Raw genomic sequence first — 57,671 nt, forward strand, 5'->3', positions numbered from 1 at the left:
TCCGGGCTCGGCCGTGAGGGCGGGCTGGAGGTGCTCGACGCCTGCACCCGGTCCAAGGCCGTCGTCGTCGCTCTGTGGCCCCAGGCCGTGTCCGGGGGAGCCGGCCGGGCTCGCCCGGTGCTACGCCGACGCCCGCCGCACCAGTGTCGTGGGTGTGACGATGCTGCGCGGCGCGCCGTCCTCGGTGTCCGGCTCAGGACCGTTGCGGTCGAGGCGGCGCAGCAGCAGCCGGGCCATCAGCAGGCCCATGTGCTCGATGTCCTGACGCACGGTCGTCAGCGGCGGGTCCGTCTGCTCGGCGACGGGCAGCATGTCGTCGAAGCCGGCCACGGCGACGTCCTCGGGCACCCGCAGCCCGCGTTCGCGCAGGACCCGCAGGGCGCCGGAGGCGGACAGGTCGTTCGCGGCGAACACCGCGTCCAGGTCGGGGCAGCGGTCCAGCAGGGCGCGCATGGCGCGCTCCCCGCCGGCCGGGGTGAAGTCGCCCGGCTCGATCAGCGCGGGGTCGGTGTCCGGCAGGACGTCCTTGAAGCCCTCCAGGCGGTCGACCGCAGAGGTCTGGTCCAGCGCTCCGGTGATGTGCGCGATCCTGCGGCGGCCCAGGGAGACGAGGTGCTCCACCGCCGTGCGGGCGCCGCCGCGGTTGTCGCTGTCGACGTACAGGGCGCCCTCGCCGCCCTCGCCCCAGCCGGGGCGTCCGCCGAACACCGTCGGCACCCCGGCATTCCGGATCAGTCCGGGCAGCGGGTCGTCCAGGTGCAGGGAGAAGACCAGTGCGCCGTCGACATGGTTGCCGGCGAGATAGCGGGCGACACGGGCGTGGTCGCCCTGGCCTTCCGTCAGCAGCAGCACCAGCTGGCAGTCGTGGGCGGTCAGCTCCTTGCTGATGCCGCGCAGCTGGAGCGCGAAGAAGGGGTCGGCGAACACCCGGGTCTCCGGTTCGGCGATGACCACGGCGACGGCGTCGTGCCGCCGGGTCACCAGGGAGCGGGCCGCCTGATTCGGCACGTACCCGAGTTCCTCCACGGCCTGGCGGACCCGGGCGGCGAGGGATTCCCTCACCCCCTGCGCCCCGTTGACCACCCGCGACACCGTGGCCCTCGACACCCCCGCCCGGGCGGCCACGGCCTCCAGGGTGGGACGTGGCGCCATCTCGGTCACTCCAGCACTCCTCACCTGCGACGACGCAGGTCAGGATAAACCTGCCCGGGCCCCTTCCCGCGCGCACCGGCGGGCGGGTCGCCCAGGTCAGTGCCGGTGCGGCCGGTACCCCGGGATCGTGCCGTCCGGCTTCGTCACCAGGAACAGCCCCGCCATGCCCATGTCGGCGTGGCTCTGCACATGGCAGTGGTACATCCACGCGCCCGCTCCGACGCCCTCCCCCGCGAGCACCTGGAAGCCGAAGGAGTCCGCGGGGCCGACGATCTTGGTGTCGATGATGCGGCTGGGGTCGTCGGGGCCGGTGAGGAGCCCGGTGCGGTTGTCGGCCCAGCGGTGACCGTGCAGGTGGAAGGTGTGGTAGTACTCGCCGTGCGTGATCATCACGAACTCGACGCGGTCGCCCACCGTGGCCTCGAAGTCGGGGCCGGTGTGCGGTGCCTGGTTGTTGACCGTCATGTCGTTGAAGACGATCGTGTGCGTGGCGTCCGGCAGGATGTCGCCCTTGCGGCGCACGATCACCGGCCCGTACAGGCCCTTGCGGATGCCGCCGGTGCCGTGGTCGGTGCCGACCACGTGGTCGTGGTAGTGCCAGTAGCCCGCGCTGCCGGGGCGCCAGGTGCCGTCCGCACGGCGACCGGGTGCGTGGGTGCGCCAGGTGTAGGTGCGGGTGCCGCCGGGCTCCACGTGACTGCTGCTCATCCGGGTGCCGTCGCTGGTGATCTCGTAGTCCAGGCCGTGCACATGCAGGCTCACGGCGACGTCCATGGTGTTGACGAGTTCGATGTGCAGCGTGTCGCCCTCGTTCAGCTCGATCAGCGGGCCGGGGACCGTGGCCTTGCCCTGGGCGAGGCCGTATCCCATGCGCCCGTCGGCGAGTTGTTCCGCGTAGAGCGTGAGATGCCTGACCTGGCCGCCCGCCGGTGCGGTGCGCGGCGGTGTCGCGGCGGGGGCCGGGCTCGCCGCCCGGGCGACGGCGTCCGGCGCCAGGGACAGTGAGGTCGCGGCGACCGCGCCGCCCAGAACCCTCCGGTGGAACGCGCGTCTGTCCATACGGAACTCCTCGGCCGGGAACGGGACCGGTGGGACGTGTGCCGGGACGTGACTGTGAGGATCCTGTGCGACGGTAGCCGCCCAGCCCTCGTTTATCCACACCCAGGACAAAGTTCGTTGCATTGCGGTCATAGGTATTGGCGGTCTGTGCAAAGGGGCCTAGCTTTCTTGGCGCTGTCGCCGAGACCGAGGAGGTGCCCATGCACTTACGAGGGTTGAGCGCACGAAGCACACACAGACGCCGCTGGGCGGCCACCGTGGCCGCCGGGGTGGTCGCGGCCGGGCTGCTCACGGCCCCCGCCGCCAGCGCCCGCCCGGATCCGGGCACGGCGCCGGCAACGATGTCGATCGCCTCGCCTCCGGGCGGCTCGAACGTCCGGGTGCTGATCTTCTACGGATCGGCCGCGGCCGGGGAGGAGCCGCCGGTGGTCGACGCCGGCATCGCGGCGATCGAGCAGATCGGCCGGTCGGGTCCGGCCGGGGAGCGTTTCAAGGCCGAGGCGACCGACGACGCCTCCGTGTTCACCAACGCCACCCGGCTCGGCCGTTACAACGCGGTGGTCTTCCTCACCGGCGGCGGCGACGTGCTGACCCCGGAGCAGGAGGCGGGCCTGGAGGCGTACATGGAGGCGGGCGGCGGTTTCGTCGGCATCCACGACGCGGCCCGCGCCGAGCCCTACTCGGACTGGTTCACCGGGCTGATCGGGGCCCGCCCGGCCCCGGACAGCCCGACGGCGGTGCAGCGCGCGACCGTCGAGGTCGGCGACCGGCAGCACCCGGCGACCCGGGGACTCCCGCTGGAGTGGAGGCGCCTGGACCAGTGGCCGAACTGGGTGAAGAACCCCTCCGGCGACGTGCACACCGTGGCCCGGGTGCGCGAGTCGACGTACCGGCCCGGAGCGAGCGCCAACGGCTGGGACCATCCGATCAGCTGGTGCCGGGACTACGACGGCGGCCGGTCCTTCTACACCGGCATGGGCGGCACGGTCTCCTCGTACGACGAGACGGACTTCCGCACCCATCTGCGCGGCGCGCTGCTGTGGACCACCCGGCTGGTGCAGGCCGACTGCAAGGCCACGATCGCCGCCAACTACAAGGCCGAACGGCTCACCAAGCCCAATCAGCCCGGACAGAACGACCAGATCGGCGAACCGCACGGCCTGGTGGCCGCGCCCGACGGCCGGGTGCTGTACATCGGGCGCGGCGGCGCCGACGCCTCCCAGCCGGTCGTCACCGACTGGAACGACCCGGACATCGGCAAGGGCAAGGGCCAGATCCACGTCTGGGACCCGAAGACCGGGAAGGTGACCCTGGCCGGGGAGCTGACGGTCTTCGGCAACAAGGGCGGCGGCGACGAGCTGACCAAGGTCGAGGAGGGCCTGCTCGGCATCGAGCTGGACCCGCGCTTCGAGGAGAACGGCTGGGTGTACCTGCACTACACCCCGCACTCGGGCCTGAACCGGGACACGCACATGGCCGAGCGCCGCGTCTCCCGCTTCACCCTCGACCTCGCCACCAACAAGCTGGACCTCGGCAGCGAGAAGGTGCTGCTGAAGTGGCCGGTGCAGGTGCACAGCTGCTGCCACGCCGGCGGCGGGATGGCCTGGGACTCCAAGGGCAACCTGTACATCGCCACCGGTGACAACAACTCCAGCGGCTTCAGCGACGGTTACTCCGGCAACAACCCGGAGCCGAACTACAAGGGCGTGTCCTTCGCGGACGCCCGTCGCACCGCCGGCAACACCAACAACCTCAACGGCAAGATCCTGCGCATCCACCCCGAGCCCGACGGGACGTACACCATTCCCGAGGGCAATCTGTTCACCGGGAAGGAGACCGACGAGGGCGGCGGCAAGACCCGGGGCGAGATCTATGTCATGGGGGTGCGCAACCCCGCGCGCATCTTCGTCGACAAGACCACCGACATCCTCTACGCCGGCTGGGTCGGACCGGACGCCACCGAGCCGTCCCCGGTGTGGGGGCCCGCCAAGTACGACACGTTCGCCGTGATCACCAAGGCGAGCAACCGGGGCTGGCCGTACTGCATGGGCAACAAGCAGCCCTACCGGGACCGCAACCTGCCCGATCCGTCCAAGCCGCTGGGCTGGTACGACTGCGACCACCCGAAGAACGAGTCCCCGAACAACGACGGCCTGGTCAACCTGCCGCCGGTCACCGGCAACAACATCTGGTACTCCCCTCAGGGCGGCGGCCCGGACTATCCGCGCGACGCCGACGGCATCCCCTCCTACAAGGAGGAGGAGGCCACCTACCGGCTGCCGTGGCTCAAGGGCGGCGGGCAGGCCGCGATGAACGGGCCGGTCTACCGGTACGACGCGGTGAGCACCAGCACGGTCAAGTGGCCGTCGTACTGGGACGGCAAGTGGTTCGTCGGCGACTTCTACGACGCCGACCAGCCGCGCGACGCGGTGCTCATGGACCCGAAGACCCAAGGGGACGGCGGCCTTCCGGTGCACGCCGAGTCGCTGAAGCGGATCGTGCCGGTCGGCGACGACGGCATCAAGAACCTCATGGACTGGAAGTTCGGTCCGGACGGCGCGCTGTACGTGCTCGACTACGGCCGCGGCTTCTTCACCTCCGACTCCAAGTCGGCGCTGTGGCGCGTCACCTACACCGGCGGCGGACCGACACCGCCCGCCGACCAGCTGGCGAGGGGGACACAGTGAGACACCGGCGCAGATTCCTCACGGCCCTGCTGGCCGTGCTGCTCCTGGCGCTCGGGCTGCAGACCGCACCCGCCGCAGGGCAGCCCCGCCCGCAGCCCCGCGCCACCCAGGTGCTGACCTGGACGGCCGGGGACGACATCACGCAGTACACCTCGGCTCCGGCGACCGCGGTGGCCGGGGAGGCGACGATCGTCTTCGAGAACAGCGAGGCCACCGGCAACACCACCGGCATGCCGCACACGCTGACCTTCGTCACCTCCGACCCGGAGTACAACAGCGACGTCCAGCTCAACATCCTCGCCAGCCCCTACGACGACCAGGGCGGCCGGCACACCGCACAGGTGACCCTCACGCCGGGCCGCTACCTGTACCACTGCACGATCCCCGGCCACACCCAGATGCGGGGCGTGCTGGTCGTCACCGAGGCGGGCGGCTCCGACACGACGGCACCGAAGGTGTCGGCGACGGTGTCGGGCACCACCGACGACCAGGGCGCGTACGTGAGGTCGGCGAGCGTGACGGTCACCGCCACCGACGAGGGCGGCTCGGGGGTGGACCGGATCGAGTACGCGCTCGACGACGGCGCCTGGCAGCCGTACACCGCGCCGGTCGTCGTCGACCAGGTCGGCGCCCACACCCTGCGCTACCGGGCCGCGGACACGGCGGGCAACGTGTCGGAGGAGCAGCAGGTGGAGTTCACCGTCGTCGCGCCGCCGTTGGACGACACCACCCCGCCGGAGACCTCGGCGACCGTCACCGGCGAGCAGGACGACGACGGCGCCTACCTCGGCATGGCGACGGTGACCGTCTCGGCCTCGGACACCGGCTCGGGCGTCAACAGCATCGAGTACGCGGTCGACGACGGCGCCTGGCAGCCGTACACCGCGCCGGTGATGGTGCACCAGGAGGGCCCGCACACCGTGCGGTACCGCGCCACCGACAAGGCGGGCAACGTCTCGGCGGAGAAGCAGGTGGAGTTCACCGTCGTCGCGCCGCCCGTGCGGGACACCACTCCGCCGGTGACCGGGGTGAGCGTCGAGGGCACCCGGAACTCCGACCGCGCCTACATCGGCCGCGCCACGGTCACGGTGACCGCCGCCGACGACGAGGGCGGCTCGGGCGTGGAGCGCATCGAGTACTCCCTGGACGGCGGCCCGTATCTGGCCTACACCGCGCCGGTGGTCGTCGACCGGGTGGGTGCGCACACCCTCGCCTACCGGGCCACCGACAAGGCGGGCAACACCTCCGAGCCGCTGACGGTGAGCTTCACCGTGGTGGCGGGCGGCGGGGTCCCGGCGCCGGACTGCCCGGAGTACGACGAGCGGCTCACGGTGATCGTGGGCACGGTCGACTCGGGCGTGCCCAACCGGGTCACGAACAACCGCTGCCGGATCAACGAGCTGATCGAGGACGAGAAGGAGTGGACGTCCCAGGCACTGTTCCTCAAGCACGTGGACACGGTCCTGGACGGGCTGCTCGACGAGGGCGTCGTCGACCGGAGGGAGGCACGGGCCATCACCAAGGCGGCCCGCCGGTCGGGCATCGGCAAGCCGGGGCAGAACACCGGCTACCGCACGATCTTCGACGGCACCGAGGAGTCCTTCGCCCGCTGGGAGCACGTCGGCGGCGGTTCCTTCTCCCTCAACCCCGACGGCTCGATCACCAGCGGGACGGACAAGGACGGCCTGGGCATGCTGTGGTTCCCGCAGCGCACGTACGGCGACTTCTCGCTGCGCCTGCAGTGGCGGGACGACGCACCGGGTGACGGCAACGCCAACTCCGGGGTGTTCGTGCGGTTCCCGTGGGTCCACGACCACCCGGTGGAGTCCCGTCCGGAGTGGGTGGCCATCGAGTACGGGCACGAGGTGCAGGTGTTCGACCGGCCCGACGGGGACATGTACAAGACCGGTTCGATCTACGGTTTCGACCGGGTGGGTCTGGCCGGGGCCGGTGTCACCCCGAAGGGCACGTGGAACGACTATGAGATCCGCGTGGTGGGCCAGCACTACGAGGTGTACCGCAACGGCACGCTGATCAACGAGTTCGACAACACCGGCGGCCAGGAGTTCTACCCGCCCCGCGAGGACGACCCGGGGACGGACGGGCGGCGCTACGCCTCCGGCTACATCGGACTGCAGGTGCACAGCACGAGCGACGTGGTCTCCTTCCGGAACGTCCGGATCAAGGAGCTGTGACACCGCTCCGCACGAGGGCGGGGTCCGGTCGTCGTCAGGCGGCCGGACCCTCCTTCTTGCCCGCCCGGGCTCGGCTGGGCTGGACCCGCTTGGGCTCGCCGGGCATCTTCGGGTACTCCGGCGGGTAGGGCAGATCGCCCAGTCCGTGATCGCGCTCGTCCCGCGCCGCCAGCTGAAGCAGCGGCTCCAGCGAGTAGGCGTGGTCGTCCATGCCGGCGTGCACGTCGCCGAGTTCGGCGAACCGGGCCGGCATGGTGGCGAGGTCGAAGTCCTCGGGGCGGGCGACGCCGACCTCCTCCCAGCGCAGGGGCGCCGAGACCGGGGCGTGCGGGCGAGGCCGCACCGAGTAGGCGGAGGCGATGGTGCGGTCCCGGGCGGTCTGGTTGTAGTCGAGGAAGATGCGGGCGCCGCGCTCCTCCTTCCACCACTTGATCGTCACCTGGTCAGGCATCCGGCGCTCCAGCTCCCGGCCGAGCGCGATGGCGGCGCGCCGCACCTGGGTGAAGGTCCAGCGCGGTTCGATCGGCACGAACACGTGCAGGCCGCGCCCGCCGGAGGTCTTGGGCCAGCCCCGCAGCCCGCCGAACTCGTCGAGGACGGCGCGCAGTTCGTGGGCGGCACGGGCGGCGTCCCGGTAGTCGGTGCCGGGCTGCGGGTCGAGGTCGATGCGCAGCTCGTCGGGGTGGTCGACGTCGTCGCGCCGTACCGGCCAGGGGTGGAAGGTGAGGGTGCCGTACTGGGCGGCCCACACCACGGCGGCCTCCTCGGTGGGGCACATCTCGTCGGCGCTGCGGCCGCTGGGGAAGGTGATGCGGGCGGTGGGGATCCAGTCGGGCATGCCCTTGGGGGCGCGTTTCTGGTAGAACCACTCGCCGGTGATGCCGTCCGGGTAGCGCTCCAGGGTGGTGGGGCGGTCGCGCAGGGCCCGCAGGATGCCGGGGGCGACGGCCTGGTAGTAGCGGGCGACGTCCAGCTTGGTGTAGCCGCGCTCGGGGAAGAACACCTTGTCCGGGCTGGACAGCCTGACCGTCCGGCCGCCCACCTGAAGTTCCACCGCATCGCCCATGCGTGCCACGGTAGGCGTCCCCCGCACACCTCGCACACCGGGCGCCCCGGTGGGTGTGCGCGCACAATCGCAGCATGGACCTGCCGGTGATGCCGCCCGTGAAGCCGATGCTCGCCAAACCGGTGGCGCGCATCCCGCCCGGCATGCGGTACGAGGCGAAGTGGGACGGGTTCCGGTCGATCGTGTTCCGCGACGGCGCCGAGGTGGAGCTGGGCAGCCGTACCGGCAAGCCGCTGACCCGGTACTTCCCGGAGCTGGTGGCGGCGCTCAGGGAGCGGGTGCCGCCGCGGTGTGTGCTGGACGGGGAGATCGTGATCGCCCGTGAGGGCCGGCTGGACTTCGACGCGCTGACCGAGCGGATCCATCCGGCGGACTCCCGGGTGCGGACGCTGGCGGCGCGGACCCCGGCGTCGTTCGTGGCGTTCGACCTGCTGGCGCTTCAGGACGAGTCGCTGCTCGACGTGCCGCTCACGGACCGGCGGGCGCTGCTGGAGCGGGCGCTGCGCGGGGTGACGCCCCCGGTGCATGTGGCTCCGGCGACGACGGACATCGAGGTGGCCCGGCGGTGGTTCGAGCAGTACGAGGGCGCGGGGCTGGACGGAGTGATCGCCAAGCCGCCGGGCCTGCGCTATCTGCCGGACCAGCGGGCCATGTTCAAGATCAAGCACGAGCGCACGGCCGACGTGGTGGTCGCCGGGTACCGGCTGCACAAGAGCGGCCCGGTGGTCGGTTCGCTGCTGCTCGGCCTGTACGACGAGGACGGCCGGCTGCAGCACGTGGGGGTGTCGGCCGCCTTCCCGATGAGGAGGCGCGCCGAGCTGATCGAGGAGCTTGGGCCGCTGGTGATGGAGGACGTGGCCGGGCATCCGTGGGCGGCGTGGTCGGACGAGGCCGCGCACGCGTCGGCGCGGCTGCCGGGCGCACCGAGCCGCTGGTCGGGCGGCAAGGATTTGTCGTGGGTGCCGCTGAGGCCCGAGCGGGTGGCCGAGGTGGCCTACGACCACATGGAGAAGGGGCAGCGGTTCCGGCACACGGCGCGCTTCCGCCGCTGGCGGCCGGACCGCACCGCGGAGAGCTGCACCTACGCCCAGCTCCAGGAGCCGGTCCGCTACGACCTCGCGGAGATCCTCGGCTCCCCTCCCCCGTGAGGGCCCGGGCCGGCGCTCAGGGCGTCATCAGCACCTTGATCGCGCCGTCCTGCTTGCGCTGGAACATCTCGTAGGCGTGCGGGGCGTCGGCCAGCGGCACGTGGTGGGTGGCGAACTCGTCCACGCCGAGCGGGTCGGCGTCCGTCAGGTAGGGCAGGATCTCGTCGGTCCAGCGGCGCACATTGGCCTGGCCCATCCGGATCTGCAGCTGCTTGTCGAACATGGTGAGCATCGGCAGCGGGTCGGCCGAGCCGCCGTAGACGCCGGACAGGGAGATGGTGCCGCCGCGGCGGACCAGGTCGATGGCCAGGTGGAAGGCGGCGAGCCGGTCGACGGTGAAGCGTTCGGCGAGCGGGCCGCTGAGCGTGCGCGGCATCACGGCCGCGGCCTGCTGCACGAGGCGGGCGGCGGCGCTGCCGTGGGCCTCGGTGCCGACCGCGTCGATCACGGCGTCCGGGCCGCGTCCGTCGGTCTCGTCGCGGATCGCGGCGACGAGTTCCTTCTCGTGGTCGAAGCCGCGCAGGTCGAAGGTGTGCACGCCGTCGCGGCGGGCCCGTGCCAGCCGTTCGGGGACCAGATCGACGCCGAACACCCGCTCGGCGCCGCGGGCCAGGGCGACCCGGCAGGCCATGTCGCCGATCGGGCCGAGCCCCAGCACGGCGACGGTGCCGCCGCGCGGCACATCGGCGTAGGCGACGGCCTGCCAGGCGGTGGGCAGCACGTCGGAGAGGTAGACGAAGCGGTCGTCGGCCGGGCCGTGGGGCACCTTGATCGGGCCGTAGTGGGCCTGCGGCACCCGCAGGTACTCGGCCTGGGCGCCGGGAACGGCGCCGTACAGCCGGGTGTAGCCGAACAGGGCGGCACCCATGCCCTCGCTGGTGACCTGGGTGGTCTCGCACTGGGTCTGCAGGCCGGCCGCGCACATGAAGCAGCGGCCGCAGGCGATCTGGAACGGGACGACCACCCGGTCGCCGGGTTTGAGGTCCGGCACCTCGGCGCCGACCTCCTCGACGATGCCCATCGGTTCGTGGCCGACGATGTCGCCGGGGGTCATGAACGGGGTGAGGACCTCGTACAGGTGCAGGTCGGAACCGCACAGGCCGGTGGAGGTGATCCGGATGACGGCGTCCGTGGGTTCCTGGATCTTCGGATCGGGGACGTCCTCGACCCGGATGTCCCGCTTGCCCTGCCAGGTGACTGCCTTCATCGTCTCGCGCCCCTTCACTCGCGCTCCGTCCTTCGCAGGCGGCCGGGTACCCGGGCGCCGGCCGGCGAACCGCGGCGGGCCGGCGCACCCGGCCGGTCAGCCCGGCGTGGCGCTGGGCTCGGCCGGGTGGCGCAGATGCTCGGCGGCGTCCGCGACCCGGCGGATCAGCTCGAAGAACTGGGTGCGTTCCTCGGCGCTGAGCGGGCTGAGGAACACCTGGTTCATCCGGGCCGTGCGGACGGAGAGCCGGCGGTGGGTGCGCTCGCCCTCGTCGGTGGCCCGCAGCAGGAAGCGGCGGCCGTCCTGCGGGTCGCGGACCTTGTCCAGCAGGCCGCGGCGGCCCAGGCGGCCGATCACCTCCGCGGTGGTGGACCGGTCGAGGCCGACCCGCTCCCCCACCGTGCGCTGGTCGAGCCCGGGCTCGGCGACCAGCACGTTGAGGACCGCGAACTGCGGTGAGGTGATCTCCTCGGAGACCATCGTGTTCCACAGCAGGTAGTGGGCCTGCTGGAGCCGTCGGGCCAGATGCCCGGGGTGGGTCGTGAGGTCCACCGCGGCCATGTGCGCTCCTCGCGTGAGTGGGTCGCTGCGACGTGACGTCAGGGCGTTTTCGTAAGTGCACTGAACGATACAGGCCCGAGCCATCCGTCATCCGCCTCCCAACACAAGGAAACGTGCCGTATCTCCAGGGCCTATTGACTGGTCGGCCGTCCGGTGGCAGCGTGAGGGCACCTCGCGAAAATACTCAGTGCCCTGACTATCTGGCGCTGGGACGCTCGGTAGAGATGAGGCTTGTTTCGATGGACAAGGTGGTCCCCACGGCGGCGGAGGCGGTGGCCGACGTCCCGGACGGCGCCTCGCTGGCGGTGGGCGGTTTCGGGCTGAGCGGCGTGCCGAACGTGCTGATCCAGGCGCTGTACGAGCGCGGGGCCGGCGGCCTGTCGGTGGTGTCGAACAACTGCGGTGCGATGGAGTCCGGGCTGGCGGTGCTGCTGGCGGCCGGGCGGATCGCCCGGGTGACCGGCTCCTACATCGGGGCGAACAAGGAGTTCGCCCGCCAGTACCTGGCCGGCGAGCTGGAGGTGGAGCTGATCCCGCAGGGCACGCTGGCCGAACGGTTGCGCGCCGGCGGTGCGGGCATCCCCGCCTTCTACACCCCGGCCGGTGTCGGCACCCAGGTCGCCGAGGGCGGGCTGCCCTGGCGCTACGACGGCGACGGCGGCGTCGCCCTGGCCTCGCCGCCCAAGGAGGTCCGCGAGTTCGACGGCGTGGAGTACGTGCTGGAGCGCGCCATCCGCACCGACTTCGCGCTGGTGCGCGCGGCCAAGGGCGACCGGCACGGCAATCTGGTCTTCACCAAGTCCTCCCGCAACTTCAACCCGCTGGCCGCGATGGCCGGCACGGTGACGATCGCCGAGGTGGAGGAGCTGGTCGAGCCCGGCGAGATCGACCCGGACGCGGTGCACCTGCCGGGCATCTTCGTGCAGCGCGTGGTCGCGCTGACGCCCGAGCAGGCGGCGGACAAGAAGATCGAGAAGCGGACGGTGTCCACACCCGCCGCGCGCGGGACGGAGAGCCACTGATGGCCTGGACGCGTGAGGAGATGGCCGCCCGAGCGGCCCGCGAGCTGCGGGACGGCCAGTACGTCAACCTCGGCATCGGTCTGCCGACGCTGATCCCGAACCATCTGCCGCCCGGGGTGGAGGTCGTCCTCGAGTCGGAGAACGGCATCCTGGGCACCGGCCCCTACCCCACCGAGGACGCCGTCGACCCGGACCTGATCAACGCCGGCAAGGAGACCGTCACGGTCCTGCCGGGCGCGTCCTTCTTCGACTCGGCGCTGTCGTTCGCCATGATCCGCGGCGGCCACATCGACGTCGCCGTGCTCGGCGCGATGCAGGTCTCCGCCTCCGGCGACCTGGCCAACTGGGCGGTCCCGGGCAAGATGATCACCGGGATCGGCGGGGCGATGGACCTGGTGCACGGCGCCCGCACCGTCATCGTGGTCATGACGCACACCGCCAAGGACGGCTCCCCCAAGATCCTGAAGGAGTGCACGCTGCCGCTCACCGGGAAGGGCTGCGTGAACCGGATCATCACCGACCTGGGCGTCCTGGACGTCACCGCCGACGGGCTGGAGCTGGTGGAGACCGCGCCGGGCGTCACGGCCGAGGAGATCACCGCCCGGACCGACGCCCCGGTCCGCGTCCGGCAGGGGGAGCGGGCATGAAGGACGTCTACCTGGTCGACGCCGTCCGCACCCCGTTCGGCGCGTACAACGGCGCCCTGGCGGGCGTACGCCCCGACGACCTGGCCGCCCACACCATCGGCGCGCTGCTGGCCCGCACGCCCGCGCTGGACCCGGCCCGCATCGACGACGTCTACGTCGGCAACGCCAACGGCGCCGGCGAGGAGAACCGCAACGTCGCCCGGATGGCCGCGCTGCTCGCCGGCCTGCCCACGTCCGTGCCGGGCGTGACCGTGAACCGGCTGTGCGCCTCCGGCCTGGAGGCCGTGGTCCAGGCCGCCCGCGCCATCGCCGTCGGCGACGCCTCGATCGCCCTGGCCGGCGGCGTGGAGTCCATGACCCGCGCCCCCTACGTCCTGCCCAAGAGCGACAGGGCCTTCCCGGCCGGCCACGCCGAGCTGTACTCCACCACGCTCGGCTGGCGCATGGTCAACCCGCGGATGAACCCGGAGTGGACGATCCCGCTCGGCGAGTCGGCCGAGCTGATCGCCGAGAAGCACGGCATCAGCCGTGAGCGGCAGGACGAGTTCGCCCTGGACAGCCACCGCAAGGCGGTCGCGGCCCGGGAGGCGGGCCTGTTCGACGTGGAGCTGGCCCCGGTGACGGTGCCGCGGCGCAAGGGCGAGACGGTCTCCGTCGCCGCCGACGAATGCGTCCGCCCCGACACCTCGCTGGAGGCGCTGGCCCGGCTCACGCCGTCCTTCCGCACCGAGAACGGCACGGTCACCGCCGGCAACGCCTCCCCCCTCAACGACGGCGCCGCCGCCCTGCTCCTCACCGACGAGGAGGGGCTGAAGGCCACCGGCCGGGAGCCGTTGGCCCGTATCGCGGCGACCGGTGTGTCCGCCACCGACCCGCAGTACTTCGGTCTCGCCCCCGTCGAGGCCGTCGAGCGGGCCCTGGCCAAGGCCGGCCGGACCTTCGCGGACCTGGACGTGCTGGAGCTCAACGAGGCGTTCGCCGCGCAGGTGCTCGGCTGCCTGGCCGAGTGGCCCGAGTTCGACCCCGCGATCCTCAACCCGCAGGGCGGCGCCATCGCCCTCGGCCACCCGCTGGGCGCCTCCGGTGCCCGCCTCGCCGGCACCGTCGCCCACCAGCTGGCCCGCAAGGGGTCCGGCACCGGTGTCGCCACCCTCTGCATCGGCGTCGGCCAGGGCCTCGCCCTGGTCCTGGAACGCTAAGGAAGCGTCAGGTATCCGTCATGACTCTCACCCAGCACGACATCGACCAGGAGATCGCGGCCCACCACGCCGCCTACACCGAGCGGGTCGCCCAGGGCGCGCCGGTGGAGCACCACCCGCGGCGCGACTACGCCCCATACCGCTCCTCCGTCCTGCGCCACCCCAAGCAGCCGCTGGTCGCCATCGACGTCCGCCGGAATCCGGAACTGGTGGAGCTGTCCTCGCCGGCCTTCGGCGAGCGGGACATCACCGAGACCGACAACGACCTCACCCGGCAGCACACCGGGGAGCCGATCGGCGAGCGGATCACCGTCTCCGGCCGGCTGCTCGACCGCGACGGGCGGCCGGTGCGCGGCCAGCTCATCGAGATCTGGCAGGCCAACGCCGCGGGCCGCTACGCCCACCAGCGCGAACAGCACGACGCCCCGCTGGACCCGAACTTCACCGGGGTCGGCCGCACCCTGACCGACGACGAGGGCCGTTACCACTTCACCACCATCCAGCCCGGCCCCTACCCGTGGCGCAACCACCTCAACGCCTGGCGGCCCGCGCACATCCACTTCTCCGTCTTCGGCACGGCCTTCACGCAGCGGCTCGTGACACAGATGTACTTCCCCAACGACCCGCTCTTCCCGTACGACCCGATCCTGCAGTCCGTCACGGACGACGCCGCCCGGCAGCGGCTGGTCGCCACCTACGACCACAGCCTGTCGGTGCCGGAGTTCTCCCTCGGCTACCGCTGGGACATCGTGCTGGACGGACCGTACGCCACCTGGATGGAAGAAGGACGCTGACCCGCCATGACGACCACCGACACGAGCAGCCCGGAGAACGCGCTGCCCACCCCGTCGCACACGGTGGGCCCCTTCTACGGCTACGCGCTGCCGTTCCGCGGCGGTGAGGACGTCGCCCCGCTCGGCCACCCCGACACCGTGACCGTGCACGGCTACGTCACCGACGGCGAGGGCACGCCGCTGCCCGACGCCCTGCTGGAGGTGTGGGGTCCCGCCCCGGACGGCACGCTGCCCGCCGTCGACGGCTCGATGCGGCGCGATGCGGCCACCGGGGACTTCCTGGGCCGCAACGGCGTGGAGTTCACCGGTTTCGGCCGCATGCAGACCGACGCCGACGGCCACTGGTACGTGCGCACCCTGCGCCCCGGCGCCCGCGGGAGCCACGCCCCCTACCTGAGCGTGTGCGTGTTCGCGCGCGGCCTGCTGCAGCACCTGTTCACCCGGGTCTACTTCCCGGGCGACGACGCCGCCCTGGCCGCCGACCCGCTGCTGAGCCGGCTGGAGGACGAGCGACGCGCCACGCTGATCGCCGCCGAGGAGAGCGCGGGCACGTACCGTTTCGACATACGCCTTCAGGGCGAGGGCGAGACGGTCTTCCTGGAGTTCCGGTGACACACCCCGCACCCTCGACCTCAGGGGCCGGCCTGCTGGGCCCCGGCTGGGCCGGCTCGGCCGCCGCGGCCGCCACCAGCGACCGCGCGTTCCTGGCCGCGCTGCTGGACGCCGAGGCCGCCCTGACCCGGGCGCAGGCCGCGCTCGGTCTCGCCCCGCGGGTGGCCGCCGAGGCGGTGACCCGGGCGGCCGTGCCCGACCGGTTCGACGCGGCCGCGCTCGCCGAACGGGCCCGTGCCGGCGGCAACCCGGTGATCCCGCTGGTCGCGGACCTGACGAGGGCGGCCGGCCCGGAGCACGGCCCCTATGTGCACCGCGGCGCCACCAGCCAGGACATCCTGGACACCGCGCTGATGCTGATGGCCGCGCGCACCCTGGACGTGATCCTGGCGGACCTGGCGCGCACGGAGGCGGCCCTGGCCCGGCTGGCCGCCGCCCACCGCGACACGGTGATGCCCGGCCGGACGCTGACCCAGCACGCCGTGCCGACCACGTTCGGTCTGAAGGCAGCCGGATGGCGCTCGCTGGTCCTGGACGCCCGGGACCGCGTCGTGCGCGTCCGTAAGTCGCTGCCCGCGCAGCTCGGCGGGGCCGCCGGCACCCTGGCGGCCTTCTCCGCCTACGGCGCGCGGGGCGCGACCGCGCTGCCCGAGGCGTACGCCCGCGAGCTGGGCCTGGCCGCCCCGCTGCTGCCCTGGCACACCCTGCGCACCCCCGTCGCCGACCTCGCCGGCTGCCTGGCCTTCACCGCCGGCGCGCTGGGCCGCACGGCGGCGGACGTGCTCACCCTGGCCCGCACGGAGATCGCGGAGCTGGCGGAGGGCAGCGGCGGCGGCTCCTCGGCGATGCCGCACAAGGCGAACCCGGTGCGCGCCACGCTGATCGCGGCCGCGGCCCGGCGCGCCCCGCAGCTCGCGGCCACGCTGTACGCGTCGATGCCGGCGGAGGACGAGCGCCCGGCGGGCGCCTGGCACGCCGAGTGGGAGCCGCTGCGCGATCTGCTGCGGGTGACCGGCGGCGCCGCCCGCGACGCCGCCGAACTGGCCGAGGGGCTGCGGGTGGACGCGGACGCGATGCGCGCCCACCTGGACCTCACCCACGGGCTGATCGTCTCCGAGCGGCTCTCGGCCGAGCTGGCGCCGCTGCTCGGCCGGGCCCGTGCCGGACAGCTGCTGACCGACCTGGCCCGCCGCACCTGTCGCGAGGGCCGCAACCTCGGCGACCTGCTCGCCGAGCAGCCGGAGCTCGCGGACCGCGACGACGTGGACCTGGCCGAGCTGACCGACCCCGCCCGCTACACCGGATCCGCCGGGGCCCTCACCGACCGTGCTCTGGAGCGACGTTGACACCGCACCACCTGGAAGAAGGCCCGGCCTCGGCTCCCCCGCTGCTGCTCGGGCCGTCGCTGGGCACCTCGCTCGCCCTGTGGGACGAGGTCGCCCCCGAACTGGCCGTCTCCCACCGGGTCGTGCGCTGGGACCTGCCCGGGCACGGTGCCTCGGCGGCGGACCTCGTCACCGCCGGGGCGACCGTCGCCGACCTGGCCGCGCTCGTCCTCGATCTCGCCGACTCCCTCGGCATCGAGCGGTTCGCGTACGCGGGGGTGTCGCTGGGCGGCGCGGTGGGCCTGCATCTGGCCGTGCACCACCCGGAGCGGGTGACCTCGTTGGCGGTGCTGTGCTCCTCGGCGCACTTCGGCGGCGCCCGGACCTGGCAGGACCGGGCGGCGCGGGTGCGCCGCGAGGGTCTGGAGTGGCTGGTGGAGAGCGCGAACGACCGTTGGTTCGCCGGTGACTTCAGCGTGCCCCGGCTCGTCCGCGACCACCGCGACGCCGACCCGGAGGCGTACGCCGCGTGCTGCGACGCGCTGGCCGCCTTCGACCTGACCGACCGGCTCACCCGGATCACCGCCCCCACCCTGTTGGTCGCGGGCCGCGAGGATCCGGCGACCCCGCCCGCGCATCTGCGGCAGATCGCCGACGCGGTCCCGGGCTCGACCCTCGTGGAGATCCCGGGCGCCTCGCACCTGGCGCCCGCACAGTGCCCGGAGGCGGTGCTGGCGGCCCTGCGCACCCACCTGGGCGGCGCGCCCCGGCGCGGGATGCGGGTGCGGCGGGAGGTGCTGGGCGACGCGCACGTGGACCGTGCCCAGGCCCGGCAGACCCCGTTCACGGCCCGGTTCCAGGACTTCATCTCCCGTTACGCCTGGGGGGAGATCTGGACCGACGACACCCTGACCCGGCGCGAACGCAGCATGATCACGCTGACGGCGCTGGTGGCGCACGGCCACCTGGACGAGCTGGCGATGCATGTGCGGGCGGCCCGCCGCAACGGGCTGACCGCCGAGGAGATCGGCGCGGTGCTGCTGCAGAGCGCCGTGTACTGCGGGGTCCCGGCCGCGAACTCGGCGTTCGCGGTGGCCCAGCGGGTGCTCGCGGAGGAGGAGTCCGGGCAGGGGTGACGACTCAGGCCGCCGGGCGCCCAGGGTCCGGCGGCGCGGCGGACGACGGGTGGCCAAGGGTGTGCCGCGGGTGCCGTCCCGGCTCACCCGCGCACGGTCTGCAGCATGCGGTCCGCCTGTGCCACCAGCCCGTCCGCGCCGCAGGAGCGCGCCAGTTCCCGGCCGCGGCCGAGTTCCTCCGCCGAGCCGGAGACGATGCCGTACTCCACGCGGGCGGCGGCATGTTCGTACCGGCATGGGGAGGCCTCCAGGCAGGCAACGGCCCGGGCGGCCAGGCGGACGGCGCGCTCCCCGGTCTCCAGGGCGGCGGCGCACCGCAGCGCCTCTCCCAGGGCGGTGTCGGTGCCGAAGCGTTCGGCGTGGCGGCGGACCTGGGCGGCCAGTGAGGCGGCCCGGGCCGGGTCCACGCCGGCCAGGGCCCGGGCGAGGTCGGCCGCCCACGGCACCAGGACCGGGTTGTGGTGGCCGCGGACGGCGGCGGCCTGCCCGGCGGCCTCCAGTTCGCCCACGCCCTCCTCGGTGCGGCCGGCGGCGATCAGCAGCCGGCCGCGGATGCAGCACGGGTCGGGTACGACGACGGTGGACGGGTAGGGCGGGGCGAACCCGTAGCGTTCGGCGATCTCCCAGGCCTCGTCCACCTGGCCGCGGGCCAGCAGCGTGTCGACCAGGTTGCAGGTGGCGGTCCAGTACAGCGGCAGGCCGCGGCCGACGCGTTCGGCGATCCGCAGCGACCGGCGCAGGAAGTCCTCGGCCTGCGTCAGCCGGCCCCGTCTGCGGTGTGCGAGCCCGACGTAGGCGTGGGCGAGGGCGAGGTGGCCGCCGCTCCAGCCGGCCCGCTCGTAGGCGTGCAGGCCCTCGTGGTAGAGGGCCTCGGCGCGGTCGAGGCGGTCGCAGTAGGCGTAGGTGCTGGCGAGCATCAGCAGCAGTTCGATGCCCCACTCGGTGTCGGTCCAGCCGAGTCCGGGGGCGAGGCGGCCGTCGACCAGGGCGCGGTCGCACAGTTCGACGACCTCTTCGGCGTTCTCGCCGCGGGTCATGGCGTCGAAGCCGCGCAGGATCAGCAGGGCGCGTTCGGAGTTGTCCCGGCCGGTGCAGGTCGCCGCGAGCGCGGCGAGCCGCTCGCTGCGGTCGCGGGTGACCGCCTCGCCGGCGTGCAGCCCCTCCCACATGTACTGCACGGCGTGCAGCCTCAGGCGGGTGGGGCCGGGTTCGTGCCGGGCGGCCTCGGCCTGGACGGTGCGGACGGCCTCGCGGATCTGGTTGTTGTGCAGCAGCGCCTGGGACAGCCGCCAGACGGCGTCCACGCGGGTGTCGCCGTCGAGTCCGGGCATGCTGAGGGCGGCCTTCAGGTGCTCGACGGTGGTGGCGGGGTCGGTCAGCAGGGTGGCGCAGCCCAGTTCGTACAGCACCTGTGCGTGCACCTCGGGCGGCGGCGGCTCCTCGAGGGCGCGTTCCAGGCAGCGGCGGGCGGCGTCGGGGGCGCCCACGGCGAGGTGTTCGCGGGCGGCCTGGCGCAGTTGCTCGACGAGTTCCTCGTCGGCCTCCGGGTGCACCTTCAGCAGGTGGCGGGAGGCCGCGGCGGCGCCGAGCCCGGAGTCGGTGACGATCTTGGCGGCGATGCCGTGCATGGCGGTGCGCAGCGCGCCGGGGATGGAGTCGTAGACGGCGGTGGCGATCAGCGGGTGGACGAACTCCAGCTCGTCCCCGCCGCGTGCGGTGACCGGGTCGGTCTCGCGCAGGATGCGGGCCTCGCGCAGCTGCTGGAGGCAGCGCAGCGCGTCCTCGCGGGTCATGGTGGCCAGCTGGGCGGCGAGGTCCACACAGATGCCGGTGCCGAGGACGGCGGCGGCCCAGGCGAACCGGGTGGCGTCGACGCCGAGGTCCTCCAGGCGGGCGATGACGCCGCCGCCCCGGGCGGAGCGGTTCAGCACGCGCAGTTCGCCGGCCCGGGCCTCCACGGGCTGCAGTGCGCTGTCGCGGACCTTGGCGAGCAGTTCGACGGTGTCGTAGGGGTTGCCGCCGGTGACCGCCCACACCTCGCGGCAGAACGGCGCGTCGGCGTGCGCCCCGAGCGCGGCGCGGGTGAGGCCGGCGGTGGCCTCGGGCGACAGGGTGGTCAGGGTGCGCACGCCCGCGGCGGCGGCGACCTGGTCGAGCAGGACGGCGCCGGTGCCCTCCGCCTCGCCGGGCCGCCGGGTCACCACCATCAGCGCGGACAGCTCCTTCAGGCGTCCGGAGAACGCGGCGAGCCAGCGCAGCGTCTCCTCGTCGGCCCAGTGGGCGTCGTCGATCAGCAGCACCAGCGGCCACTCGCGTCCGGCGAGCCGGCTCACGGCGGCGACCAGGCCGTCGCACACGCCCTGCGGGTCCGGGTGCCGGCCGGAGGGCTCGGCTATGCCGAGGGCGGGTCCGGCGATGCCGTACCAGTCGCCGAGATAGTCGCGGATCTCCTCCGGGTGCAGACAGACGAGCGCGGGCTGGAGCAGCTGCCGGACGACGTTGAAGGGCACGGAGCGCAGGAACTCGCCGCCGCGGGCCGACCAGACGGTGCAGCCGCGCCGTTCGGCGATGCGCCGGGTCTCGGCCAGCAGCGCGGTCTTGCCCAGCCCCGCCTCGCCCTCGAACATCAGCAGTCCCCCGAAGGAGGACCGGTCGGCGCACAGCGAGTCCACCGCGTGCAGGACGGCGGTGATCTCCTCGTCGCGCTCCCACAGGGAAGCGGAGGCGGCCGCGTCCGGCCGTTCCCGCGTCATCCTGCTACCTCCCCATAGTCGCCCGGACGGCGTACGGGTGGTGAGCGTAGTCTCCCGCCGGCCGGAACGCAGGAAGGTCGCGGTACCGCTTGCCGTGACGGGTGGCGATCGGGTAAGGACGGCGACGGGGCGGCCCGGTGACCTGGGCCGCGCCTGGAGGGAAAGTCAACCGGCCGTGTTTGCGGGGCAGTTGGTGCCGGGCAGGGATCCTCTCATCGGTCTTTCACCGACGCCTCATACGGTGGGGTCATGACGCAGGTGACTCCTCCCGGGTGGTACCCCGACCCCGGGCAGACAAGTGACGGTCCCGCCACCGAGCGCTGGTGGGACGGCAAGGCGTGGACGGACCGGATCCGCCCGGCCGGGGCGGCAGCGGCAGCAGGTCCGCCGGCGCAGCCGCAGGACGGTCCGGCGGACGCCGGGGCCCGGGGCGGCGACGGGGAAGCGGACGCGGCCGCGCGGCCGCAGGACGGGCGGCGCGACGACGCGGGGCAGGCGGCCCGGCAGTCCGGCGGGGCCGGGGATCCGGCCGAGAAAGCCGCCGGGCAGGACGGCGACGGCGCCGCGGCGCAGGACGCGCCCGCGGCCCCGGACCGGCCCGGCGAAGGCGGCGGCGAGGCATCCTCCTCTTCCGCACCGGGGCAGCCTCCGGCGAGTCACCCCGCCCCTCCGGCGCCCCAGAGCCCGCCGGCCGCGCCCGGCCCCTACGGCCCGCCCGGGCCGTACGGTCAGCCTGGGCCGTACGGCGGGCCCGCCGCCTACGGGCAGCCGGGCCCGCACGGTCAGCCCAACCCGTACGCCCAGCCGGCCGCCTACGGGCAGCCCGGACAGCCCGCGTCCCCGGCGTACCCGGGCTACCCGCCGTACGCCGGTCAGCCCGCCCCGGCGCCGCGCGGTCCGCGGCGCGGGCTGCGCACCGGGGTGGCCGTCGCGGCGGCCGCCGCGGTGCTGGCGAGCATAGGTGCGGGGGTGTACGTGCTCAGCCAGGACGACGGCGGCAGCAGCAACCGGGCCGGGTCGCACCGCAGTTCCGGCGGCAGCGGCGGCTTTGGGGACCGGGAGGGCTCCGGCGGACAGGACGGGCCGTTCGGCGGCCCGGACCGGGACGGCGACGGGGGTGCCGGCGGGAGCGCCGAACCGCCGAAGATACGCAGCGGTTCGGTCTCCGACCCGCTCAGCGGCATCAGCCTGCCCATCCCGAAGGGGTGGTACGGCCAGCAGATTCCTCTGTCGGGGGCATCGGTCAGCTCCGACGAGTCCTACGCGTGCCCCGGCGACGCCTCCCTCAACTGCGTCAAGGGCGGCGCCTCCTCCGCTCCCGCGGTGCTGCTGGAGACGCCGGGCGACACCCCCGAGGAGGTCGCCAAGGCGGACATCGAGGCGAACGCCGAGCAGTCCTACGGCAAGGCCTACGGCGGAATCGCCTCGCACCAGGTGCTGGCCTCCGAGCCGGTCACCGTGGCCGGGGAGCAGGGCTACATGGTGCGCTGGAAGGCGAACACCAGGAAGGGCTCGGACGGGTACGTCGAGTCGCTGGCCTTCCGGGCGCCCGGCACCGGACGGATGGTCGTCGTCCGCTTCGGCGTCGACGTGGACCAGGGGACGTCCGTGATCGACGAGATCACCGCGGGGATCAAGAAGGCCTCGGGCGCGGGCTCCGGGGAGAGCGTCTGACCGGCCGGCGGACACATGCCGGCCGGGTGGGGTGCCCCTCCGCTCAGAGGAACCCCACCCGGCCGGGGTGCGCGCCGCCCCCGTCCCCACGGTGCGGCGCGAGCAGGTCACCGTCCAGTCATCCCGTGGACGGCGGCCTGGGTCATGGTGCGAGCCCGAGTGCGGGCAGCACGCAGGCCTCCACGAACCGGACCATGTAGTCCGGGTCGGCGTACTCCCCCTCCAGCAGCGGCCGGATGCGCAGAACGCCGAAGATCTGCGCCGGCACGTGCTCCAGCGCCGGGTTGCCGGCGCTGACCTCGCCGCGCTCGACTCCGCGGCGCAGCATCTCCCGCAGCGCGTCGAGCTCCGGCTCCACCAGCGCCTCGCGCAGCGCCTTCTTCAGGTCCGGGTCCTGCAGGATGGCGTTGCCCAGAGCCTGCAGCAGCCGGGTGTCCTTGCCCGACCACTCGCCCGCGGCCCGCGCGACCTGCCGCAGGTCCCCGGCGAGCGAGCCGGTGTCGATCCCGGCGAACCGGGTGCGGCGGCTGGCCCGCAGCGCGGCCACCACGAACTGCGGCTTGCTGCGCCACTGCCGGTACAGCGTCGACTTGCTGCACCGGGTGCTGGCGGCGACCCCTTCCATGGTCACGGCCTCGTACCCGCTCTCGCGGATCTGGTCGAGCACGGCGTCGAAGAACTCCCGCTCGCGCTCGGGGGTGATCTTGGAGCGACGCGAGCCGACAGCCGTCTCCGGTCCGTCCGCGGCCTGCGACGTCATCGCTCTGCTCCTCGCTCGAGGGTGTCCGTGCCCCGCCGGCGCCGTCCGGGGCGACGCGTACCGGGAGATCCGTGGATCGATACGCCAGTGTACCGGTACTCGACCGTATCGGTACACTTCCGTATCGGTACGCTGCCGTATCGATGCCGTGGGGACGGACACACCGCCCTGCCCCGCACCGCGGCACCACGCACACGCACACCGCCAGCGAGGGGACCGGGCATGACGTCGACAACCGAGGGGGCCGAGGCCGAGCCCAGCAGGCCGGCGCGGCCTCGGCTCGTGCGCGAGCTGCTGCTCGTCGCGGGGCTGTTCCTCGTCTACAAGGCCGCGCGCCAGCTGGCCGCGGACCACACGACCGAGGCCTTCCGCAACGCCCACCGGGTGTGGCACGCCGAGAGAGCCGTCCATCTGCCGGGCGAGGCCGCGGTGCAGTCCCTGCTGCTGCACGGCGACACCCTGATACATCTGGCCAACACCTACTACGCGACGGTGCACTTCCCGGCCACCGCGGGCCTGCTGATCTGGCTGTACGTCAAACGCCCCGAGCACTACGTGTGGACCCGCCGCGTCCTGGCCGCGCTGACCGGCGCGGCGCTGGTGCTGCACCTGGCCTTCCCGCTCGCCCCGCCGCGCATGCTCGGCGAGGCGCATCTGATCGACACCGGGCGTGTCTACGGACCGTCGGTGTACGGGCCGCCGACCACCGACCATCTGTCCAACCAGTACGCCGCCATGCCGTCGCTGCACTTCGGCTGGGCGGTGATGGTGGCGGTCGCCCTGGTCGTCGCCACCCGCTCGCGGTGGCGGTGGCTGTGGCTGCTGCACCCCCTGATCACCCTGCTGGTGATCGTCGGCACCGCCAACCACTACTGGCTCGACGCCCTCGCGGCCGGCGGGCTGCTCGCCCTCGCCCTGGTCGTGGTCCCGCGGCCGCACCGAAGGCCGGCGATCCCGGCTCCGCGCCGCGAGGCCGCCGTGGGCGGCGGGACGGCCCTGGACGGCGGGACGGCCGGCCTGCTGGGAGCCACGCGATGAGCGCCGTGCCGATCGCCGTCGTGCTGTCCCTGGTCTCGGCCGTGGCCTACGCGGCCGCCGCCGTCTGCCAGGAACGGCTCGCCGCGCGGGCCGGAGGGACCGGCACGCTGCGGCTGCTGCGCTCGGGCGCCTGGTGGTGGTCGGTGGTGCTGAACGGATCGGGGGCCCTGCTGCACGTGGTGGCCCTCAAGTACGGTCCGCTCACCGTGGTGCAGCCGCTGGGAGCGCTCACCCTGGTGGCGGCCGTGCCCCTGGGCGCGCTCACGGCGGGACGGCGGGTGGCCGCGGTCGAGTGGCGGGGCACGGTGTGCACGCTCGCCGGGCTGGCCGCCCTGCTGGTCGCGGCGGCCGGACCGGCGCCCCGGCAGGTGCTGAGTCCCGGTCAGGCGCTGGCCGTCGCGGGTGCCACGGCCGCCCTCATCGGGGTGCTGTCCCGGCCCGGGGCACGCCCGGGTCTGCGGCACGCGACCGCGTCGGGGGTCGCCTCGGGGGTGGCCTCCGCCCTCACCCAGACCGTGACCGTGGCCGCAACGGACCACACCGGGCCGCTGCTGAGCGCCCGGGTGATCGTCGTCACGCTGCTGGTGGCGGTGTTCGCGGCGGGCGGGCTGCTGCTGTCGCAGACCGCCTACCGAGGAGGGCTGGGCGCCCCGCTGGCGGTGGTGACGCTCGCCAACCCGGTGGCGGCCGCGGTGATAGGGATCACCCTGCTCGGCCAGGGCCTGCAGGGCGGAGCGCTCGGCGTGGTGCTCGCCCTGGCGGGCGCCGCGCTCGCCTCCTGGGGGGTGGTGGACCTGTCACGGGCACCCCGGCCCGGCGCGCCCTCGGGTCCCACCCGGCCCGAGCCGAGCCGTCCGGCCGCAGCCGACGCCCTCGAGGCCGACGGCCAGGACGGCGGCCCGGACACCGAGACGCGGGGCCGCGGCACCGGGCATCCCGTGACCACGCTGCGTCCCCGGCAGGAGCAGGCGGCACCGCCGGCGCCCCGGAAGCCGGGCCTGCGCCCGCCCGGGGACCCGGCCGCAGCGGCCGCCGGCCCGTCCGGCCCGTCCGGATCCTGTCCGGCCCGGACCGCCTGAGCACCGCCCGGTCCGCCGTCCGGACCTCGTTCTCGCGCGACCGCCGTCCGAACCGCGGTCTCGCGCGCCCGCGGACCGGGCCGCGGTCTCCCGCCGGCTCTGCTCAGCCCAGGCCGCGCGAGTCCTGCTTCAGAGCCGTGTCGACGGTCAGCGCCGTCGCCACCACCAGGCTCAGCAGCGGTTCGGGCAGCTGGTAGTGGATCTGCAGGACGTAGTTGTCGGCGGTGGTGAACAGCGTCTTGGCCAGGCCCTCCCAGGTCTTGGTGATCCGGGCGACCTCGTGGTCGGCGTGGTCGACGATGGCGAAGTTCCAGGCGCGCCAGTTCTCCGCCTTGATCGCGCCGACCTGCGTGCCGCCCGCGACCATCGCGAAGTTGATCTTGCCGAAGACGTTCTGCTGGACGATCTCACCGACCTGGGAGCCGTCCGGGCGGGAGACGATCACCCGCGACTTCAGCAGCTTCGCCGGCCGGGTGAGCACCAGCTGCGGCTGCCCGTAGGCGTCGCGGATCTCCAGCCGGTGCGTCATGAACTGGTCCAGGCTGGAGACGAACCGCAGCGCCTTCTTCATCGCGCTCTGCCCGACCTCGGTGACCGAGCCGATCTGCCGGCCGTTCTGGTCGAAGACGCTGTACTCGTTGGTCAGCTCGATCAGCTTGGCCTTCTGGTTGACCACGAGCACCGGCTCGGTGAACAGGGTGCCGCCGCCGGGGCCGCCGGCGGTGACCCCGGCCTGCTGCCGCACCTGGTGCTGCACCCGCGGATCCACCGCGGCGGGCTGGGCAGGGGCCTGCGGCGGCACCTGCGCCGCCGGCGGCTGCTGAACCTGCGGCGGCACCTGCGGGGCCGGCTGATGTGGCACCTGCGGCGGTGCCTGTGCGGCCGGCGGCTGCTGCGGAGCCTGCTGCGCCAGGTGGGCCCGGGGGTCGGCATGGGTGTGCCCGGTCCACTGGGTGCCGTCCCAGTACCGCAGCGTCCCGGCCGCTCCGTGCGGGTCGGGGTACCAGCCTGCAGGTGTGTTCGAATGCGTGGTCACCGGGGCACACTACCGCGAGCCGGCCGGGAAGCAACCGCTTCCCGGCGGTGGCCCTCACTCCGCGCCGATGGCCGGATCGCTCACGCCCGGCTGCCCGTTCTCCACATGTCCGGCGAACCGCCGCAGGAAGCCGGTGTCCGACGGCGCGACCACGGTCAGGTCGTACCAGCGCCGGCTCGCGGCGAGGTCGAAACGGCGCCGCACGGTGGTGCCCGGCCGCACCCGCACCACGTACTTCCGTCCCTTGTGGTAGGCGTCGGCCACCGTCAACGACACCGCCTTCGTGCCCTGGTTGGTGAAGGTCAGCTCGACGTCCGCACCGGTGTGCCGCGCGGTGACCTCCGGTCCCGCATCCCCCGCCCGGCCCTTGAACGCGCGCAGGAAGCCGTCCGGGCCGTGCACGGTCAGCTCGTGCGCGCCGCCACGGTCGGCCGCGTCCCAGGTGCCGGAGACGGTGGTGCCGGCCGCGGTGGTGTAGGTCCACGGCCCGTCGTCACGGTTGGCGGAGGTGACCAGAAAGGCCGCACCGGCGTGCGGCCCCGAGGAGAAGGTGAGCGTGAGCGTCCCGGCGGCCGGGTCCGCCGAGGCGTCCACGAAGGGCGCGTACTTCAGCGGTCGGGTGGGACGCTGCCCCCGCTCCTGCCGGGGCAGCGCGCCGCGGGCGGGCGGGGCCGGCACGTAGTCGGGGTGACGGTCGCGGTCCGGCGGCCGGTATCCGGCGGTGTCGGGCAGCGGCACCGGCCGGGTGTCCGGCCGGGAGAAGTCGAAGGCGGAGGTCAGATCGCCGCAGACGGCACGCCGCCACGGCGAGATGTTCGGCTCGTGCACCCCGAAGCGGCGCTCGATGAACCGGATGACCGAGGTGTGGTCGAAGGTCTCGGAGCAGACGTAGCCGCCCTTGCTCCACGGGGAGACGACCAGCATCGGCACCCGCGGCCCGAGCCCGTACGGTCCGGGGACGTTCCCCCCGTCGCCCGGGAACACGTCCGATCCGGCGTCGGCGGTGGAGGCGCCCTGCGCGGCCGAGGCGGGCGGGAACGGCGGCACGACGTGGTCGAAGAAGCCGTCGTTCTCGTCGTAGGTGAGGAACAGCACCGTCTTCGCCCACACCTCGGGCACGCCGGTCAGCGCGTCGAGGACCTGGGAGACGTACCAGGCGCCGTAGTTGGCCGGCCAGTTGGGGTGCTCGGTGAAGGCCTCGGGGGCGACGATCCAGGAGACCTGCGGCAGCGTCCCGTTCTTGACGTCGGCGCGGAGCCGGTCGAAGAGGCCCTCGCCGGTGCGGGCGTCGGTACCGGTGCGGGCCTTGTCGTACAGCGGGTCGCCGGGGCGGGCGGTGCGGTACTGGTCGAAGTAGAGCAGGGAGTTGTCACCGTAGTTGCCGCGGTAGGCGTCCTGGATCCAGCCCCAGCCGCCCGCCGCGTCGAGGCCGTCGCCGACGTCCTGGTAGATCTTCCACGACACCCCGGCACGCTCCAGGCGCTCGGGATACGTCGTCCAGCTGTACCCCTTCTCGTCGTTGCCGAGGACCGGGCCGCCGCCCGTGCCGTCGTTGCCGACGTACCCGGACCACAGGTAGTAGCGGTTGGGGTCGGTGGAGCCCGGGAACGAGCAGTGGTAGGCGTCGCAGATGGTGAAGGCGTCGGCCAGGGCGTAGTGGAACGGTATGTCGTCGCGGGTCAGGTAGGCCATGGACGTGGCGCCCTTGGCGGGCACCCACCGGTCGTGCCGGCCGCCGTTCAGGGCGGCCTGGGTGTCGTTCCAGCCGTGCGGCAGGTCCTGGACGAACGCCAGGCCGAGGTCGTCGGCGTCGGGGTGGAACGGCAGGATCTCCGTGCCCGTGTCGTCCTTCTGGTGCCAGACCGGCTTGCCGCCCGGCAGGGTGACCGGGCGCGGGTCGCCGAAGCCGCGGACCCCGCGCAGGGTGCCGAAGTAGTGGTCGAAGGACCGGTTCTCCTGCATGAGGACGACGATGTGCTCCACGTCCTCGATCGACCCGGTGCGATGGTGGGCGGGCAGCGCGGCGGCCCGCTGGATGCTGGCGGACAGTGCGGTGAACGCCGTGGTGGCGCCGGCGATCTGCAGGAAGCGGCGCCGGTTGACGTCGGGCATGGGCGGCGGACCTTCCGTGCGGCAGCGGCTTCCGGCCGCTGGACGACTCGTTGCTGGGCGAGGCGAGTGTTCCAAGCGGAGGCAACGGAACAGAAGGGTTCGATGGCACGCATGTGAACACCTGGCCACGTGAGGTGTGCGGATCCGGCCACGTGGGGAAGCTCGCGTGCATGGCACAGACACGGACGACGACACGCCCGGGGACCAGACACCCCGTGCGGCAGCTGCTGGCGGCATCGGTGGGCAATGCCGTCGAATGGTACGACTGGTACGCGTACACCTTCCTGGCCGCCTACATCGCCGACGCCGTCTTCCCCAAAGGCACCGGCGACTCCCTGGTGCCGCTGCTGTCGACGTTCGCCGTGTTCGCCGTCGGCTTCTTCATGCGGCCCCTGGGCGGGCTGCTCATGGGCGCGGTCGCCGACCGGCGCGGCCGCCGGGCCGCGCTGACGGTCACCATCCTGCTGATGAGCGCCAGCAGCCTGCTGGTCGGCCTGACCCCGGCCTACGCCTCGGCGGGGGCGGCCGCGCCCGTGGTGCTGGTGCTGGCCCGGCTGCTGCAAGGTCTGTCGGTGGGCGGCGAGTTCGCGGCCTCCACCACGTTTCTCGTGGAGTCGGCGGGGCCGGGCCGGCGCGGGCTGTTCTCCAGCTTCCAGTACGTCTCCACGACCGCGGGACAGCTGGTCGCGTCGGGGATCGCGACGCTGCTCGTCGACACCCTCGACGAGCACGCCATGGACGGCTGGGGCTGGCGGGTGCCGTTCTGGTTCGGCGGGCTGCTCAGCCTGGTCGGCTTCTGGATCCGGCGCGGCGCCGAGGAGACCCGCAGCGACGAGCAGCGGCAGGCGCCGCGCCCCGGCCTGTTCGAGGCGCTGCGCCGGCACCCGCGTGCCTCGGCGCTGATCGTGGGCATCACCGCGGGCGGCACCCTCGCCTACTACACCTGGACCTCGTACCTGCCGACGTACGCGGAGCTGAACGCGGACGTCAGCAGGTCGGACGCGCTGCTGGCGGGCACGGTGTCGCTGGCGTTCTTCGGGCTGCTGCAGCCGGTCGGCGGGCTGCTGTCGGACCGTCTCGGACGCCGTCCGCTGCTGCTCTTCTTCGGCCTGGGCTTCGCGCTGCTGTGCGTGCCGCTGCTGCACGCGCTCGACGGCTCCTTCGGGGTGCTGCTGGTGGTGCAGCTGGCGGGCATGGTCCTGCTGACCGGGTTCACCTCGATCAGCGCGGCCGTCAACGCCGAGGTGTTCCCGCCCCGGGTGCGCGCGGCCGGCATCGGCTTCCCCTACTCCCTGGCCGTCGCCCTGTTCGGCGGGACGGCGCCGTACGTCGGCACGCTGTTCAAGCAGTGGGGGCACTCCGGGATCTTCCCGTGGTACGTCGCCGTGCTGTGCCTGCTGTCGTCGCTGGTGTATCTGCGGCTGCCGGAGACCGCCCACCGGGAGCTGGCCCGCTGACGGCGGGCGGGCGCGGCCCCCGGCGGGACGGTCGTGCGGCCAGGTCGCGGGTCAGGCCGTCGCGTACACCTCCACCTCGCTGAGCTGGCCGGCCGGCCAGCCGGTGTTGGCGGTCACGGTCAGCCGCAGCCAGCGCAGGCTGGTGTCACCCGGCAGGTTCACGGTCACGGTGTTGCCACTGGCCGGGTCGAAGCGGTAGTCCTGGGGGCCGGCCACGGTGGAGAAGGAGGAGCCGTCGGTGCTGCCGAGGACCGCGATGGTCTGGGTGCGGGCACCCCAGTCGGGCGACGGCGGCAGCTTCAGCACCAGCCGGCGCACCGCCCGCGGCGCGCCGAGGTCGACCGTCAGCGACTGCGGGAAGGCGTTGTTGGCGGACTCCCAGTAGGTGGTCGCGTCGCCGTCGACCGCCTTGCCCGGGGTGTAGACGTCCTGGGAGCCGGTGGCGGTGGCCGGCCGGCCCTGGGCGAGGTTGCGGTTCGGGTCGGGTTCCGGGTTGCCCTGGCCGGGCTGCGGCCAGGTGGAGCAGTCCGACCAGGTGGTGTCCCATCCGGAGTTGCCGCCGCCGTCGGTGACGGTGAAGGTGCCCGAACCGGACGGGAAGGGGCAGTTGTAGATCCCGGCGGCGCCGGTGCCGGTGGCGGTGACGTTGCGGAAGGTGGCCTCGCCGGGTGCCTCGGCCTGGACGACGACGGTGCCGGTGTTCTTCACGGCGGCACCGTCGACGGTGACGTTCTTCACGGCGTGGCCCTGACCGCCGCCGGAGACGAACTCGAAGGCGCTGTACGGGCTGTCGGTGATCGTGGTGTCGGTGATGTCGACGCGGGCCTCGATGGCGCTGTCGTAGGAGTCGACACGCAGCGCGCCCATCGGGTGGTTCCAGTTGGGGTTGATCGCTCCGGTGCGCACCAGGGTGTTGCCGTCGACGGTGATGGTGCCGGCCAGCGGGTGGAAGGGCTCGGCGAACTTCTGGTTGGAGATCGCGATGCCGCTGCCCAGCGCGTTGGTGTCGGAGATCAGGTTGCCCTTGACGGTGATGTCCGTGCCGCCGTAGATCGCGATGCCGTTGGCGAGGTTGGGCTGGGTGATCGTGTTGTTCTCGAAGCGGCAGTCGGTGTCCGGGGCGTACAGGGACCACATGGCGAGCGCGTCGTCGCCCTGGTTGCGCAGGAAGTTGTCGCGGACCGTGACGTTCTTGGCGGTGCCGTTGAGGTTGAGGCCGTCGGCGGTGGTGTCGAGGATGCGGTTGTTCTCCACGACGAGGTCGTCGTTGGTGCCGGTGAGCCACAGACCGACCTTGACGTGCTGGATCCACATGCCGGACACCGAGGAGCCCGGGCCGAGCGAGCCGTTGACGAAGTTGTCCGGGCTGGAGTCGACGCGTTCGGTCACCTCGCCGATGACCGCGAAGTCCTTGAGGTGGACGTGGCCGGCGGAGTCGGTCTGGTCGATGAAGTGGGAGCTGTGCACGACCGAGTACCAGCTGCCCGCGCCCTGCAGGGTGACGTTCTGCACGCCGCTGAGGGGGCCGGTGATCCGGTAGTCGCCCGGCGGGATCCACACCACGCCGCCCTGGGCGGCGGCGATGGCGTCGCGGAAGGCCTGGGTGGAGTCGCCCTGGCCGGTGGGGTCGGCTCCCTTGTCGGTGACGGAGACCGAGCCGGCGGGCTGCCCGGCCGCCGCGGACACCTGCTCGAAGTCGGCGACGTCCACGGTGACCTGCACGTTGGTCGCCTGCAGGGTGACGGTGTCACCGGCCTGGACGTCACGGCCCAGCAGCAGACGGGTGTTGTCGTAGAAGTGGTGGGTCTTGGCGCCGGGGATCCAGCCGGTGTCGACGTAGGAGTACTTGGAGGTGACGGTCAGGCTGCGGTCGAGCTTCGTGCCGTTGACGTAGACGTCGAGGGTGCCCGACTGGCCGTCGGGGACGCTGTAGGCGACGGTGAGGGCGTTGGCCGCGCGGGGCACGGTGAACTCCACGCGCTGTCCGGCGTCCAGGCGGACCGCCTGGCGTCCGGAGGCCTCCGAGGCGAGGGTGCCCTGGGTGTAGTCGGGGCCGATCTTGGTGCCGGTGGTGGTGGCGGACTCGGCCTCGACCGAGGTGAACGGCAGGTCCGCGCCCGCGGTCGCGGCCTGGGCGGCCGGCGCGGCCTGGGCGGCCGGCGCGGCCTGGGCGGCGGCCGCGCCCAGCGCGACGAGCATGCCCGCCGCGAGCGCGACGGCCGCGCCGATGGCGGACAGCCGGCGGCGTGCGGCGGGGGTTCTGGTGGTGCCGTGCATGTGCTGATCCCTTCGTGTGGGGGTTGCGGGGATAGCGGTGTGGAGGGGGTGCGGTCGGGCGGCGCCGTGTCAGGGGCGCAGCCAGACCGCCGTGTCCTGCGGGAGGCGGCCGTCGTCGTGCAGGGGGCCGCTGGCCAGCAGGAGGCCGGAGTGGGCGGGCATCTCGGCGGGCTCGGCCGCGAGGTTCACCACGCAGGTGACCTCGGTGCCGCGGGTGAACGCCAGGACGCCCTCGGGTGCCGGCAGCCAGGCGAGCGGGGCCTCGCCGAAGCCGCGGCGCAGGCGGATGGCCCGGCGGTAGAGGGTGAGCATGGAGCCGGGGTCGTCCGTCTGCCGGTCGACGGCGTACGCCGCCCAGCCCTCCGGCTGCGGCAGCCACGGCTCCTCGCGGGAGCCGAAACCGGCGTACGGGGCGTCGGCGGTCCACGGCAGCGGCACCCGGCAGCCGTCCCGGCCCGGGTCGGTGCCGCCGGAGCGGAAGTGCATCGGGTCCTCGATGCGGTCGCGGGGGATGTCGGCCTCGGGCAGCCCGAGTTCCTCCCCCTGGTAGACGTAGACCGCGCCGGGCAGGGCCAGCGACAGCAGGGCCGCGGCGCGGGCCCGCCGGGTGCCCAGGGCCAGGTCGGTGGGGGTGTCGAAGGCCTTGGCGGCGAAGTCGAAGCCGGTGTCGGCGCGGCCGTAGCGGGTGACGGTGCGGGTGATGTCGTGGTTGCACAGCACCCAGGTGGCGGGGGCGCCGACAGGGGCGTGTTCGGCGAGCGTGCTGTCGATGACACCCCGCAGCCGCACCGCGTCCCAGGGGCAGGTCATGAAGGCGAAGTTGAACGCGGTGTGCAGTTCGTCGGGGCGCAGGTACCGGGCGAAGCGCTCGCTGTCGGGCAGCCACACCTCGCCGACGAAGACCGCGCCGTACTCGTCGGCGACGCGGCGCCAGGAGCGGTAGACGTCGTGGAGTTCGTCGCGGTCCAGGTACGGGTGCGGGCTCTGGCCCTCGGTGACGTCGGGCAGGCGGGGGTCCTTGGCCAGCAGGGCGGCGGAGTCGATGCGGACGCCGGCGACGCCGCGCTCGAACCAGAACCGCAGGATGTCCTCGTGTTCCTGCCGCACGGCCGGGTGCTCCCAGTTCAGGTCGGGCTGCTCGGGTGCGAACAGGTGCAGGTACCAGCTGCCGTCCTCCAGGCGGGTCCAGGCCGGGCCGCCGAACTCCGACGTCCAGTTGTTCGGGGGGAGTTCGCCGTGTGCGCCGCGTCCGGGCCGGAAGTGGAACAGGTCCCGCTCGGGGCCTCCAGCACGGGCGGCGCGGAACCAGGGGTGCTGGTCGGAGACGTGGTTGGGGACGATGTCGACGATGGTGCGGATGCCCAGCTCGCGTGCCTCGGCGATGAGTTTCTCCGCCTCGGCGAGGGTGCCGAAGGCGGGGTGGACGGCGCGGTAGTCGGCGACGTCGTAGCCGCCGTCCTTCATCGGGGAGACGTACCACGGGTTGAACCACAGGGCGTCCACGCCGAGTTCGGCGAGGTACGGCAGCCGGGAGCGAACACCCGCCAGGTCGCCGGTGCCGTCCCCGTCGCCGTCGGCGAAGCTGCGGACGTACACCTGGTAGATGACGGCGGAGCGCCACCAGGCGTCGTCGATCCGGCCGCTCGGTGCTTGGGTGGGCTGTCCCACGGTGCGGTTGCCTTTCTGTCTCGAATCCGGAGTGCCTGAGGCTGCCGCCGGCCGGCCGGTCTGCGGGTCAGCCCTTGACGCTGCCCGCGCCGATCCCGGCGATGATGTGCCGCTGGAAGACGAGGAACAGCGCGACCACCGGAAAGCTGGCGATCACCATGGCGGCGATGAGCACGGTGAGCGGGATGTTCTGCGACAGCTGGACCAGGGCCACGCTGATGGGCTGCTTGTCGGTGTCGGAGAAGACCATCAGCGGCCACAGGAAGTCCTGCCAGACGCCGACCAGGGCGAAGATCGACACCACACCGAGCACCGGCCGGGACATCGGCAGCACGATGGACCACAGGATGCGCAGTTTTCCCGCGCCGTCGATCTCCGCGGCCTCCAGCACGTCCCGGGGGATCTGGTCGAAGAACCGCTTGAGCAGGTACAGGTTGAAGGCGTTGGCGGCGGCCGGCAGCCAGATCGCGAGCGGGTCGTTGAGCAGGCTGGTGTGGATCAGCGGCAGGTCGGCGACGGTCAGGTATTTCGGGACGACCAAAGCCTGGGCGGGGACCATCAGGGTGGCGAGGATGCCGCCGAGGACCACCCTGCCGAAGACCGGTTTCAGCTTGGACAGGGCGTAGGCGGCGGCCGTGCACAGCACCAGCTGGCAGGCCCAGGCGCCGGCCGCCTGCACGGCGGTGTTCGCCAGGTGCCGCGGCAGCTGCATCAGGTCCCAGGCGTCGGTGTAGGCGCTGGTGTGCCAGTGGCGGGGCACCAGGGTCGGCGGGGTCTGCGCCACCTCGTCCGGCGACTTCAGCGCGCCGGTGACCATCCAGTAGACGGGGAAGAGGAAGGCGAGGACGAACAGCAGCACCGTGGCGGTGAAGACGGTCCAGTACACCGCCTTGCCGCGGGGGCGGGCCAGGGCCGCCGGGGAGATCAGGGTGCGGGTGCTCATGCGTCCTCCTGGCCGGAGCCGGAGCGGGTCAGCCGCAGATACAGGGCGGAGAACAGCGCGAGCAGCACGAGCAGCATCACGCTCAGGGCGCAGGCGCCGCCGAAGTCGTTGTAGAGGAAGGCGTATTTGTAGATGAGGTAGAGCACGGTGACGGTGGCGTTCTCCGGGCCGCCGCCGGTGATCACGAACGGTTCGGTGAACACCTGCATGGTGGCGATGATCTGCAGCAGCATCAGCATCAGGATCACGAACCGGGTCTGCGGGACGGTGACGTGCCGGATGCGCTGCAGCAGATTCGCGCCGTCCAGTTCGGCGGCCTCGTACAGCTCGCCGGGGATGGACTGCAGGGCGGCCAGGTAGATCAGGACGGTTCCGCCCATGTTGGCCCAGGTGGCGACGAGCACCAGGGAGACCAGGGCGGTGTCGGTGCCGTTGGTCCACTGCGAGGTGGGCAGGTGCAGGGCGCGCAGCACCTCGTTGGCGAGGCCGGCTCCCGGGTCGTAGAACCACTTCCACAGCAGGGCGCTGACCACGGGCGGGATCATCACCGGCAGGTAGACCACGACCCGGAAGAACGCCTTGGCGTGCCGGAGTTCGTTGAGGACCAGCGCGAGCAGGAACGGGACGGCGAAGCCGATGAGCAGCGCCAGCACGGTGAAGGTGAGGGTGTTGCGCCAGGCGGCGCCGAACTCGGGGTCGTGCAGGACGCGGGTGAAGTTGGCGGTGCCGACCCATTCGGGCGGGTTGCCGGGGGTGTACTTCTGGAAGGCGATCACGACGGCGCGGATCGCCGGGTACCAGGAGAACAGGGCGAAGCAGATCAGGCCGCCCAGCAGGAAGGCCCAGGCGCGGGCCTGGTCGGCGAGGCGCCGCCGCCGTGCGGCCCCGGCCGGGGGCGGCGCCGTGTGCGGGTGGCCGGCGGCCGCCCGGGCGGGGCGCCGCTCGGCCGTGTGCGTCGTCATGGCCGTCAGCTCCGGGCCAGGATGCCGTCGATCTTGCCGGACGCGTCCTTGAGGAGCTTGTCGATGTCCGCGTCCTTCTTGGTCAGGACGGCGGAGACCACGCCGTCGAGGACGGAGTAGATCTGCTGGGCGTTCGGCGGCTCGACCTTCAGCTGCAGCTTGCTGTTGCCCTCCAGGAAGGCCTGGTAGTTCTCCACCGGGACGTTGGCGTTGGCCTTCTTGATCTGCTGGTCCTTGGCGTCGGCGGCGCCGGTGAACAGGCGGGGCTCGGGCAGGCCCACGGGTGCGTCGTGCTTCTTGGCGCGTGCGTAGTCGCCGAGGAAGCCCTTGCCGGGGGTGAGGAACATGTGGTCGAGCCACTTCAGTCCGGCGCGGATCTGAGCGGGTGTGTTCTTCTTGTTGAACATGTAGCCGTCGCCGCCGATGAGGGTGGCCTTGCCGCCGGGCATCGGGGCGAGGGCGAGGTCGCGGTAGGTGCCGCCCTTCTCCTTGACCAGGATGGGGATGTTGTCGGGGGCGGCGAGATACATGCCGAGCTTGCCCGAGCCCATCATCAGCTGCACGTCGTTGATGACGAGGAGCTGCTTGCTGCCCATGGAGTTGTCCTCCCAGCGCATGTCGTGCAGGTTCTGCAGGACGGCGCGGCCCTGGGGGGTGTCGATGGTGGCCTTCTTGCCGTCGGGGCTGACCACGTCGCCGCCCTGGGAGTACAGCTCGGCGGTGAAGTGCCAGCCGCCCTGGTTCTGGGCGCTGTAGTCGGCGTAGCCGACGACGCCGTTGCCCAGCGCGGCGATCTTCTTCGCGTCGGCGCGGACCTCTTCCCAGGTCGTCGGCGGCTTGTCCGGGTCGAGGCCGGCCTGGGCGAAGAGCTTCTTGTTGTAGATGAGGCCCATCGAGTAGCCGGTGCGGGGGATGCCGTAGATCTTGCCGTCGACGGTGTAGATGTCGCGCAGCTGCTTCTGGATGGTGGGGTAGCTCTTCAGTTCCTTGATGTAGGGGGTGAGGTCGGCGGCCTGGCCGGTGTCGACGACGTGCTCGACGTCGGTGAAGTAGGTGTAGAAGACGTTCTCCATCTGGCCGCCGGCGAGTTTGGCGTCGAACGTCTTGGGGTCCTCGCACGGGAAGGCGTCGTGCGCCTCCACCTGGATGTCCGGGTTCTGCCGGGCGAAGGAGGCCAGCTCCTCCTCGAAGAACTGGCGGTCGAGCTTGGCGCTCCTGGGCGGTTCGCAGTTGACCGTGATGCGGGTCTTGCCGCTCGCGGAGTCGTCGTCGCCGGACGCGCAGGACGTCAGGGTGAGGGCGAGGGAACAGACGCCGATCACGGCGACGGCATGACGGAACCCGGTGCTTCTCATCGGTGGACCCCTCTGGACAACAGCGGTGGGCGCCGCACACTCAAGCACCGGGACGGTGGCTGCGCAAGATATCGCGCGGAAGATGCAAGAAATTGACAGGCTCCTGGATCTTCGAGACGGTCTTGCGCACCTCAGGTACGAGGTGCTTGCGCCGTGGATCCCCGGACCACCAGCTCGGGCTCGAACAGCAGCTCGTCGGCGGGGACGGGGCTGCCGCCGATCTGGGCGTGCAGCAGCTCCACGGCCGCCTTGCCCATCGACTCGATCGGCTGGCGGACCGTGGTCAGCGGCGGCTCCGTGCAGTTCATCAGTGCCGAGTCGTCGTAGCCGACGACCGAGATCTGCGCCGGCACGTCCAGCCCGCGCCGGCGGGCGGCGCGCACCACACCGAGCGCGAGCGGATCGCTGGCGCAGATGAAGCCGGTGACCCCCCGGTCGATCAGCCGGGTCGCGGCGGCATGCCCCCCCTCGATGGAGAAGATGGCCCGCGCGACGAAGTCGTCGGGCAGGGCGTTACCGGCCAGGGCACGCGCGGCGGCCAGCTTGCGGGCCGAGGGCACATGGTCGCCGGGGCCGAGGACCAGGCCGATCCGCTCGTGCCCCAGGGAGGCGAGGTGGCGCCAGGCCTGCTCGACGGCGACCGCGTCGTCGCAGGAGACGCCCGGGAAGCCCAGGCGGGCGATGCCGGCGTTGATCAGCACGACCGGGATGTTGCGGTCGGCCAGCAGCCGGTAGTGGTCGTGCGGGGCGTCCGCCTGCGCGTACAGCCCGCCGGCGAAGACGACCCCGGACACCTGCTGCTGGAGCAGCAGCTCCACGTAGTCCGCCTCGGAGACGCCGCCCTTGGTCTGGGTGCACAGCACCGGGGTCAGGCCGAGCTGGGCCAGCGCTCCGCCGATGACCTCGGCGAAGGCCGGGAAGATCGGGTTCTGCAGCTCGGGCAGGACCAGGCCGACCAGGCGGGCGCGTTCCCCGCGCAGCTGCGTGGGCCGCTCGTAGCCGAGGACGTCCAGCGCGGAGAGCACCGCCTGCCGGGTGCTCTCGGAGACCCCGGGCTTGTTGTTGAGCACCCGGCTGACCGTGGCCTCGCTGACCCCGACCTTCTTCGCCACTTCCGCAAGTCGTCGCGTCATGCCCGCAAGGCTAGCGCAAGCGGTGCAAATTTTTGCATGGCCGGTCGGTGCGCATGGTCCTCACACACGGCTGCCGGACGCCGTGTCCGACGACAGCCGCTGGGCGAGATAGAGCGGCAGCACCGACAGCAGCACCAGCACGGCCGCGACCACGCTGACCACGGGTGCCTGCTGCGGCCGGGTCATGTTCTCGAAGATCCAGATCGGCAGGGTCTCGACGCCCGGTCCGGCGGTGAAGGTGGTCACCACGATCTCGTCGAAGGACAGCGCGAAGGCCAGCAGCCCGCCCGCGAACAGCGCCGAGCGCACCAGCGGGAAGGTGACGTCGACGAAGGCGCGGAAGGTGTGCGCGCCCAGGTCCATCGCCGCCTCCTCGTAGGAGCCGGAGGTGCGGCGCAGCCGTGCGACAACGTTGTTGAACACCACCACGATGCAGAAGGTGGCGTGGCCGACGACCACGGTGAACAGGCCGAGGCCCACCCCGAGCGGCTGAAGCACGGTGGAGAAGGCGGAGTTGAGGGCGATGCCGGTGACGATGCCGGGCAGCGCGATGGGCAGGACCACCACGAAGGAGACGGTGCCGCGCCCGAAGAATCGGTACCGGGCGACCGCGAAGGCGATGAGCGTGCCCAGCACCAGGGCGATCGCAGTGGCGCCCAGGCCGGCCTTCACCGAGGTCCACAGCGCCCCGCGGGCACCTGAGTTGTGCCAGGCCTGCTGCCACCAGTGCCCGGTCAGTCCGGGCGGCGGCCAGCTCGCGCTGCGGTCGGGGTTGAACGAGTTGACCAGGACCAGCAGCAGCGGAACGTAGATCACCGCGAAGCCGACGACGGCGGCGACGCCGAGGGCGATGCGCGTGCCGCGGGAGAGCTGCATGACTCACGACCCTCCGGATGACGGGGAACGACGAGGGCGGTCACAGGCTGCTGAGCGCGCCGGTGCGGCGCAGCGCCAGCAGATAGAGCACGATGACGACGACGGGGACCAGGCCGAGGGCGGCGGCCATGGGCAGGTTCAGCTCGATGTTGGAGTACACGAGGTTGCCGATGAGCTGGGTCTTGCCGCCGACGATCTGCACCGTGATGTAGTCGCCGAGGCTGAGCGAGAAGGTGAAGACGGAGCCGGCCCCGACGGACGGCAGCACCAGGGGCAGCACGACGGACCGGAACGTGCGCGCGGGCCGCGCACCGAGATCGGCGGAGGCCTCCAGCAGGCCCGCCGGCAGCTGTGCCAGCGCGGTGTGGACCGGCAGGATCATGTACGGCAGCCACAGGTAGGTCAGGGTCAGCACGGCCGCCGGCAGCCCGTAGCCGGGTCCGTCGAGCCCGAAGGGCCGCAGCATCCAGTCCGCGAGGCCGCCCTCGGACAGGATCAGCCGCCAGGCGTACACCTTGACCAGGTAACTCGCCCACAGCGGGGTGAGGACGGCCACCACCAGCAGCGGGCGCCACCGGCGCGGTGCCACCCGGGCGGTGAAGAAGGCCAGCGGGAAGCCGATCACCGCGCACAGCACGGTGACGGCGAGCGCGACGCCGACACTGCGCACGATCACCTCGCGGTAGACCGGGGTGGTCAGCACCGCTCGGAGGTTGTCGGTGGACCACACCTTGACGACCTGCGAGGTGAAGGAGTTCGTCGTCCAGAACGCGGAGACGAACAGCACGGCGAGCGAGCCGAGGTAGAGCACGGCCAGCCACAGCAGCGGTGCGGTCAGCAGCAGCGCCAGCCGCAGGCGCGGGCGGCGGTGCAGCGCGCCGGCCAGCCGCCCGAGGGTGCCCCGCGGGCGTTCTCGGGCGGCCGGCGCGGCGGGCGGTGCCGGGGCGGTGGCGGTCACGGCTCAGCCCTTGATCTCGGTCCAGGCCTGCACCCACTTCGCGTAGGGGACGCACTTCACGTCGGTGCGTCCGTCCAGGCACTGCTCGACGGGTGTGTTCCAGAAGGCGATCCGCTTCCAGTAGGCGGTGTCGGCGGCGTGGTAGGTGGTGCAGAAGTTCTTGTCGGTGGTCTGCTCGCAGGCCTTGGCGTTGGCGGGTGCCTCGCCGAAGTACTCGGCGACCTGGGCGTTGACCTTCGGGGAGACGATCCAGTTCAGCCACTTGTAGGCACAGGTGGGGTGCTTGGCCTTTGACGAGATCATCCAGGTGTCCGACCAGCCGGTGGAGCCCTCCTCGGGCACGAACGCCTTGACCTTGGCGCCCTCGGAGGCGGCGAGGTTGGCGATGACCTGCCAGGTCGTGCCGATCACCGAGTCACCGCTCTTGAAGGCGGAGACCTCCTTGAGGTAGTCGCTCCAGTACTCCCCCACGTTCTTGTTCTGCTGTTTGAGCAGGTCCACGGCGGCGTCGAACTGCTTCTGGTCCAGCGCGTAGGGGTCCTTGATCTTCAGCTCGGGCCGGTGGGCCTTGAGGTACAGGGCGGCGTCGGCGATGTAGATGGGCGAGTCGTACGCCGTCACATGACCCTTGTGGGCGAAGGCGCCGTCGAAGACCGCCGACCAGGAGGTGGGGGCGGGTTTCACCTTCTCGGTGTTGTACATCAGCAGGTTGGCGCCGCGGCCGTGCGGGATGCCGTAGGCCTTGCCGTCGACGGAGTTCCACGGCTGCATCTTCAGGTCGGGGAAGATGTCCTGGTAGTTCGGCACCAGGTCGGTGTTGACCGGGGCGGCGTCGCCGGAGGCGATCAGGCGCAGGGAGGCGTCGCCGGAGGCGGAGACGGCGTCGTACTCGCCGGTCTTCATCAGTTTGACCATCTCGTCGGAGCTGGCCGCGACCTTGGAACGGACCTGGCAGCCGGTCTGCTTCTCGAAGTCGCTGACCCAGTCGGCGTCGGGGTCGTTGGAGCCGTCCTCGACGTAGCCGGCCCAGGCGATCAGATCGACCTGGCCCTCGGGCTTGCCGAGCCGCGTCGGGGCCTTCAGGTCGGGCGGGTTGAGGCCGGTGGCCGAGGACTCGCCGTCACCGCCGGAGGACCCGCAGGCGGTGACGGCGAGGAACAGGGTGGCGGCGAGGGCCGCCTGGACGGTTCGGATGAGGCGCACGGCAGGACTCCCTGAAGACGAGGGCGGTTCAGCGGGCGTCGGGTACCTGGACGGTGTGACGGCGGTGCCAGGCGAGGCGTACCCGGGCACCCCGGAAGGCGGCGACGTCCTCGGCGGAGGTGGTGAGGTTCTGCTGGAGGGCGGTGAGGCGTCCGCCGGCGTCGAGGTCGACGAGGAAACGGGTGGCGTCGCCGAGGTAGACCGTCTCGGCGACGGTGCCGGTGGCGGTGACCTGCCCGGGCTCGTCGTCGGCGGCGGACTCCTTCAGCACCCGGATCTTCTCCGGGCGGACGCTGTGGACGCCGTCGGTGCCGAGGACGCGCCGGGCGGCCTCGCCGCGCAGCAGGTTGGAGGTGCCGACGAAGGAGGCGACGAAGGAGGTCGCGGGGCGTTCGTAGATGTCGGCGGGTGTGCCGACCTGTTCGAGGCGGCCCTGCCGGAAGACGGCGATCCGGTCGCTCATCGCCAGCGCCTCCTGCTGGTCGTGGGTGACGAAGACGAAGGTGATGCCGACCTCGCGCTGCAGGGCCTTGAGTTCCAGCTGCATCCGCTCGCGCAGCTGCGCGTCCAGGGCGCCGAGCGGTTCGTCGAGCAGCAGCACCCGGGGGCGGCCGACCAGGGCCCGGGCGAGGGCGACCCGCTGGCGCTGTCCGCCGGAGAGCTGTGCGGGACGTCTGGTGCCGTAGCCCTCCAGGCGGACCTGGGCGAGCGCCTCGCGGGCCTGCCGCAGCCGCTCGGCCTTGGGCACCTTGCGGATCTTCAGGGCGTAGGCCACGTTCTGCTCCACCGTCATGTGCGGGAAGAGGGCGTAGTCCTGGAAGACGGTGTGGACGTCGCGTTCGAAGGGGGCGAGGCGGGTGACGTCCTGCCCGGCGAGTTCGATCCGTCCCTCGGTGGGTGTCTCGAACCCGGCGATCAGCCGCAGCACCGTGGTCTTGCCCGAGCCGGACGGGCCGAGCATGGAGAAGAACTCGCCGTCGTGTACCGCCAGGTCGATGCCGGCGACGGCGACCGTCTCCCCGAACGTCTTGCGCAGGCCCTGAAGCCGGACCGCCATTCCCTCCATGCGGGAACCCTTCTGGCGCTCATGGACGTTGGACGGAAACATATGAAGTCAGAGGTCAAAGCTCAAGACCGCCTCCGGGGACAGTTCGAGTCGGCGGGCGAGGTGGTGGCCGTGGGGCGACGCGACGCGGACGGCCGGGCGCCGGGTGCCGTGGGCGCGGACGGCGGCGGTGGCACGTCCGGGACGGCCGCCGGGGCGACGCAGGGCGGTCGGGGCCTGACCGGGGCGCGCACGATGGTGTTCGCGCCGGTGGCGACCGGGGCGCGGGTGGACGCGGTGGTCCGCAGGCTGGGCGACGCCATAGAACTCGGTCTGCTCGCCGACGGGGAGCAGCTGCCCGGCGAGAGCGACCTGGCCGGGCGGCTCGGGGTGTCCACGGTGACCCTGCGGGAGGCGCTGATGGCGCTGCGGCAGCAGGGGCTGGTCACCACCCGGCGCGGCCGGGGCGGCGGCAGCTTCGTCTCGCTGCCCCCGTGGCCCGCCGCGCAGCGGCTCCGGGAGCGGCTGCGGGCCTGGAGCACCGAGGAGCTGCGCGACCTCGGCGACCACTGGGCGGCCCTGTCGGGGGCGGCGGCCCGGCTGGCGGCGCAGCGCACCGCGCCGGAGGATCTGGGGTATCTGCTGCGCACCGTGGAGGAGTTCGCGGGCGCCGCGCAGGCGCCGGCGCGCGGCCGGCTCCACGGCCGGTTCCAGGTGGAACTGGCCGCCGCGGCGCAGTCCGCCCGGCTCACCCGGGCGCAGGTGGCGGTGCAGACGGAGCTGGGGGCGCTGCTGTGCCTCGTGCTGGACGACGGTGCATACGGTGAAGAAGTCGCGAACCGGCAGCGAGCCGTGGTGTGCGCGGTGCGGGACGGGGCGCCGGACGCGGCCCGCTCGCTGGCCGAGCGGTGCGTCGAGGAGACGGCGGCCCGCCTGGTCGCCCTGCGGCTGAGGCTGTAGCGGCCGGGAGCCGGACGGGCGGTTCGACGCCGCTGATGCGTCCGGCCCGTCGGCTGGAGGGCGTCATGGGCACAGGCACCGCTCGCGCACGGTCCCCGCACCACGGGCGCAGGACGGCGACGCCCGGCGCACGGGCGGCCGTGTGCACCGCCGCACGCCTGGGCCGGGTACGGGAGGCGGTGTTCGAGGCGGTCGCCGAGACCCGGGGCGCTGGCGCTGCCGCTGCTGCGGGCGTTGCCCGGACCCGCCCATCTGGTCGGCGCCCGGGGGCGGGTCGCCGCCTCCGCCGACCCGGCGCACTTGACCGGCTCCCTCACCCGCGGTCCCGGCTTCGCGGCGGTGCTGCGCACGGCCCGGACGGCCACCTGGGCAGGCCTGACGCTGGTGCCGTGCGCGGGGGTGCCGCTGGTGCTCGTGCTGGACGAGCGGCACCCCCGCGCACGGCACGGACGAGGATGAGCACGACGCCGTCGGCGACCTGAACGCCGACGGTGCCGGCTCAGACCTCGGGTGCGGGCACCACGCGGAGGTGGCCCGCGGTCCGGCGGGTGCGCCGGGGCCTGCGCGCGGGCGCGTCGGTGCGCCGCGCGGCACGCAGGACGAGGGTGATCCGGGTGTAGCCGAGGTCGCGCAGGGTCTGCGGGGTCTCCTCGACGACCCGGCAGTGGGTGACGCCGCGCCGCGGATCGGGGTGGATCAGCGGCCGGACGGCACCGTCGGACACGGCGGCCTGCGCTCCGGCCACCCGCAGCCAGTGCGGCACGCCCTGCCGGTAGGCGGCGTCCATGATCGGGTCCTGGGCGATGTCCCGGCGCAGGGCCTGCAGCGCGTGATCGGGACCGCAGCGGTCCAGGGCGGCCGCGAACTGGGCGAGCATCGGCAGGCACCAGCGCGTCTCGTGGTCGGGGCCGAGAACGGTTGACGCCTCGGGGTGGAAGAGGACGAACCGCAGGAAGTTGTCGTCCGGCATGGCCGTCGGGTGCGGGCCCAGGTGCCGGAAGAGCGCGGTGAAGGCGCTGTTGCTCAGGACCACGTCCCAGCTGTGGTCCACGACGAAGGAGGGAAAGGAGACGGCCTCCAGCAGCGCGGCGTAGTCCTGCAGGTAGGCCTGCGCCTCGGATCGGACGGGAACGGACCGCGGCGCCGGCCGCTGCCCTCCTGACTGAAATGCCATCGGGAGGTCACCCCTCTTGCCTCTGCGGCCTTCACGCGGCGCCCCGATCCTGCTGGTCGGAGACGAGTCGTGTCAACTATCGTGGCATTCAGGGACGGTTGTCGGCTGAAATTGGCCACAGTTGTGGCGAGACCTGGATGTGAGTTCGAGCGACGGGCTACTCTCCGGGAAGTTCACGGCGCCCCGCCATGTGAGAAGCCTGTGAGAGACGTAGGAGATCTGTCGGTGACCGATGGCATCGAAGATCCGGGCACCTCGGTGTCGCCTGTGCTGACGGCGGTCGTCGCACGCGTCACCGCGCTCGCCGACCGGCTCGGCGTGCCCCACACGGAGGTCTTCGACGCCGGCCGCCTGTCCGTGGCCAGCGGCGTGCCCGAGCCCGTGGTGCGGGCCCTGCTCAGCGGTCGGCCCGCGGGCGAGCCGGACGTGCAGGCACGCTTTCTGCAACGTCTGGACCTGCTGCGCCGCACCCGGCTCAAGCCTAACGGGCGGCGTTACACCCAGCAGGAGATCGCCGACGGCGCGGGCATGTCGCGGCAGCAGGCGGGCGCGCTCATCAACGGTGACCGGCGCCCCACCATGGAGCACTGCGACGCCATCCAGCGCTTCTTCCGTGTGCACGCCGGTTTCCTGACCGCCGAGGACCCCGAGGCGCTGGCGGGCGCCCTGCAGCAGACCGAGCAGGAGCTGCTGCAGCGGCTGGCCGACCGGGAGCGCGAGGCGGCCGCGGCCGCCGACGATCCGCTGGAGCGGCTGCTGCAGAACCACGGGGTGCGGTCGATCGCCTGGCGTGCGGCGCAGCTGCCCACCGACCGGCACCGGGACAAGGTGGCCGAGTGGCTGGACATGCTTCTGGAGAGCGTGAAGCGGCCCGAGTCGTGATGCCGTGAAGCTGGGGAGGACCGTGGGCATCGACAGGCGGATGCGGCGGCTGTGCGGCGAACTGGTCGCCGAGCTGACGCTGCCGAAGCCGGCCCCGCCGGACGACCTGTACACCGCGTTGTGCACGGCCATGAGCAGACGCCGCGGACGGCCGGTGACGTTCCGCACCGCCGCCTTTCCGCCCGCCACCGCCAGCGGGCTGTGGCTCGACATGGAGGACCAGGACCTGGTCCTGATCGAGCAACGCACCGCTCCCGACCACCAGTTGGTGATCCTCGGGCACGAGCTGTGGCACATGCAGGCCGGGCACGGCGGCCGCCATGTCGAGGGCGCCGCCGTCGCCGCCCGCCTGCTCGACGAGGGCGCGGATCTGCCGGCGACGGTGCAGAAGGTGGCCGCGCGCAGCGGTTTCGAGCGCACGGAGGAAGAGGAGGCCGAGCACTTCGGCCTGCTGCTGGCCAGCAAGTGCCGTTCCTGGCTGGCCTCCTCCTCCCTGCGCCGCCCGGTGCGGCGGGACCGCCTCGTGGGCCGGATCGAGGCGTCGCTGGGCTATCTGGGCCGCCGCATGGAGGTGGACGGGGAGCGTCCCGGGCCGCGTCCGACGGGCTGAACGGGCGACATCGGCCGCGGCGCGGGGGCGTTGTCAGTGCCGGACGGCAAGCTGGTGGGCACGTGCGGTTCCGAAACGGCCGGGACCGGGCGGGCCGACCGCTGTGAGCCGACATCCGGGGAGAGGGTTTGATGCCGACCGCCGTCCTGACCGACCACGAACGCGCCGCCGTTCAGGCCTACGTCCGGCTGCTGAGGACCGTACAGGCCCGCCTCGGCTCTCCCCCGGCCGCCGGCGGCCCGCCTCCGCTCCTCCCGCCGTCCGTCCTCGCGGACGCCGAACGAGCCTTGAAGCGCGCGGGGTTCGGCGGCACCGAGGCGGAGTTCTTCCGGCTGGTCCGTGACTGGTGCGGCGAGGCGTGACGTGCGGCTCGGGCCGGCTGCGGAACGGGGCTGCTGGGGGCGGCCGGGTTCACGGGTGCTGGTTCGTACCGTGGTGCCCACGTGGTTGCCCGTCGTGCCGGCGAGCCGCGGCGGACCGTGTCCCGGATGCCCCACCGGCCGGCGCGCGTCGCCTGCCCTGCACCCCCCGTGCGTAACGCGGAAGCACGCTGCGGTCGCGCCTTCGCGCGACCGATGCTGCACGCGTACGGTGAGGCGGCACCGCGCGCCCATGCGCGTGCATCGCACCGGCCGGCGGCACGCGTCCGCACCGTCGGCGGACACGTACCAGCGGCTCTTCGGCCTGCCAGGACCGGGCCACCAGCCCCACCGCTCGTCACACGGCACATGTGTCGTGGTCACTGTGAACCCGGCGCGGACAACGGATCACAGGGGAAGAGCCACGCAAGACACCGCAGTCCTCACCGGCTCGCCGGGCGTTCAAGTCGATCGAAAAATAATTTTTGTATACCCAGGCCGTGTACAGCTCTCGCAGAACCACTAGGTGAAGTAGCTCACAGACATGCGGGGCGCCGCTCTCCTAGAATCTGGAACGTCCCCCTCCTGCTTCTTCGAATCCCCTGTCTTTCCTCCTCACCGGATTCCCCCTCCGTCATCCCATTCCCAGCCATGCCCTTACCTGATCGGCGAGGGTTGTCTTGTGACGCGTAATCGACATCCGAGCGCCAATAGAATGAAGGATGAGCGTGTCCGGTATTGCCGGTTGGCTTGATCGAGAGCGCAACTTACGGCAGTTCAGTCTTACAGTCGAGCAACTCGCCTCCTCGCTCGTCACCCGTGGCCGAGAAGGCGGTCCACCCTGGCAGGAACAACATGTGGCGCTGGTGCAGCGTGACTCCGCGTCGCACGGGCAGCCTGCGATTGCCACCAATGCCCTCGGCGACGTTCTGGCAGCGGCGGTGTGTGACGGAGACGTCGTGCCGCCCAGTGATCTCGATCCACGGGAAAGCTCAGGTCCCGATGCGACGATCACCGGCGGAAACCGTGGCGCACGCATCGTGCTCAGAGCATATCTGCGGTGGGGCAGGTCCGCTCCGGAACACCTGGACGGCGTATTCGCCTTCTGCGTGTTCGACGTCCGCGGCGAAGAACTCCTCTTAGGCCGCGACCGGCTGGGCGTGAAACCCCTGAGCTATGTACTCACGTCCAGCGGTGCGGTGTTCGCCTCCGATGTCGCCACCATCACCAGTCATCCACTGGTGCGCGCGGAGCTGGACGGCACCGGATTGGCCGCGGTCCTCACACAACTGCGCAGCCCCGGTCATGGTGTCCTGCGCGGCCTGCGCGAGGTGCGGCCCGGCCACACAGTGTGCCTGTCACCGAACGCCTGCACCGAGGAGCCGTACTGGCGCCTGGAGGCTCACCCCCACGAACTCGACCTCGACTCCACGATCAAGCACGTCAGGGAACTGCTCGAGGACGCCGTGGCACGATCGGCGCCTGGGAAACAGGCGGCCGTTCTGCTCTCAGGCGGTCTGGACTCCAGCATCCTGACAGGTCTGGTCGCCTTCGGCGTGCACGGTCCGCCGAGAACCTTCACCGTGCTGTTCGACGGTGCCGCAGCCCCCGTCCCCGACCGGCCGTACGCCGAAGAGGTGGTACGGATGTGGGCCTGCGACCACTGGAACGTCGTCATCCGTCCGGAGGAACTGTCGGACCCGGTGACATCGGCAGAAGTACTGGCTGCCAAGGACGTGCCGACGCCCTTCGGCGACAAGAACATCACTCCTTACCTCTTCAGCCGGCAGGTCGCCGGACACACACCCGTGGCGCTGAGCGGTGAGGGGGCAGACGCGCTGTTCGCCGGTCCCGGCGGCTCCGTCGACGGAAACCGGGTGCTGACGTCCTTTCCGTGGATCATGCGTTCGCGACGCATGGGCATGCGCCACGGAATCGGCACCGGCCTTTTCGACCGGGCTCTCCTGGAGGCGGTCGACGTCGACGGCCATGTCGACCGGATGTTCCGCGAAGCCCTCGACGAGGTACCGCACCCGGCCGGCGGCGACCGTCTGGAACGGCTCGCCCGTCAGGTGGATTACCTCACCGTGACCAGGTTGCTGGAACAAACGGTGCTGCACATGGAAAGGCTGAGCACCGCGGCCGGTCTGGAGGTGCGGTTCCCGTTCACCGACCACCGCCTGCTGTCGATGCTGTACAACGTTCCCCCGTCGATGAAGTCGTTCGACGGCCGGGAGAAGAGCCTGCTGCGCGCCCTCGGACGGGACGTCGTCCCACCGTCGGTGCTCACCCGGGCCAAAGTGCCCTTCCCCATCAATTACGACCCTGGCTACAGGGCCGGTCTGCGCAGCAGACTGCGCGACTTCCTCGACGACAGTACGGCACCGGCGCGGCCGCTGGTGGATCTGCAGGCGATCCGCCGCATGACCGAGGAGCCGTCACTGATCGACCGCGGCGGCTGGTTCGGCCGCGCCGACGCGGAAATGGTGCTCCAGCTCAACGACTGGATGCGGCGCCTGAACATTCAGACGCGGCTGTAAAGGGCTGCTTGTCCGACTCGGGCGGCCCCGGCACGTTCGTCCCGCTCGTCTCACTGTCTTACCTGCCTCTTCCGCACCAGCCCCGTACCTTGCTCCCTGCCCACGGCCAGGGGCATGGGCCTTCCTGACCAAGTGCACCGACCGTCGAAGTGAGGCCTCCTTTGGCACGGACCACACGGAACGCAACCAGTGATCCCCACCGGGTCAGCTTTCTGGAAGAGCTGTACCAGGGACGCTTCCGCTGGGACCTCATCCGCGACTTCCCGGTACAGGATCCGTCCGACGCACGGACGGGCGACCTCATGATCGAGGAACTGACCGCCCTGCTGCGTGACCGCGTCGATCCCGACGACGTCGACGCCCGCGCCGCTCTGCCCGAGGGCCTCCTCGACGAGTTCGGCCGTCGCGGCTACTTCGCTCTCCAGGTGGACAGATCCCTGGGTGGCCATGCGCTGTCGCACTACAACACCTTCCGCATGGTGTCCGCGGCAGCTGCCCACTGCACGCCTGCAGCTCTGTCACTCGCCATCGAGAACGCCCTCGGCGCCGGGGCCTTCCTCTCCGTCGTTCCTGAAGGGCCGTTGCACGAGCTGCTCAGCGACGTGGTGCGCCGTGGCGCCCGGTCCGCCAGCGCGGACAGCGAACCGGAAGGAGCAGCGAACCTGCGCCGCTTCACCACCGCCACCCGAATCGAGGGCACGGACGACTACCTTCTCAACGGGCGGAAAGTGTTCGTCGGACACGCACCGGTCGCCGAGGTGGTCAGTGTCTCGGCCACCGTCCACGAGGACGGAGCCGACCGTGTGCGGATGTTCTTCGTCCGCACCGACAGCCCGGGGGTGACCAGCGGGGCCTGGCACACCTACATGGGTATCAGGGGATTCCCGAACGGCTGGCTCGAATTCCGCGACGTACGGGTCGCCGGCCACCACATGCTCGTCGAACGCGACGCCGGACACGTCGTCCGGACGACGCCTGCGACGGCGCGCCTGGTCGGCCGTGGACGGATGCACCTGATCGCGGCACCCGCACTTGCCGTGGCCAGGCTGTCCGTGGACTGGATGCGGGAGTTCGCAGCCCGGCGTGTCATCGACGGACGACCGCTGTCCAAGTACGACGAGGTACGCAGGCGTCTGGCCGACAGCCTGGCGGAGACGTTCGCGATCGAGACCATGGCCCAGTGGTGCCTGCTCCCGGAGGACCAGGGCAGGAACCTCAACCTGAGGTTCGAGCAGAACGCTGTGAAGAACGCCTCTTCGCTGCTCTCCTGGGGCATCGCCGAACGCGCCATGTCCCTGCTGGCGGCGGAGGGGTACGAGACGGCGGGCAGCAAGCGGCTGCGCGGCGCACCGCCCGTTCCCCTGGAACGGTTCCTCCGCGATCTGCGCAACCTGCGGATCTCCGGCGGTGTCGACTTCCAGATAGACAACTGGATCGGGCGTCTGTCGATCCTGTCCTACTACTACCCGGAGCCGGAACACGCCGACGAACTCCTGCGTGACAACGATGTCCCCCTGGACACCTCGGGTGCCGTGCTCACCCCCCGTAACCTCGCACACCTGCATGCGGCCGCGGAAGGGACACGGGACTTCGGACGTACCTGTCTCGAACTGGCACGGCGCCATCCCGACCGTGAGGAACTCGCCGAGGAAGAACGCACGCTGATCCTCCTGGCGGGCATCGCCAGGGAACTGCTCGGCATGTCGCTCACCCTGGCACGTGCCTCGACCATGTCGGCGTCCGGCGACGACAGCGCCCAGCCCCTGGCCGACATCTTCTGCACCGCCGCCCGCCAGCGGATCCGCGATCTGCGCAGCCGGCTGGAAGCCCCGCCGGCACCGGATGTCGCCGCGGTCGCCGACGCGTGGATGTCCAGGACCTCGTTCGGCTTCCTCACGCCCGACAGCGCGCCTCGCCCGGCTCGTGCCGACCGCTCACAGGAGACCACCGTATGAACGACCACACGCAGTGCGTTCCACTGTCCGTCGGCCAAGAGGCGATGTGGGTCGCCTGGAAACTGGATCCCGGACAGTGGAGTCACATCATCCCCACCCCCTTCCAGGTACGTGGCAGTCTGGACGTCGAACGCCTCCGCCGAGCGGTCGCCGCGGTCGGGGAGCGCTTCCCGCAGCTGCGGGGACGCGTACGTGCGGGCTCGCAAGGGCCCGTACTCGACTGGTCGGACGCTCCCGGGATTCCGGTCCGCCGCGTCCGCACCGAGCTGGACCGGGACACCGCGATCCGCACGACCTGGCAGCAGCCGTTCGATCTGCACACCGGCCCGCTGGCACGCGTGGACCTCATCGACGGCCCGGACTACACGGTGCTCCTGATCGCCGTGCACCATCTGGTGTACGACGGCGCCTCCATCCTGCTGCTCCTCGACGCGCTGCGCACCGCCTACCGTGGCGAGGCCGTACCGCACGAGGACCAGGCCCCGGCCCTCGCGGCGTTCGCCGCGCACTCACGCGAACTCGCCTCGGGCCCGTCCGGAGAGGAACACCGCCTCTACTGGAAGACGGCCCTGGGTGACGGTGGTGGCTTCGCGTTGCCGGCCGGTCCGGAGGAGTCCGGGTACACGGTCGTCAGCGACATGGTGCCGGCGGACCTTGCTTCGGCCCTGCGGGCTCGTGCCACCGAGCTGGGAATGTCCTTCGTCACCGTGCTGATGGGCGCTTACGTCGCACTGCTGCGCCGCCACAGCGGCTCGTCGGAGGTGCTGTCGTTCCTGCCGTACCACGGTCGCTGCCTGCCCGGACTGGACCGGCGCGTGGGGTACTTCGTCAACGCCCTGCCGATCCGTGTCCCCGTGCGGGACGACGACTCCTACGCCGGCCTGCTCGGCAGGGTGCGCAGGCGGGTCAAGGAGGCTCTCGCACACGGTGATCTGCCGCTTCCCGCCATCATGAGGGCCGCCGGACTGACCGGACCCGACGCGCAGCGGCGCACCCATCAGACGGTGTTCCAGTACTGGCATGCCGGGCTGCGCGACGACGTCGACGTGCACGACGTACGGCTGCGGCACGACGGGGCCGAGGCGCGGCTGAGTCTGCTGGACATGGAGAGCACCGCCGGTTTCCGGCTCGCGCTCATGGTCCGTGAGGACAGCTGCGGCACGCACCTGCTGTGGAAGGACCCCGCGGGCTCGCTGGGCGCGACGACGATGCGAGCCATGGCCGACGACTACCTGGACGTGCTGCGCGCGATCGCGGACGATCCGCTGGCGGGTATCGCCGGCGTGCTGGCCGCCGCCCCGGCTGTCGCGAGCGATGCCACACGGAACACGGCCGCCGACGGGCCGACCACGGCACATGGGGCCGATGCGGACGGCCGTGTGGCGGAGATGGCCGAGGTCTGGCAGTCGGTTCTCGGGACCGGGCCGGTCGGCTCGGAGGACTCGTTCTTCGAGCTGGGCGGGCACTCCTTGCTGGCGGAGGTGCTGGTCGACGCGGTGAACAGCCGCTTCTCGGATTCGGTGGCAACCATCCGCCTGCTCTTCGACCATCCACGGCTCGCGGACTTCACCGCACACGCGCTGCCCCGGACCGCTCCCGGCCGCGCCGCAACCACCGCTCGCCCGTCCACGGCATCGCCGTCCACGGCGCCTCCTGCCCTGTCCTGCCCGGACACCCCGTCGGCGGCACACGGTCCCGCCACCGAGGACACCTTCCCGGCGTCCAGCTTCCAGCGCCGCATCTGGCTGGCCCAGCGCGTCACCGGTGACCCGGCTGTCTACAACGTGCCGCTCGCCTGGCGTGTCGAGCAGCCTCTGGATGCCGAGGGGGTCAGCCGCGCGCTGGCCTCGGTGATCGCACGGCACGAGATCCTGCGTACCGCTTTCGTCGAGGTCGACGGCGAACTCATGCAGACCGTGCGCGCACCGTGGGTCCCCCGGATCGAGCGGGTGGAGCTGGGCGACCGGCCTGATCCAGAGGCGGCCCTGCAGGAGTGGATGCACACCGCGGCCCATGAGCCGTTCGACCTGTCCTCGGGACGACTGCTGACCGGCGCGCTGATCGAACTCGGCCCGGCAGGGCAGGTGCTGTTCCTGTGCCTGCACCACCTGCTGTGGGACGGCGAGTGCGAGGCCATCCTGCTCAAGGAGCTCGACATGCACTACCGGGAGGCATCCGGCGATGCTGCGGTGTCCGGCCGGTCGTCCGCCGGCAGCGCCTGCCCGGCCTCCGCGCATCAGGAGCGCATGTGGTTCGTCGACCGGTTCGAGAACGGCCAGCTCTATCCCGGAGCACCCACCTACCACAACCTGCCGCTCTACCTCCGGCTGGAAGCCCTGCCCCGTCCGGCGGACCTGGCGAACCGCGTCACCGCCGTCGTCCGCGCCCATGAGGCGCTGCGCACCCAGCTCGTGGAACTGGACGGCCGGCTCGTCCAACGGGTGCAGCCCGACATGCCTGTCGAGCCGGAGTGGCTGCCTGCCGCGGTGATCTGCGAAGACGGTGACCACGTCCCCGAGGCCCTGACCGCCTGGGCCCGCAGGCCGTTCGACCTGAGCGAAGGGCCTCTGCTGCGGATCGCCGTCCTGCCCGGCGCGACATCTCCCGGCGGCTGGATAGCCCTGTGCGGGCACCAGGCCGTGGTGGACCGGGCGTCGCTGGAGGAGATCGCCCGGCAGGTCCTGGCCGGGCCGGAGGAAGGCACACCGCTGCCCACCAGCTACCGGGCCTGGCTTCAGGCCGACGACGAGGACACCCGCCAGGCGCACCTGGCCGCCCGGGCAGCCGTGCTGCAGCCGCCCACCGACCCGCTGCGCCTGCCCGAGCGCCGGCAACGCGACGCCGTACACGTCTACGAGGAACGATCCGTGTCCTTCGCCGTGCCGGCCGACGTCGGGCTGCGCCAGGCCGCCGACCGGCTCGGCGCCGAGCTGCCGGACCTGCTCCTCGCCGCGTTCGCCGCCGTGCTCCAGTGGTACTCCGGCCAGGACGACATGGTGCTGGGCCTGTCCCACCCCGGACGGCGGGAACAGGACCGGCATGTCGTCGGACCGCTGGGCAATCTGCTGCCGGTGCGCCTGCGTCCACGTGCGGATCTCACGTTCGCCGAACTCGTCGAGCACACCGCCGCCGAGACGGCACACGCGCGGGCCCACGACCGCGCGCCCTTCGACGAACTGGTCCGGCTGGTCGACCCGTCCAAGGACATGAGCCGCACGGCACTCTTCGACGTCCTGTACAGCTACCTGCCCGCTGCGGCCGGCCTGCCCGGCCCAGAGGGCACCGTGGCACACCCCGTGGACACCGGCGGCGGCCGGGGCAAGTACGACCTGCATCTGTGCCTGCAGCCGGACGGCGACGGTCACCGCGGCCATCTCGTCTACAACGGCCGGTACTTCGACCATGACCAGATCACGGCGATGGCCCGGCATTATGTGACGGCGCTGCGTCTGCTGACGACGAGGCCGGACACGAGCGTGTCCGAACACGACTACCTCTCGGAGCACGAGCGTCATCTCCAGGTGCACGTGTGGAACGCCACCGAGGCCGCCTACGAGGCAACGCCCGTCCACGACCTGATCCGCCGGCGGGCCGATGCCCGTCCCGAGGACGTGGCGCTCACCGACGGTGCCACGTCGGTACGCTACGGCGATCTGCTGACCGACGCGGAGGCGGTCGCCCGCGGCCTGATCGCAGCGGGCGTACGTCCCGGAGAACTGGTCGCCCTGCTGTTCCCCCGGGGCGCCGACCAGGTGCGGGCGATCCTGGGCACCCTCATGGCCGGCGCCGCCTATCTCCCCATCGATCCAGCCGTTCCCGACGAACGCCGGGAGTTCATCCTCACCGACTCGGGGGTCCGGGTCGCGCTCGCACCGTCGCCCGCGGCGGACGGCCACGGCATCGGCATGCGTGTCCTCGCCCTGGACGAACTGCTCGACCCGGCCAAGCGCCGTACCGGGCCACCGCTTCCGTCGGTCACCCTCGACTCGCCCGCCTACTGCATCTACACCTCGGGCACCACCGGCCGGCCCAAGGGTGTCGTGCTCACCCACCGCAACCTGGTGCGGCTGCTCGTCAACGACCGGCTGCCGTTCGCCTTCGGACCGCAGGACGTATGGACCATGTTCCACTCGTACGCCTTCGACTTCTCGGTGTGGGAGTTGTTCGGCGGTCTGGTGTACGGCGGTCGGGTCGTCCTCGTCTCCGAGGACGAGACCCGGGATCCCGCTCTCTTCTTCGACCTGCTCCAGCGCGAGCGAGTCACCGTGCTGAACCAGACTCCCAGCGCCTTCCGCAGGCTTCTCGGCATGCGCCCCACGGCACCGGACGGACTGGCCGGGCTGCGCTATGTGATCTTCGGTGGTGAGGCGCTGCGGCCGGCGATGCTGACCGAGTGGTCGGAACGCTTCCCGCACGTGCGGCTCGTCAACATGTACGGCATCACGGAGACCACCGTGCACGCGAGCGTCCGTACCGTCTCCCGGGACGACATGGAGACGGACACGAGCGTCGTGGGCCTGCCGATCCCGACGACACGTCTGCACCTGCTGGACCGGCACACCGGCCGCCGACTGCTGCCCGTCGGTGCCGTCGGCGAGATCTACGTCGGCGGCGACGGTGTCGCCACGGGCTATCTCAACCGTCCGGAACTGACTGCCGAGCGTTTCGTGCCATCGCCCTTCGGGGACGGCACCCTCTTCCGCACCGGGGACCTCGCCGCCCGTCTGCACGACGGCAGCCTGCGGTTCGTCGGGCGCGCCGACTCCCAGATACAGCTTCGGGGGTACCGCATCGAACCCGGAGAGGTGCAGACGTGCCTGTGCGAGCACCCGGACGTCTCTGACGCCGTCGTCTATACGGAGGACGACCGGCTCGTCGCGGTGGTGCAGAGCGGCATGGCACTGAGCGCGAGCGAGCTGCGCAGCCACCTGGCGCGCCGACTGCCGTCGTACATGCTGCCCTCGCTGTTCCACGTCGTGGCCGACATCCCGCTGACGGTCAACGGCAAGGTCGACGTGGCGCGGCTGCGTACGCAGACCGCGGCGCGGGCCGTTTCGGTCCGGCACGAGCCCCGGACGGGAACCGCAGCCGAGCTGGCGGCCATATGGCGCGATCTGCTCGGGGTGGTGTCGGTGAGCGAGGACGACTCGTTCTTCGCGCTGGGCGGGCACTCCATGCTGGCGGTGCGGCTCATCGGGGAGATCGCCGAACGGTTCGGTGCGGACCTGCCGATCAAGACGCTGTTCGAGACGCCGAGACTGGGTGACCTGGCCGACGCGGTCGACCGTGCCACGGGGCGCTTTCCGGACGGCGCGACCGCGCGCTCCCTCGTCGCACCGTCCTCTCCCGGTACCGTCCCCGCAGCACCGGCCGCGGAAGACGCCGCCTCAGGCCGCAGGGCCTCGACGGCCGTCGTGGAGGCGGCTCCGCTCGCATCCCACGAGCCGCCGGCCGCGAGCGCCTTCCAGCGCCGTGTATGGCTGTCGGAGCAGTACGGTCAGGGGTCGCCCGCGAACGTCTCCCTGGGCTGGACCGTCGACGGCCGCCTGGACACGGCGGTCCTGGAGGACGCTCTGGCGCGCCTGGTCGACGGTCACGAGATCCTGCGTACGGCGTTCCGCGTCCGGGGCGGAACCGTGCGCCAGGTCGTCCAGGAGCCGTGGCGCCCCCGGTTGGAGGTGTGCGTCCCGGGCGACGGCGAGGAGCCGGCGCACGTGGCGGCACGATGGCTCGAGGAGGCCGCCGGCCGCCCCTTCGACCTGGCCGGCGGACGACTGCTGCGGGCAGCCGTCGCAGACTGCGGGCAGCGCGGCCAGGCCTTCATGCTGAGCCTGCACCATCTCGTCGTGGACGGTGAGTCCGTGCCCGTCCTGCTGCGTGAACTCGAACGCTGCTTCCGGGACAGCCTCGCAGGGGTGCCGTCCGAACCGCCCGCTCTCCAGTACCGGCAGTACACGGCCGCCCTGGAACGCTCGGACAGCGTTCACCGCGCTTCCGACCTCGACTTCTGGTGCGAGCGGCTGGACGGCTGGCCGACCGGACTGGAGCTGCCCGCGCCGCGGCGGGCGGAAGCCGACGGGGCGATCCGGGTGGCGCTGCCCCCGGGGCTGCTCGGCCGACTGCGGCCGGTCATGGACGAGTACGGCGCGAGCTGGTTCATGCTCATGGCGGCGGCACTGGCCACGGCTCTGCACCGGTGGAGCGGCCTGCCACGCGTGACCTTCGGCGTCCCTGCGAGCGTCCGTGACCGCGGCATCGCCGATCTGCTGGGTCCCTGCCTCAACCACGTCGTCCTGCGGTCCCGGGCCACCGCGCAGAGCAGTGTGCTCGAGGTGCTGCGCGTCATGCGCGAGGAGGTGCTGGACGCCCTCGAACACGCCCGGACCCCCTTCGACGAAGTGGTGGCGCGGCTGCGTCCGGACCACGCGGCCGGCGGGCCGCCGTACAGCGACGTCGTGCTCAACATGAGCCGGCGCGACGGCAGGCACGCCGTACTGGGCGGGGCCGTCCTGCGCCCGGTGTTCCCCGAGTCGTTGTGGTGCCGAGACACGAAGTTCGGCATCACGGTGACCGTGGTCGAACAGGACGGCGAGCTGACGGCCGTGCTCTCCTACCAGGGTGACCGCGTCGGTGCCGCCGACGCGGCCGGTCTGGCGGATGCCATCGCCGCGTGTCTGAGGGAACTGGCCGACGGTGAGCGGCCGGCTCAGTACCGGGACTTCGTGCGCGCCCAGGAGACCGCCCGCGGCGGCGCACGCCACGAGGCCGACCTCGCACACTGGCAGGAACGGCTCAGCGGGGCACCGGCGTACGTCGACCTGCCGCAGCCCGAGGAACCGGAACCGCACGGAGTGGTCAGGATCCCGGTGCCCGCGGGTGTGGGCGAACGCCTGCGCGCCCTCCACGAGCGGCATGGCATCTCCCCGTTCATGACGGCGGCCACGGCACTGGCGCTCCTGTTGCACCACCGCACCCGCTCGGACGACGTGGTGTTCAGCAGCCCGATGACCAACCGGAGCCACAACGGGCTCACGGACGTGTTCGGCCCGTGT

The 57,671-nt window shown here is 72.2% G+C and carries 43 protein-coding genes (2 of these 43 only partly in view); 23 read left to right on the forward strand and 20 right to left on the reverse strand.

Annotated elements, in window-relative coordinates:
* Positions 1-17 carry the end of a hypothetical protein gene (locus tag IE286_RS27935; RefSeq protein WP_372462564.1) on the forward strand. 121 nt of this gene lie to the left of the window's left edge, so the window shows 17 of its 138 coding nt (coding positions 122-138); its start codon lies beyond the left edge, outside the window; it ends in the stop codon at positions 15-17.
* A 103-nt stretch (positions 18-120) separates the two neighbouring features.
* Here the strand turns inward: IE286_RS27935 and IE286_RS17395 are convergent, their stop codons facing one another.
* Positions 121-1,161, reverse strand: coding sequence for a LacI family DNA-binding transcriptional regulator (locus IE286_RS17395; RefSeq protein ID WP_189797672.1), 1,041 nt, complete (start codon positions 1,159-1,161; stop codon positions 121-123).
* 87 nt (positions 1,162-1,248) lie between these two features.
* A complete protein-coding gene (locus IE286_RS17400) occupies positions 1,249-2,211 on the reverse strand; it encodes a multicopper oxidase domain-containing protein (RefSeq protein ID WP_189797673.1) in 963 nt (320 codons plus the stop codon).
* 200 nt (positions 2,212-2,411) lie between these two features.
* On the opposite strand from IE286_RS17400, the gene IE286_RS17405 reads away from it, so the two are divergent.
* Positions 2,412-4,898 (forward strand): ThuA domain-containing protein, encoded by a 2,487-nt coding sequence (locus IE286_RS17405; protein ID WP_189797674.1) that lies wholly within the window; start codon positions 2,412-2,414, stop codon positions 4,896-4,898.
* Positions 4,895-7,093, forward strand: coding sequence for an OmpL47-type beta-barrel domain-containing protein (locus tag IE286_RS17410; protein ID WP_189797675.1), 2,199 nt, complete (start codon positions 4,895-4,897; stop codon positions 7,091-7,093). Before IE286_RS17405 ends, IE286_RS17410 begins: the two co-directional genes overlap by 4 nt.
* Before the next feature lie 34 nt (positions 7,094-7,127).
* Here IE286_RS17410 and ligD read toward each other — a convergent pair whose 3' ends face one another.
* Entirely contained in the window at positions 7,128-8,159 is a 1,032-nt protein-coding gene (gene ligD / locus IE286_RS17415; RefSeq protein WP_189797676.1) for a non-homologous end-joining DNA ligase, read from the reverse strand.
* Positions 8,160-8,233: 74 nt separating this feature from the next.
* On the opposite strand from ligD, the gene IE286_RS17420 reads away from it, so the two are divergent.
* Complete coding sequence (locus IE286_RS17420; RefSeq protein ID WP_189797677.1) at positions 8,234-9,307, forward strand: ATP-dependent DNA ligase; 1,074 nt, start codon at positions 8,234-8,236, stop codon at positions 9,305-9,307.
* 16 nt (positions 9,308-9,323) lie between these two features.
* Here the strand turns inward: IE286_RS17420 and IE286_RS17425 are convergent, their stop codons facing one another.
* Both IE286_RS17425 and IE286_RS17430 read right to left on the reverse strand, forming a co-directional pair.
* The gene (locus IE286_RS17425) at positions 9,324-10,514 is read right to left on the reverse strand and encodes a zinc-dependent alcohol dehydrogenase (RefSeq protein WP_189797678.1); all 1,191 of its coding nucleotides are present in this window, start codon (positions 10,512-10,514) and stop codon (positions 9,324-9,326) included.
* Between the two features lie 96 nt (positions 10,515-10,610).
* Entirely contained in the window at positions 10,611-11,075 is a 465-nt protein-coding gene (locus IE286_RS17430) for a MarR family winged helix-turn-helix transcriptional regulator (protein ID WP_189797679.1), read from the reverse strand.
* A gap of 239 nt (positions 11,076-11,314) precedes the next feature.
* Here IE286_RS17430 and IE286_RS17435 point away from each other — a divergent pair, with 239 nt between their 5' ends.
* From IE286_RS17435 to pcaDC, 7 genes are read left to right on the forward strand one after another with little or no spacing between them, the layout of a single operon-like run.
* Complete coding sequence (locus tag IE286_RS17435) at positions 11,315-12,097, forward strand: CoA transferase subunit A (RefSeq protein WP_189797680.1); 783 nt, start codon at positions 11,315-11,317, stop codon at positions 12,095-12,097.
* The gene (locus IE286_RS17440) at positions 12,097-12,744 is read left to right on the forward strand and encodes a CoA transferase subunit B (RefSeq protein WP_189797681.1); all 648 of its coding nucleotides are present in this window, start codon (positions 12,097-12,099) and stop codon (positions 12,742-12,744) included. Before IE286_RS17435 ends, IE286_RS17440 begins: the two co-directional genes overlap by 1 nt.
* Positions 12,741-13,943, forward strand: coding sequence for a thiolase family protein (locus tag IE286_RS17445; RefSeq protein WP_189797682.1), 1,203 nt, complete (start codon positions 12,741-12,743; stop codon positions 13,941-13,943). The genes IE286_RS17440 and IE286_RS17445 overlap by 4 nt, the downstream gene beginning before the upstream one ends.
* 20 nt (positions 13,944-13,963) lie before the next feature.
* Positions 13,964-14,737, forward strand: a complete 774-nt coding sequence (pcaH, locus tag IE286_RS17450) for a protocatechuate 3,4-dioxygenase subunit beta (RefSeq protein WP_189797683.1) — start codon at positions 13,964-13,966, stop codon at positions 14,735-14,737.
* Positions 14,738-14,743: 6 nt separating this feature from the next.
* Entirely contained in the window at positions 14,744-15,349 is a 606-nt protein-coding gene (gene pcaG / locus IE286_RS17455; RefSeq protein WP_189797684.1) for a protocatechuate 3,4-dioxygenase subunit alpha, read from the forward strand.
* Complete coding sequence (gene pcaB / locus IE286_RS17460; RefSeq protein ID WP_189797685.1) at positions 15,346-16,695, forward strand: 3-carboxy-cis,cis-muconate cycloisomerase; 1,350 nt, start codon at positions 15,346-15,348, stop codon at positions 16,693-16,695. The genes pcaG and pcaB overlap by 4 nt, the downstream gene beginning before the upstream one ends.
* Entirely contained in the window at positions 16,692-17,810 is a 1,119-nt protein-coding gene (gene pcaDC, locus IE286_RS17465) for a bifunctional 3-oxoadipate enol-lactonase/4-carboxymuconolactone decarboxylase PcaDC (RefSeq protein WP_189797686.1), read from the forward strand. Before pcaB ends, pcaDC begins: the two co-directional genes overlap by 4 nt.
* 83 nt (positions 17,811-17,893) lie before the next feature.
* Here pcaDC and IE286_RS17470 read toward each other — a convergent pair whose 3' ends face one another.
* Complete coding sequence (locus IE286_RS17470) at positions 17,894-20,563, reverse strand: ATP-binding protein (RefSeq protein WP_189797687.1); 2,670 nt, start codon at positions 20,561-20,563, stop codon at positions 17,894-17,896.
* A 249-nt stretch (positions 20,564-20,812) separates the two neighbouring features.
* Between IE286_RS17470 and IE286_RS27940 the strand changes: the two genes are divergently transcribed.
* Complete coding sequence (locus IE286_RS27940; RefSeq protein ID WP_189797688.1) at positions 20,813-22,237, forward strand: DUF2510 domain-containing protein; 1,425 nt, start codon at positions 20,813-20,815, stop codon at positions 22,235-22,237.
* Positions 22,238-22,379: 142 nt separating this feature from the next.
* On the opposite strand, the gene IE286_RS17480 is transcribed toward IE286_RS27940, so the two are convergent.
* Positions 22,380-22,997, reverse strand: coding sequence for a TetR/AcrR family transcriptional regulator (locus tag IE286_RS17480; RefSeq protein WP_189797689.1), 618 nt, complete (start codon positions 22,995-22,997; stop codon positions 22,380-22,382).
* 222 nt (positions 22,998-23,219) lie between these two features.
* Here IE286_RS17480 and IE286_RS17485 point away from each other — a divergent pair, with 222 nt between their 5' ends.
* Together IE286_RS17485 and IE286_RS17490 are read left to right on the forward strand one after the other, a co-directional pair.
* Entirely contained in the window at positions 23,220-24,035 is an 816-nt protein-coding gene (locus tag IE286_RS17485; RefSeq protein ID WP_189797690.1) for a phosphatase PAP2 family protein, read from the forward strand.
* Entirely contained in the window at positions 24,032-25,114 is a 1,083-nt protein-coding gene (locus tag IE286_RS17490; protein WP_229863022.1) for a DMT family protein, read from the forward strand. Before IE286_RS17485 ends, IE286_RS17490 begins: the two co-directional genes overlap by 4 nt.
* A 103-nt stretch (positions 25,115-25,217) precedes the next feature.
* Here the strand turns inward: IE286_RS17490 and IE286_RS17495 are convergent, their stop codons facing one another.
* Both IE286_RS17495 and IE286_RS17500 read right to left on the reverse strand, forming a co-directional pair.
* Positions 25,218-26,150, reverse strand: a complete 933-nt coding sequence (locus IE286_RS17495; protein ID WP_189797691.1) for an LURP-one-related family protein — start codon at positions 26,148-26,150, stop codon at positions 25,218-25,220.
* Positions 26,151-26,204: 54 nt separating this feature from the next.
* Positions 26,205-28,262, reverse strand: a complete 2,058-nt coding sequence (locus IE286_RS17500; RefSeq protein ID WP_189797692.1) for a phosphocholine-specific phospholipase C — start codon at positions 28,260-28,262, stop codon at positions 26,205-26,207.
* A 170-nt stretch (positions 28,263-28,432) separates the two neighbouring features.
* On the opposite strand from IE286_RS17500, the gene IE286_RS17505 reads away from it, so the two are divergent.
* Positions 28,433-29,719 (forward strand): MFS transporter, encoded by a 1,287-nt coding sequence (locus IE286_RS17505; RefSeq protein WP_189797693.1) that lies wholly within the window; start codon positions 28,433-28,435, stop codon positions 29,717-29,719.
* A gap of 51 nt (positions 29,720-29,770) precedes the next feature.
* On the opposite strand, the gene IE286_RS17510 is transcribed toward IE286_RS17505, so the two are convergent.
* From IE286_RS17510 to IE286_RS17555, 10 genes are all read right to left on the reverse strand, one after another.
* A complete protein-coding gene (locus IE286_RS17510; protein WP_189797694.1) occupies positions 29,771-31,996 on the reverse strand; it encodes a discoidin domain-containing protein in 2,226 nt (741 codons plus the stop codon).
* Between the two features lie 69 nt (positions 31,997-32,065).
* Positions 32,066-33,664: a glycoside hydrolase family 13 protein gene (locus tag IE286_RS17515; RefSeq protein WP_189797695.1), complete on the reverse strand. Its 1,599-nt coding sequence runs from the start codon at positions 33,662-33,664 to the stop codon at positions 32,066-32,068.
* A 67-nt stretch (positions 33,665-33,731) separates the two neighbouring features.
* Complete coding sequence (locus IE286_RS17520) at positions 33,732-34,607, reverse strand: carbohydrate ABC transporter permease (protein WP_189797696.1); 876 nt, start codon at positions 34,605-34,607, stop codon at positions 33,732-33,734.
* Positions 34,604-35,569: a carbohydrate ABC transporter permease gene (locus IE286_RS17525; protein WP_189797697.1), complete on the reverse strand. Its 966-nt coding sequence runs from the start codon at positions 35,567-35,569 to the stop codon at positions 34,604-34,606. The genes IE286_RS17520 and IE286_RS17525 overlap by 4 nt, the downstream gene beginning before the upstream one ends.
* A gap of 5 nt (positions 35,570-35,574) precedes the next feature.
* Positions 35,575-36,924, reverse strand: coding sequence for an ABC transporter substrate-binding protein (locus IE286_RS17530; RefSeq protein ID WP_189797698.1), 1,350 nt, complete (start codon positions 36,922-36,924; stop codon positions 35,575-35,577).
* Positions 36,925-37,055: 131 nt separating this feature from the next.
* Positions 37,056-38,057, reverse strand: a complete 1,002-nt coding sequence (locus IE286_RS17535; RefSeq protein WP_189797699.1) for a LacI family DNA-binding transcriptional regulator — start codon at positions 38,055-38,057, stop codon at positions 37,056-37,058.
* 60 nt (positions 38,058-38,117) lie between these two features.
* Positions 38,118-38,933, reverse strand: a complete 816-nt coding sequence (locus IE286_RS17540; protein WP_189797700.1) for an ABC transporter permease — start codon at positions 38,931-38,933, stop codon at positions 38,118-38,120.
* A gap of 40 nt (positions 38,934-38,973) precedes the next feature.
* A complete protein-coding gene (locus IE286_RS17545) occupies positions 38,974-39,819 on the reverse strand; it encodes an ABC transporter permease (RefSeq protein ID WP_189797723.1) in 846 nt (281 codons plus the stop codon).
* Positions 39,820-39,894: 75 nt separating this feature from the next.
* On the reverse strand, positions 39,895-41,094 hold the full coding sequence (locus IE286_RS17550; protein ID WP_189797701.1) for an ABC transporter substrate-binding protein: 1,200 nt from the start codon (positions 41,092-41,094) through the stop codon (positions 39,895-39,897).
* A gap of 28 nt (positions 41,095-41,122) precedes the next feature.
* Entirely contained in the window at positions 41,123-42,160 is a 1,038-nt protein-coding gene (locus IE286_RS17555) for an ABC transporter ATP-binding protein (protein WP_189797702.1), read from the reverse strand.
* Positions 42,161-42,394: 234 nt separating this feature from the next.
* Here IE286_RS17555 and IE286_RS17560 point away from each other — a divergent pair, with 234 nt between their 5' ends.
* Both IE286_RS17560 and IE286_RS17565 read left to right on the forward strand, forming a co-directional pair.
* Positions 42,395-43,099, forward strand: coding sequence for a FadR/GntR family transcriptional regulator (locus tag IE286_RS17560; RefSeq protein WP_189797724.1), 705 nt, complete (start codon positions 42,395-42,397; stop codon positions 43,097-43,099).
* A 234-nt stretch (positions 43,100-43,333) separates the two neighbouring features.
* Complete coding sequence (locus tag IE286_RS17565) at positions 43,334-43,558, forward strand: hypothetical protein (RefSeq protein ID WP_373312717.1); 225 nt, start codon at positions 43,334-43,336, stop codon at positions 43,556-43,558.
* 40 nt (positions 43,559-43,598) lie between these two features.
* Here the strand turns inward: IE286_RS17565 and IE286_RS17570 are convergent, their stop codons facing one another.
* Complete coding sequence (locus tag IE286_RS17570; RefSeq protein WP_189797703.1) at positions 43,599-44,273, reverse strand: MmyB family transcriptional regulator; 675 nt, start codon at positions 44,271-44,273, stop codon at positions 43,599-43,601.
* Positions 44,274-44,498: 225 nt separating this feature from the next.
* On the opposite strand from IE286_RS17570, the gene IE286_RS17575 reads away from it, so the two are divergent.
* The 6 genes from IE286_RS17575 to IE286_RS17600 form a co-directional block, all read left to right on the forward strand.
* Positions 44,499-45,155: a helix-turn-helix domain-containing protein gene (locus tag IE286_RS17575; protein ID WP_189797704.1), complete on the forward strand. Its 657-nt coding sequence runs from the start codon at positions 44,499-44,501 to the stop codon at positions 45,153-45,155.
* A 40-nt stretch (positions 45,156-45,195) separates the two neighbouring features.
* Positions 45,196-45,765, forward strand: coding sequence for a toxin-antitoxin system, toxin component (locus tag IE286_RS17580; RefSeq protein WP_189797725.1), 570 nt, complete (start codon positions 45,196-45,198; stop codon positions 45,763-45,765).
* A gap of 131 nt (positions 45,766-45,896) precedes the next feature.
* Positions 45,897-46,127, forward strand: a complete 231-nt coding sequence (locus IE286_RS17585) for a hypothetical protein (protein ID WP_189797705.1) — start codon at positions 45,897-45,899, stop codon at positions 46,125-46,127.
* A gap of 719 nt (positions 46,128-46,846) precedes the next feature.
* A complete protein-coding gene (locus IE286_RS17590; RefSeq protein WP_189797706.1) occupies positions 46,847-48,664 on the forward strand; it encodes an asparagine synthetase B family protein in 1,818 nt (605 codons plus the stop codon).
* A 161-nt stretch (positions 48,665-48,825) separates the two neighbouring features.
* Positions 48,826-50,619, forward strand: coding sequence for an acyl-CoA dehydrogenase family protein (locus IE286_RS17595; protein ID WP_189797707.1), 1,794 nt, complete (start codon positions 48,826-48,828; stop codon positions 50,617-50,619).
* On the forward strand, positions 50,616-57,671 hold the 5' portion of the coding sequence (locus IE286_RS17600; RefSeq protein ID WP_189797708.1) for a non-ribosomal peptide synthetase. 2,346 nt of this gene lie beyond the right edge of the window; the window shows 7,056 of its 9,402 coding nt (coding positions 1-7,056); it begins with the start codon at positions 50,616-50,618; its stop codon lies beyond the right edge, outside the window. Before IE286_RS17595 ends, IE286_RS17600 begins: the two co-directional genes overlap by 4 nt.

The organism is Streptomyces thermodiastaticus (assembly GCF_014656135.1).
Classification (GTDB): domain Bacteria; phylum Actinomycetota; class Actinomycetes; order Streptomycetales; family Streptomycetaceae; genus Streptomyces; species Streptomyces thermodiastaticus.

What these genes read in the sequence shown, in the direction of transcription:
- IE286_RS17400 (WP_189797673.1), bottom strand. Translation starts at nt 2,211, where the DNA reads ATGGACAGACGCGCGTTCCACCGGAGGGTTCTGGGCGGCGCGGTCGCC.
- IE286_RS17405 (WP_189797674.1), top strand. Translation starts at nt 2,412, where the DNA reads ATGCACTTACGAGGGTTGAGCGCACGAAGCACACACAGACGCCGCTGG.
- ligD (WP_189797676.1), bottom strand. Translation starts at nt 8,159, where the DNA reads ATGGGCGATGCGGTGGAACTTCAGGTGGGCGGCCGGACGGTCAGGCTG.
- IE286_RS17420 (WP_189797677.1), top strand. Translation starts at nt 8,234, where the DNA reads ATGGACCTGCCGGTGATGCCGCCCGTGAAGCCGATGCTCGCCAAACCG.
- IE286_RS17425 (WP_189797678.1), bottom strand. Translation starts at nt 10,514, where the DNA reads ATGAAGGCAGTCACCTGGCAGGGCAAGCGGGACATCCGGGTCGAGGAC.
- IE286_RS17430 (WP_189797679.1), bottom strand. Translation starts at nt 11,075, where the DNA reads ATGGCCGCGGTGGACCTCACGACCCACCCCGGGCATCTGGCCCGACGG.
- IE286_RS17435 (WP_189797680.1), top strand. Translation starts at nt 11,315, where the DNA reads ATGGACAAGGTGGTCCCCACGGCGGCGGAGGCGGTGGCCGACGTCCCG.
- IE286_RS17440 (WP_189797681.1), top strand. Translation starts at nt 12,097, where the DNA reads ATGGCCTGGACGCGTGAGGAGATGGCCGCCCGAGCGGCCCGCGAGCTG.
- IE286_RS17445 (WP_189797682.1), top strand. Translation starts at nt 12,741, where the DNA reads ATGAAGGACGTCTACCTGGTCGACGCCGTCCGCACCCCGTTCGGCGCG.
- pcaH (WP_189797683.1), top strand. Translation starts at nt 13,964, where the DNA reads ATGACTCTCACCCAGCACGACATCGACCAGGAGATCGCGGCCCACCAC.
- pcaG (WP_189797684.1), top strand. Translation starts at nt 14,744, where the DNA reads ATGACGACCACCGACACGAGCAGCCCGGAGAACGCGCTGCCCACCCCG.
- IE286_RS17470 (WP_189797687.1), bottom strand. Translation starts at nt 20,563, where the DNA reads ATGACGCGGGAACGGCCGGACGCGGCCGCCTCCGCTTCCCTGTGGGAG.
- IE286_RS27940 (WP_189797688.1), top strand. Translation starts at nt 20,813, where the DNA reads ATGACGCAGGTGACTCCTCCCGGGTGGTACCCCGACCCCGGGCAGACA.
- IE286_RS17480 (WP_189797689.1), bottom strand. Translation starts at nt 22,997, where the DNA reads ATGACGTCGCAGGCCGCGGACGGACCGGAGACGGCTGTCGGCTCGCGT.
- IE286_RS17485 (WP_189797690.1), top strand. Translation starts at nt 23,220, where the DNA reads ATGACGTCGACAACCGAGGGGGCCGAGGCCGAGCCCAGCAGGCCGGCG.
- IE286_RS17490 (WP_229863022.1), top strand. Translation starts at nt 24,032, where the DNA reads ATGAGCGCCGTGCCGATCGCCGTCGTGCTGTCCCTGGTCTCGGCCGTG.
- IE286_RS17500 (WP_189797692.1), bottom strand. Translation starts at nt 28,262, where the DNA reads ATGCCCGACGTCAACCGGCGCCGCTTCCTGCAGATCGCCGGCGCCACC.
- IE286_RS17505 (WP_189797693.1), top strand. Translation starts at nt 28,433, where the DNA reads ATGGCACAGACACGGACGACGACACGCCCGGGGACCAGACACCCCGTG.
- IE286_RS17510 (WP_189797694.1), bottom strand. Translation starts at nt 31,996, where the DNA reads ATGCACGGCACCACCAGAACCCCCGCCGCACGCCGCCGGCTGTCCGCC.
- IE286_RS17520 (WP_189797696.1), bottom strand. Translation starts at nt 34,607, where the DNA reads ATGAGCACCCGCACCCTGATCTCCCCGGCGGCCCTGGCCCGCCCCCGC.
- IE286_RS17525 (WP_189797697.1), bottom strand. Translation starts at nt 35,569, where the DNA reads ATGACGACGCACACGGCCGAGCGGCGCCCCGCCCGGGCGGCCGCCGGC.
- IE286_RS17530 (WP_189797698.1), bottom strand. Translation starts at nt 36,924, where the DNA reads ATGAGAAGCACCGGGTTCCGTCATGCCGTCGCCGTGATCGGCGTCTGT.
- IE286_RS17535 (WP_189797699.1), bottom strand. Translation starts at nt 38,057, where the DNA reads ATGACGCGACGACTTGCGGAAGTGGCGAAGAAGGTCGGGGTCAGCGAG.
- IE286_RS17540 (WP_189797700.1), bottom strand. Translation starts at nt 38,933, where the DNA reads ATGCAGCTCTCCCGCGGCACGCGCATCGCCCTCGGCGTCGCCGCCGTC.
- IE286_RS17555 (WP_189797702.1), bottom strand. Translation starts at nt 42,160, where the DNA reads ATGGAGGGAATGGCGGTCCGGCTTCAGGGCCTGCGCAAGACGTTCGGG.
- IE286_RS17560 (WP_189797724.1), top strand. Translation starts at nt 42,395, where the DNA reads ATGGTGTTCGCGCCGGTGGCGACCGGGGCGCGGGTGGACGCGGTGGTC.
- IE286_RS17570 (WP_189797703.1), bottom strand. Translation starts at nt 44,273, where the DNA reads ATGGCATTTCAGTCAGGAGGGCAGCGGCCGGCGCCGCGGTCCGTTCCC.
- IE286_RS17580 (WP_189797725.1), top strand. Translation starts at nt 45,196, where the DNA reads ATGCGGCGGCTGTGCGGCGAACTGGTCGCCGAGCTGACGCTGCCGAAG.
- IE286_RS17585 (WP_189797705.1), top strand. Translation starts at nt 45,897, where the DNA reads ATGCCGACCGCCGTCCTGACCGACCACGAACGCGCCGCCGTTCAGGCC.
- IE286_RS17590 (WP_189797706.1), top strand. Translation starts at nt 46,847, where the DNA reads ATGAGCGTGTCCGGTATTGCCGGTTGGCTTGATCGAGAGCGCAACTTA.